50 protein-coding genes and 1 tRNA gene (2 of these 51 running past the window's edge) are annotated in these 56,854 nt (G+C 71.9%); 23 read left to right on the top strand and 28 right to left on the bottom strand.

All coding sequences use genetic code 11. The features are described 5' to 3' along the window. From AAFN69_RS01595 to AAFN69_RS01585, 3 genes are all read right to left on the bottom strand, one after another. Positions 1-42: the start of a hypothetical protein gene (locus AAFN69_RS01595; RefSeq protein ID WP_347726385.1), read on the bottom strand. 1,686 nt of this gene lie to the left of the window's left edge; the window shows 42 of its 1,728 coding nt (coding positions 1-42); its start codon is at positions 40-42; its stop codon lies off the left edge, out of view. Then, complete coding sequence (locus AAFN69_RS01590) at positions 39-1,157, bottom strand: trypsin-like peptidase domain-containing protein (RefSeq protein WP_347726384.1); 1,119 nt, start codon at positions 1,155-1,157, stop codon at positions 39-41. Before AAFN69_RS01590 ends, AAFN69_RS01595 begins: the two co-directional genes overlap by 4 nt. A 591-nt stretch (positions 1,158-1,748) precedes the next feature. Beyond that, entirely contained in the window at positions 1,749-2,510 is a 762-nt protein-coding gene (locus AAFN69_RS01585; RefSeq protein WP_347726383.1) for a MarR family transcriptional regulator, read from the bottom strand. A gap of 233 nt (positions 2,511-2,743) precedes the next feature. On the opposite strand from AAFN69_RS01585, the gene AAFN69_RS01580 reads away from it, so the two are divergent. Next, complete coding sequence (locus AAFN69_RS01580) at positions 2,744-3,415, top strand: DUF4097 family beta strand repeat-containing protein (protein ID WP_347726762.1); 672 nt, start codon at positions 2,744-2,746, stop codon at positions 3,413-3,415. A gap of 58 nt (positions 3,416-3,473) precedes the next feature. Further along, positions 3,474-5,750, top strand: a complete 2,277-nt coding sequence (locus tag AAFN69_RS01575) for a DPP IV N-terminal domain-containing protein (protein WP_347726382.1) — start codon at positions 3,474-3,476, stop codon at positions 5,748-5,750. 42 nt (positions 5,751-5,792) lie between these two features. On the opposite strand, the gene AAFN69_RS01570 is transcribed toward AAFN69_RS01575, so the two are convergent. After that, the gene (locus AAFN69_RS01570) at positions 5,793-6,434 is read right to left on the bottom strand and encodes a TetR/AcrR family transcriptional regulator (RefSeq protein ID WP_347726381.1); all 642 of its coding nucleotides are present in this window, start codon (positions 6,432-6,434) and stop codon (positions 5,793-5,795) included. 164 nt (positions 6,435-6,598) lie between these two features. Between AAFN69_RS01570 and AAFN69_RS01565 the strand changes: the two genes are divergently transcribed. After that, positions 6,599-10,054 (top strand): cytochrome P450, encoded by a 3,456-nt coding sequence (locus tag AAFN69_RS01565; protein ID WP_347726380.1) that lies wholly within the window; start codon positions 6,599-6,601, stop codon positions 10,052-10,054. 135 nt (positions 10,055-10,189) lie between these two features. Here AAFN69_RS01565 and AAFN69_RS01560 read toward each other — a convergent pair whose 3' ends face one another. After that, complete coding sequence (locus AAFN69_RS01560) at positions 10,190-11,176, bottom strand: iron-siderophore ABC transporter substrate-binding protein (RefSeq protein WP_347726379.1); 987 nt, start codon at positions 11,174-11,176, stop codon at positions 10,190-10,192. Between the two features lie 209 nt (positions 11,177-11,385). Continuing rightward, positions 11,386-11,802, bottom strand: coding sequence for an ATP-binding protein (locus tag AAFN69_RS01555; protein ID WP_347726378.1), 417 nt, complete (start codon positions 11,800-11,802; stop codon positions 11,386-11,388). 346 nt (positions 11,803-12,148) lie between these two features. Between AAFN69_RS01555 and AAFN69_RS01550 the strand changes: the two genes are divergently transcribed. From AAFN69_RS01550 to AAFN69_RS01540, 3 genes are all read left to right on the top strand, one after another. Then, the gene (locus AAFN69_RS01550; RefSeq protein WP_347726377.1) at positions 12,149-12,952 is read left to right on the top strand and encodes a GntR family transcriptional regulator; all 804 of its coding nucleotides are present in this window, start codon (positions 12,149-12,151) and stop codon (positions 12,950-12,952) included. Positions 12,953-13,064: 112 nt separating this feature from the next. After that, positions 13,065-13,832 (top strand): ABC transporter ATP-binding protein, encoded by a 768-nt coding sequence (locus AAFN69_RS01545; protein WP_347726376.1) that lies wholly within the window; start codon positions 13,065-13,067, stop codon positions 13,830-13,832. Further along, complete coding sequence (locus AAFN69_RS01540) at positions 13,829-16,429, top strand: FtsX-like permease family protein (RefSeq protein ID WP_347726375.1); 2,601 nt, start codon at positions 13,829-13,831, stop codon at positions 16,427-16,429. Before AAFN69_RS01545 ends, AAFN69_RS01540 begins: the two co-directional genes overlap by 4 nt. Positions 16,430-16,649: 220 nt before the next feature. Here AAFN69_RS01540 and AAFN69_RS01535 read toward each other — a convergent pair whose 3' ends face one another. Both AAFN69_RS01535 and AAFN69_RS01530 read right to left on the bottom strand, forming a co-directional pair. After that, positions 16,650-17,294 (bottom strand): response regulator transcription factor, encoded by a 645-nt coding sequence (locus AAFN69_RS01535; protein WP_347726374.1) that lies wholly within the window; start codon positions 17,292-17,294, stop codon positions 16,650-16,652. Continuing rightward, the gene (locus AAFN69_RS01530) at positions 17,282-18,436 is read right to left on the bottom strand and encodes a sensor domain-containing protein (protein ID WP_347726373.1); all 1,155 of its coding nucleotides are present in this window, start codon (positions 18,434-18,436) and stop codon (positions 17,282-17,284) included. The genes AAFN69_RS01535 and AAFN69_RS01530 overlap by 13 nt, the downstream gene beginning before the upstream one ends. Before the next feature lie 218 nt (positions 18,437-18,654). Between AAFN69_RS01530 and AAFN69_RS01525 the strand changes: the two genes are divergently transcribed. The 3 genes from AAFN69_RS01525 to AAFN69_RS01515 all read left to right on the top strand — a co-directional run bounded on the left by AAFN69_RS01525 (position 18,655) and on the right by AAFN69_RS01515 (position 20,375). Next, a complete protein-coding gene (locus tag AAFN69_RS01525; RefSeq protein ID WP_347726372.1) occupies positions 18,655-18,831 on the top strand; it encodes a hypothetical protein in 177 nt (58 codons plus the stop codon). Positions 18,832-18,961: 130 nt separating this feature from the next. Next, on the top strand, positions 18,962-19,921 hold the full coding sequence (locus AAFN69_RS01520; RefSeq protein ID WP_347726371.1) for a helix-turn-helix domain-containing protein: 960 nt from the start codon (positions 18,962-18,964) through the stop codon (positions 19,919-19,921). Between the two features lie 40 nt (positions 19,922-19,961). Next, positions 19,962-20,375 carry a MazG nucleotide pyrophosphohydrolase domain-containing protein gene (locus AAFN69_RS01515; protein ID WP_347726370.1) on the top strand — a complete coding sequence of 138 codons (414 nt, stop codon included), beginning with the start codon at positions 19,962-19,964 and terminating at the stop codon, positions 20,373-20,375. A gap of 81 nt (positions 20,376-20,456) precedes the next feature. On the opposite strand, the gene AAFN69_RS01510 is transcribed toward AAFN69_RS01515, so the two are convergent. Further along, positions 20,457-21,011 (bottom strand): hypothetical protein, encoded by a 555-nt coding sequence (locus AAFN69_RS01510; RefSeq protein ID WP_347726369.1) that lies wholly within the window; start codon positions 21,009-21,011, stop codon positions 20,457-20,459. Between AAFN69_RS01510 and AAFN69_RS01505 the strand changes: the two genes are divergently transcribed. Then, a complete protein-coding gene (locus AAFN69_RS01505) occupies positions 21,010-21,330 on the top strand; it encodes a hypothetical protein (protein ID WP_347726368.1) in 321 nt (106 codons plus the stop codon). The genes AAFN69_RS01510 and AAFN69_RS01505 overlap by 2 nt on opposite strands. Next, positions 21,330-22,217: a universal stress protein gene (locus AAFN69_RS01500; protein WP_347726367.1), complete on the top strand. Its 888-nt coding sequence runs from the start codon at positions 21,330-21,332 to the stop codon at positions 22,215-22,217. The genes AAFN69_RS01505 and AAFN69_RS01500 overlap by 1 nt, the downstream gene beginning before the upstream one ends. Positions 22,218-22,255: 38 nt before the next feature. Here the strand turns inward: AAFN69_RS01500 and AAFN69_RS01495 are convergent, their stop codons facing one another. After that, positions 22,256-22,597, bottom strand: a complete 342-nt coding sequence (locus AAFN69_RS01495; RefSeq protein WP_347726366.1) for a hypothetical protein — start codon at positions 22,595-22,597, stop codon at positions 22,256-22,258. Positions 22,598-23,101: 504 nt separating this feature from the next. Between AAFN69_RS01495 and AAFN69_RS01490 the strand changes: the two genes are divergently transcribed. Together AAFN69_RS01490 and istB are read left to right on the top strand one after the other, a co-directional pair. Next, positions 23,102-23,914, top strand: coding sequence for a calcium-binding protein (locus tag AAFN69_RS01490; RefSeq protein WP_347726365.1), 813 nt, complete (start codon positions 23,102-23,104; stop codon positions 23,912-23,914). Between the two features lie 337 nt (positions 23,915-24,251). Beyond that, complete coding sequence (gene istB / locus AAFN69_RS01485) at positions 24,252-25,640, top strand: IS21-like element helper ATPase IstB (protein ID WP_347726364.1); 1,389 nt, start codon at positions 24,252-24,254, stop codon at positions 25,638-25,640. A gap of 54 nt (positions 25,641-25,694) precedes the next feature. Here istB and AAFN69_RS01480 read toward each other — a convergent pair whose 3' ends face one another. The 9 genes from AAFN69_RS01480 to AAFN69_RS01440 all read right to left on the bottom strand — a co-directional run bounded on the left by AAFN69_RS01480 (position 25,695) and on the right by AAFN69_RS01440 (position 34,585). Next, entirely contained in the window at positions 25,695-26,402 is a 708-nt protein-coding gene (locus AAFN69_RS01480) for a hypothetical protein (RefSeq protein WP_347726761.1), read from the bottom strand. Positions 26,403-26,499: 97 nt separating this feature from the next. Beyond that, the gene (locus AAFN69_RS01475; RefSeq protein ID WP_347726363.1) at positions 26,500-26,892 is read right to left on the bottom strand and encodes a GntR family transcriptional regulator; all 393 of its coding nucleotides are present in this window, start codon (positions 26,890-26,892) and stop codon (positions 26,500-26,502) included. A gap of 31 nt (positions 26,893-26,923) precedes the next feature. Then, the gene (locus AAFN69_RS01470; protein WP_347726362.1) at positions 26,924-27,904 is read right to left on the bottom strand and encodes an ABC transporter permease subunit; all 981 of its coding nucleotides are present in this window, start codon (positions 27,902-27,904) and stop codon (positions 26,924-26,926) included. After that, complete coding sequence (locus AAFN69_RS01465; protein ID WP_347726361.1) at positions 27,901-28,881, bottom strand: ABC transporter ATP-binding protein; 981 nt, start codon at positions 28,879-28,881, stop codon at positions 27,901-27,903. The genes AAFN69_RS01470 and AAFN69_RS01465 overlap by 4 nt, the downstream gene beginning before the upstream one ends. A 496-nt stretch (positions 28,882-29,377) precedes the next feature. Continuing rightward, on the bottom strand, positions 29,378-29,716 hold the full coding sequence (locus tag AAFN69_RS01460; protein WP_347726360.1) for a MerR family transcriptional regulator: 339 nt from the start codon (positions 29,714-29,716) through the stop codon (positions 29,378-29,380). 766 nt (positions 29,717-30,482) lie between these two features. Then, positions 30,483-30,797, bottom strand: coding sequence for an SCO5918 family protein (locus tag AAFN69_RS01455; RefSeq protein WP_347726359.1), 315 nt, complete (start codon positions 30,795-30,797; stop codon positions 30,483-30,485). 110 nt (positions 30,798-30,907) lie between these two features. After that, positions 30,908-32,410 carry a DEAD/DEAH box helicase gene (locus AAFN69_RS01450; protein ID WP_347726358.1) on the bottom strand — a complete coding sequence of 501 codons (1,503 nt, stop codon included), beginning with the start codon at positions 32,408-32,410 and terminating at the stop codon, positions 30,908-30,910. A 373-nt stretch (positions 32,411-32,783) separates the two neighbouring features. After that, the gene (locus AAFN69_RS01445; protein WP_020133169.1) at positions 32,784-32,987 is read right to left on the bottom strand and encodes a cold-shock protein; all 204 of its coding nucleotides are present in this window, start codon (positions 32,985-32,987) and stop codon (positions 32,784-32,786) included. A gap of 326 nt (positions 32,988-33,313) precedes the next feature. Then, positions 33,314-34,585 carry a cation:proton antiporter gene (locus AAFN69_RS01440; protein ID WP_347726357.1) on the bottom strand — a complete coding sequence of 424 codons (1,272 nt, stop codon included), beginning with the start codon at positions 34,583-34,585 and terminating at the stop codon, positions 33,314-33,316. A gap of 302 nt (positions 34,586-34,887) precedes the next feature. Between AAFN69_RS01440 and AAFN69_RS01435 the strand changes: the two genes are divergently transcribed. Beyond that, positions 34,888-36,564, top strand: coding sequence for an HNH endonuclease (locus AAFN69_RS01435; RefSeq protein WP_347726356.1), 1,677 nt, complete (start codon positions 34,888-34,890; stop codon positions 36,562-36,564). 14 nt (positions 36,565-36,578) lie between these two features. On the opposite strand, the gene AAFN69_RS01430 is transcribed toward AAFN69_RS01435, so the two are convergent. Then, positions 36,579-37,877 (bottom strand): PE-PGRS family protein, encoded by a 1,299-nt coding sequence (locus AAFN69_RS01430; protein WP_347726355.1) that lies wholly within the window; start codon positions 37,875-37,877, stop codon positions 36,579-36,581. Then, positions 37,867-40,065, bottom strand: a complete 2,199-nt coding sequence (locus tag AAFN69_RS01425) for an AAA family ATPase (RefSeq protein ID WP_347726354.1) — start codon at positions 40,063-40,065, stop codon at positions 37,867-37,869. The genes AAFN69_RS01430 and AAFN69_RS01425 overlap by 11 nt, the downstream gene beginning before the upstream one ends. A gap of 278 nt (positions 40,066-40,343) precedes the next feature. Between AAFN69_RS01425 and AAFN69_RS01420 the strand changes: the two genes are divergently transcribed. Further along, positions 40,344-41,555, top strand: a complete 1,212-nt coding sequence (locus AAFN69_RS01420; protein WP_347726353.1) for a S8 family peptidase — start codon at positions 40,344-40,346, stop codon at positions 41,553-41,555. A gap of 141 nt (positions 41,556-41,696) precedes the next feature. Here AAFN69_RS01420 and AAFN69_RS01415 read toward each other — a convergent pair whose 3' ends face one another. Further along, on the bottom strand, positions 41,697-42,512 hold the full coding sequence (locus AAFN69_RS01415; RefSeq protein WP_347726760.1) for a hypothetical protein: 816 nt from the start codon (positions 42,510-42,512) through the stop codon (positions 41,697-41,699). A gap of 191 nt (positions 42,513-42,703) precedes the next feature. On the opposite strand from AAFN69_RS01415, the gene AAFN69_RS01410 reads away from it, so the two are divergent. The 5 genes from AAFN69_RS01410 (at position 42,704) to AAFN69_RS01390 (ending at position 49,837) form a co-directional block, all read left to right on the top strand. After that, on the top strand, positions 42,704-43,882 hold the full coding sequence (locus tag AAFN69_RS01410; protein ID WP_347726352.1) for a CapA family protein: 1,179 nt from the start codon (positions 42,704-42,706) through the stop codon (positions 43,880-43,882). Positions 43,883-44,196: 314 nt separating this feature from the next. Then, positions 44,197-46,473, top strand: a complete 2,277-nt coding sequence (locus tag AAFN69_RS01405; RefSeq protein WP_347726759.1) for a HAMP domain-containing protein — start codon at positions 44,197-44,199, stop codon at positions 46,471-46,473. 6 nt (positions 46,474-46,479) lie between these two features. Further along, complete coding sequence (gene pgsB, locus AAFN69_RS01400; protein ID WP_347726351.1) at positions 46,480-48,186, top strand: poly-gamma-glutamate synthase PgsB; 1,707 nt, start codon at positions 46,480-46,482, stop codon at positions 48,184-48,186. Between the two features lie 72 nt (positions 48,187-48,258). Next, positions 48,259-48,741, top strand: coding sequence for a poly-gamma-glutamate biosynthesis protein PgsC/CapC (locus AAFN69_RS01395; protein WP_347726350.1), 483 nt, complete (start codon positions 48,259-48,261; stop codon positions 48,739-48,741). 16 nt (positions 48,742-48,757) lie between these two features. Continuing rightward, positions 48,758-49,837: an NlpC/P60 family protein gene (locus tag AAFN69_RS01390; RefSeq protein ID WP_347726349.1), complete on the top strand. Its 1,080-nt coding sequence runs from the start codon at positions 48,758-48,760 to the stop codon at positions 49,835-49,837. Positions 49,838-49,890: 53 nt separating this feature from the next. On the opposite strand, the gene AAFN69_RS01385 is transcribed toward AAFN69_RS01390, so the two are convergent. The 6 genes from AAFN69_RS01385 to AAFN69_RS01360 form a co-directional block, all read right to left on the bottom strand. Next, the gene (locus tag AAFN69_RS01385; protein WP_347726348.1) at positions 49,891-50,271 is read right to left on the bottom strand and encodes a hypothetical protein; all 381 of its coding nucleotides are present in this window, start codon (positions 50,269-50,271) and stop codon (positions 49,891-49,893) included. Between the two features lie 158 nt (positions 50,272-50,429). Continuing rightward, positions 50,430-50,897 carry an NUDIX domain-containing protein gene (locus AAFN69_RS01380; RefSeq protein ID WP_347726347.1) on the bottom strand — a complete coding sequence of 156 codons (468 nt, stop codon included), beginning with the start codon at positions 50,895-50,897 and terminating at the stop codon, positions 50,430-50,432. A 132-nt stretch (positions 50,898-51,029) separates the two neighbouring features. After that, on the bottom strand, positions 51,030-54,083 hold the full coding sequence (locus AAFN69_RS01375; RefSeq protein WP_347726346.1) for an FG-GAP-like repeat-containing protein: 3,054 nt from the start codon (positions 54,081-54,083) through the stop codon (positions 51,030-51,032). Positions 54,084-54,407: 324 nt separating this feature from the next. Continuing rightward, positions 54,408-54,866: a type II toxin-antitoxin system VapC family toxin gene (locus AAFN69_RS01370; RefSeq protein ID WP_347726345.1), complete on the bottom strand. Its 459-nt coding sequence runs from the start codon at positions 54,864-54,866 to the stop codon at positions 54,408-54,410. Then, complete coding sequence (locus tag AAFN69_RS01365; protein ID WP_347726344.1) at positions 54,856-55,125, bottom strand: prevent-host-death protein; 270 nt, start codon at positions 55,123-55,125, stop codon at positions 54,856-54,858. The genes AAFN69_RS01370 and AAFN69_RS01365 overlap by 11 nt, the downstream gene beginning before the upstream one ends. Before the next feature lie 356 nt (positions 55,126-55,481). Beyond that, positions 55,482-55,555 (bottom strand) — tRNA-Gly (locus tag AAFN69_RS01360). A gap of 231 nt (positions 55,556-55,786) precedes the next feature. Here AAFN69_RS01360 and AAFN69_RS01355 point away from each other — a divergent pair. The 3 genes in view from AAFN69_RS01355 to AAFN69_RS01345 are tightly spaced (at most 58 nt apart) and all read left to right on the top strand, a layout consistent with a single transcriptional unit that may run on beyond the window. Then, a complete protein-coding gene (locus AAFN69_RS01355) occupies positions 55,787-55,978 on the top strand; it encodes a hypothetical protein (RefSeq protein WP_347726343.1) in 192 nt (63 codons plus the stop codon). A gap of 58 nt (positions 55,979-56,036) precedes the next feature. Beyond that, entirely contained in the window at positions 56,037-56,612 is a 576-nt protein-coding gene (gene dcd / locus AAFN69_RS01350; RefSeq protein WP_347726342.1) for a dCTP deaminase, read from the top strand. Positions 56,613-56,614: 2 nt separating this feature from the next. Then, positions 56,615-56,854 carry the 5' end (the start) of a phosphoribosyltransferase gene (locus AAFN69_RS01345; RefSeq protein ID WP_347726341.1) on the top strand. Its footprint extends 258 nt past the window's final position, so 240 of the gene's 498 nt are visible here — the first part of the coding sequence; it begins with the start codon at positions 56,615-56,617; its stop codon lies off the right edge, out of view.

Here is a 56,854-nt window from a genome sequence, read left to right as displayed (position 1 = left end):
GTCCAGGACGATGGGCGGCGGATACCAGCCGTGCCCGGTCACCACCCACCTCCGGACGCATCGCCGGGCCAGAGCCGGTCGAGCAGTTCGAGCGCGGCCCGCGCGGGCTCGGACTCGTCACCGGCCAGCCGCACGGCGGCGATCAGCGCGTTCCGGCCCTCGCGGTGGTCGGCACAGGTGTTGATGGCGTAGAAGAGCTGGATCCGCGCCCGGGAATGGCGCTGGATGTTGTGCCGGATGGCGGGCGGCAGGAGCCGGAGCAGTACGGCGGCGTGGTCGTCCGCGAGCTGCGGGATCCGCAGCAGGGCGTCGGCGATCTCGAACCGGTCGCCGTCGGAGGGGAGAAGAGGGGTGAGAGTGCGGGGGCCCGCGCCCGCCGCGCTCCCCGGCCGCTGCCGGGGCCGGCCGTCCGGGGCCATCGCCGGGCCGGTGGCGGCGGCCGGTAACGGCGGGCCCGCCTCCGCGCCCAGGGCCGGCCAGAGCCGGACGGCGGCCTCCATCGGGAGCATCCAGGCGGTGCCGGCCGGGGGCGGTGCGCCGGTGTGCGGTGCGCCCGGCCCCGGTTCGGCGGGCCGTGTACCGCCGGTCCGTGTTCCGCCGGGCCGGCCTCCGCCCGGCTGTGGTTCACCCGGCCCCCGTTCACCCGGCCCCGGTCCGCCCGGCCCCCGTTCACCCGGCCCCTGTTCGCCGCGGACGGCGGTGATCAGTCCGATGACGCGGTCCGTCGCCGCATCCCATACCCCGGCACCGCTGAATCCGTGCCCGATCCGCGCCCCGGCCGGTCCCGTGTCCGCCAGCCGGACCCACTCGCGGTGCGGTCCGCCGTGTTCGCCCAGCCGGGCCGGCGCCCACAACCCGTGCGGCGCGGCGGCGGGATACCCGTACACCGCCACCTCCCGCCCGCCCGGTTCACCGCACGAGCCGAGCCGCGCGGGTGCGGCGGCGAGGGGCGCGTCGGGGACGAGTACCGCCAGATCCACACACACCCCGCCCGCCAGCGGCCCCGGGAACCAGCCTCCGGCGGGAACTCTCGCGCCGACGGCCGGCCCCTCGGCGCTCAGCAGCACCGGCGGACTCCCGTCCGGCGCCGGGCCGCCCGCCTCCAGCGCGGACCTCACCACATGGGCACAGGTGACGACGAGCGCCGGCGCCACCACAACCCCCGCACCGTGCACCGTTCCGCGCGACGACAGCACACGCACACATCCAGCACCCGATGCGGGTGGTAACTCCCCCATGGCCACTGCACGCTCCCTTCCCCCGCTCACTCCCCCGTGCGCAACCGGCGGCATGCGGCTCCGCGTATGAGTCAGCGTACGGAGTGGGCGCGGAGCGCGCACCGGCCGTGCGTGCTCCGGATCACCGCCGCGGCGACCGGCCCGGCGGCCGGGCGGGAAAGGGCCCGTACCCGGGCTCCGGCCTGTACCCCGGCCGCCGGGTGGGCTCCCGGATCGGCGCGCGGGCGCGCCGGCGGGATCCGGCCGCCGGGTGAGCCGGGGGAGTTGGTCTTCCGCCGAGCCGGCAGGCGGAGTGCCCGCCCGGGAAGGGCCGCGCGGGCGGGGCATGCGATCCCGAGACGGAGGGGCGTCCTCGTACCGGATGTACTCGGACGGATCCGGCGGCGCCGAGGGCCCGCGCGCGCCGGAGCCGTCCGGGATTCCGGGGACACGGACCGGGTGCATCCGCCGGCCTGCCCCGGCATCGGCCCCGCCACCGGCATCTGCACCGGCATCGCCCCCGCCACCGGTTCAGGACGGCTCGTGCCCGCCTCCCTCGCCCGTCGCGGCCGGCGGGGCCGCGTCCGGTTTCGTGGAGAGGATCTCGCGGGCCTGCTCCGCCGCGCGGACGATGCTCTCGCCGACGAAGTCGACGAAGCGGGCGATGTTCTCCAGGCGGGCGGCGGCCGGGGTGCCGGGGCCGAGGACGCCGGCGCCCTGGCGGGTCGCCTCCACGAGGCGGGCGTTGGAGCGGGCGGTGGCGATCATCGACTGGTACCAGACGTCGTCGTCCACGTTGTAGCGCTCACGGCGGCGTTCGTCCCGCTCCCGGCGGATGAGGCCCTGGCTCTCCAGGAACGCCACCGCCTTGGAGACGGACGCCGGGCTGACCTGGAGGCGCTGGACCAGCTCGGACGCGGTGAGGCTGCCGGTGTCGGTGGTGTAGAGGGAGACCAGCACCCGGGCCGTCATCCTGGGCAGCCCCGACTGCATGAAGATGCCGGCGAGCAGCTCCTCGAACCCGCGCACCGCCTCGGGGTCGCGGCCGTGCGCCGGCGGGGGCGCCTTCGGTGCCCGGGGCGCCGGCCGGGTGCGCCGGGGGGCGCGGCGTTCGGTGGCCTGCTGGGCCAGATCCGCGCGGTAGGCGGCCGGGCCGCCATTGCGCATCACCTCACGGGTGACGGTCGAGGTCGGACGGTCGAGACGCCTGCCGATCTCCGCGTAGGCGAGCCCGTCGGCCAGCCCCAGCGCGATCTGCCGACGTTCCTGCTGAGTAAGTCTGCCTCCCGGCACCGTGCGTCTCCCCTCATGGTTCCCCGATGCGCCGAGCGTAGCGTTCAATTCCCTTCCAATGCAACGAACCGCTGATGATCGTTGCGTTAGAAATAGCGCCGCTGCAACGATTGCAAGCCTCTCACCTGCATTAATGATGATTCTGCGCGGCGAACGCATTGCCTCGATCTGTGAAGGCAACGTAGCGTTTCCAATGTCAGAAACAAGGAAGCGCAGAAGTGCAGGAGCACACCATGCAGAAGTTCGCCACCGCCACCGCCGTCTCCGCCGTCCTCGACATCCCCGCCGGACGGGTCCGTCTGATCGCCGCCGACCGGGCCGACACCGTGGTCGAGGTGCTGCCCTCGGACGCCGCGAGGAGCCGCGATGTGAAGGCGGCCGAGCGCACCGAGGTCAGCTGCCGCGACGGCGTCCTGCGCATCGCCGCCGCGCCGGCGGAGAACGGGATCACCGGCCGGTCGGGATCGGTCGAGGTGACCGTGCAGCTGCCGGCCGGCTCCCGTGTCGGGCTGACGGCGGCCGACATCGACTTCCGGGGCGTCGGGCGCCTCGGTGACGTCACCTTCCAGGGCGCGCACGGCTCGGTCAAGCTCGACGAGGCCGCGAGCGCGCGCCTCACTCTCGACGCCGGCGACGTCTCGGTCGGCCGGCTGGGCGGCGGCGCCGAGATCACCACCCGCAAGGGCGACATCCGCATCACCGAGGCGGTGAGCGGCACGGTCGTGGTGCGGACCGAGTCCGGAGACGTGTCGGTCGGCGCCGCCCGCGGGGTCTCCGCCGTCCTGGACGCCGGTACCACCCACGGCCGGATCCGCAACGCGCTCGCCAACACCGAGGGCGCCGCCGCCGGTCTGCACATCCACGCGACCACCGCGCACGGCGACATCAGCGCCCGCAGCCTCTGAGAAGCGGCACCGCTCCGCCCGTCACGACCGACACCAACACCGGCAAGGGGAAGAAAACATGAGCACCACTCAGGACTACCGGGCCGCGGAGAAGCTGCTGCGCCGAACCGTGAGCCCCGGTGAGCTGGTCGTCGGTGACAGGATCAGGCCGCGGTGGATCGACGGGGGCGCCCGCTTCCACTACGCGGTGGGGAACGACTCCGCCAGACGGTTCGTCCTGGTCGACCCGGCGGCGGGCACCCGCGCGCCGGCCTTCGACCACACCGCGCTCGCGGCCGGGCTGACCGCCGCCTCCGGCCGGCCGGCCGACCCCGCCGCCCTGCCGTTCGCGGCCGTCGAATTGACCGGGGAAGCCGTGGAGTTCTTCGCGTTCGGCGAGTACTGGCGCTGCCGCACGGATGACTGGGCGTGCGAGCGGGCCGAGTTCACCCCGCCCGGCAACCCGCTGGAGGTGGTCTCCCCGGACGGGAGACTCGCGGTCTCCCGGCGCGGGCACGATCTGTGGGCGCGCTCGCTCCCGGACGGCCGGGAGTGGGCGCTGACCACCGACGGCGCGCCCGGCCACCAGTACGGCACCGGTCCGGAGAGTACGGCCAACTCCACCCTGCTGCGCAAGATCGGACTGCCGCATCTGCCGCCCGCGGTGGCCTGGTCGCCCGACTCGGCGAAGGTGCTGACACACCGGACCGACGAGCGCGCCGTCCGCGAGACCCACCTCGTGGAATCCCGGCCCGCCGACGGCGGCGCCCCCCGGCTGCACACCCGGCGGTACGCCCACCCCGGTGACGAACACCTGCCACTGGCCGAGCTGGTCGTCCTGGACGTCGCCGAGGGCACGGTGGTCCGCTCGGCGGCCGAGCCGCTGCTGATGCCGCAGATGTCGCCGATCGCCGCCCGGCGGGCGTGGTGGGCGGCGGACGGTTCGGCCGTGTACTACCTGGACCAGCCGCGTGACCTGCGCACGCTCACCCTGTGCCGGATGGACCCGGCCACCGGCGAAGTCACCGAGGTGCTCAGCGAGAGCGGTGCCACCCGGGTGGAGCCCAACCAGTGGCTGTTCGAGCCGCCGATCGTGCGGGTGCTGGCCGGTGAGGTGCTCTGGTACTCCCAGCGGGACGGCTGGGGGCATCTCCACCGGTACGACCTGGCCACCGGCGCGCTCCTCGGCCGTGTCACCTCCGGGCCGTGGGCCGTACGGGAGATCCTGCGCGTCGACGAGGCCGCGCGGGTGGTGTACTTCACCGCCGCCGGGCTGGTGGAGGAGGACCCGTACCGGCGCACGGTGTGCCGGGCCGGCCTGGACGGCTCCGGCTTCGCCGAGCTCACCGACGACGGGCTGGACCATGCCGTCACCGTCGCGGAGGGCGGGGAGTACTTCATCGACTCCGCGTCCGCGGTCGGCATCCCGCCGGTGTCCCGTGTCCGCGACTGGTCCGGGCGGGTGCTGGCCGAGCTGGAGCGGGCGGACATCAGCGGGCTCACCGCCACCGGCTGGACCCCGCCCGAGCGGTTCCGCGTCAAGGCGGCCGACGGGGTCACGGACATCTACGGAGTGCTGTACCGGCCGCGCGGGTTCGACCCCGCCGAGCGCTACCCGGTGGTGGACCATGTCTATCCCGGCCCGCAGGTCAACCGGGTCTCCCCGGGCTTCGACCCCGGTGGCATGGGCATGGACGCGGAGCCCGTCGCGGCGCTGGGTTTCGTGGTGGTGGCGATCGACGGCCGGGGCACCCCGGGGCGGAGCAAGTCCTTCCATGACGCCTCCCAGGGGAACCTCGCCGACGCGGGCGGTCTGGCCGACCATGTCGCGGCGCTGCGGCAACTGGCCGTGACCCGGCCGTGGATGGATCTGGACCGGATCGGCGTACTCGGCCACTCCGGCGGCGGCTTCGCCGCGGCGCGGGCGATGCTGGACTTCCCCGAGGTGTTCAAGGCGGGCGTCGCGCTCTCCGGCTCCCATGACGCCCCTTGCTTCAACGCCGGCTTCGTGGAGACCTACGACGGCGCGGAGAACCCCGGGGCATGGGCCCGCACCTCCAACGCGGAGATCGCGGACCGGCTGGCGGGCGGGCTGCTGCTCATCCACGGCGAGATGGACGACCAGGTCCACCCGGCCCACACACTGCGGCTGGCCGACCGGCTCGTCGCCGCCGGCAAGGACTTCGAGCTGTTCATCGTGCCGGGGGCCGAGCACACCTTCATCGACTGCCTGGCCGAGGTCCGCAAGCGCTGCTGGGACTTCCTGGTGCGCGAGCTGAAGGGGGTGCGCCCGCCCGCGTACCGCCCCGCCCCGATCGCCGTCGGCCCCGAGCTCCTCGCCGAACTGTTCTCCTGAGCGGGCGGGCCCCTGCCCGCAGGGGCGGGCCGGGGGCCGGTGTCAGCCGGCCGCCGGAGCGGTGCCGCTCGCCGCCGGTGCGGTGCCTTCGGCCAGGGTGAGGGTCGCGCGCACCAGTTGGTCCAGGTCGCGCCGGGTGCGTTCGCCCGGTGTGTCCTCGCCCCGGATGAGGAAGGACAGCGAGGCTCCGTCGAGTCCGTTGAGCAGGAAGCCGGCGAGTTCACCCGGCGGTACGGCGTACTCCTGCCCGGTCCGCTCGGCGATCCGGGCGAAAGCGGTGGTGGCGATCTCGGAGGCGTCCTGGTGGTACTTCGCCACCACCTCCCGCAGCTCGGGGGAGCGCAGCGAGAAGGCGATCAGCTCGAACCAGAGGAGACTGAGATCGGGCCGGTCGCCGAGATCGATGATGAAGGCGTCGGCCGTGGCCCGCAGCGCCTCCTCCAGGTCGGCCGCGCGCTCCACCGCCTTCTGGATTCCGGTGATCAGATCCGCGGTGAGGGACTCCAGGACGGCCCGGTACAGATCCTCCTTGGAGCCGAAGGTGTAGTGCACGGTCGCCTGGGCCACTCCCAGCTCGGCCGCGATGGCACGGGTCGAGCCCGCCGCCACCCCTTCGCGGGACATGAGGTCGATGGCCGCGGCGATGAGCTGGGGTCGGCGCTCGGCGGCGGATACATGAGCCATATCGGCCACTATAGCGACATAGTCAAGCGCTCATGTCAGGCGACATTGTCACCTGACAAAGTCGCTTGTAGGGTGGTGCCCGAAGCCGAGGGCACGGCGTCGCGCCATTCCGTGCCGCCCGGCCGTACCGATGCGCGTGCCACCACCTCCGAGGGGCAGGGACGATGGACTCCACCAAATCGCCGATCTCGACAAACCCGGCCGGACGGCCGGGCTCCGCGGACCTGAGGGATGTGACCGGCCCGAAGCCGGGCACGGCGGACCCGAAGCCGGACCCGGGGCCGGGTCCGCAGCCCGGCCCGGTGGACCCGGGGCCGGACCCGAATTCCGGCCCGGCGGGCCCGAACAGCCGTACCGGAGTGCGGGATACGGCCAGTCGCGCGGCGGCCCGCCCGGCCCCGCACCTCACCCCGGTCCCCACCCCCGCCCCCGCCCGGCGCCGGCTCCCGGGAACGGTCCCCGAGCGCGGTGCCATCCCCGTCCTCGGGCACGCGCTGCGGGTCCCGGACGACGCCTTCACCCAGTTCGCCATGGAGGAGGCCCGCGCCCTGGGCCCCATTTACACCCTGCGGTTCTTCGGCGAGGAGAGCCTGATGGTCTCCGGCGAGGACCTGGTCGCCGAATTGTGCGACGAGACCCGCTTCCGGAAGTCCATCAAGGGCCTGGAGCCGGTGCGGGAGTTCGGCGGCGACGGGCTCTTCACCGCCCTCGGCCACGAGCCCAACTGGCGCAAGGCGCACAACATCCTGATGCCCGCCTTCTCCTTCAACGCCCTGCGCGCCTACCACCCCACGATGCTGCTGGCGGCCCGGCGGCTGCTGGCCGCCTGGGACGCCGGCGCCGGGAAGCCGGTGGACGTCGCCGAGGACATGACCCGGCTGACCCTGGACACCATCGGACTCTGCGGTTTCGGCCACGACTTCGACTGCTTCGGCCGGAGCGAGCCGCACCCCTTCATCTCCGCCATGGTCCGCGCCCTCGACCACGCGCAGCGCAAGGCCGGCTTCATCCCCGGGCTCGATTTCCTCCACGCCGGGGCCGAGAAGCGCCAGCGGGCCGACATCGCCTCGATGAACTCCCTCGTCGACGACATCGTGCGCCGCCGCCGCGCCGGGGCCGGCGAGTCCGGGCCGGACGCCGGTGAGCCCGAGGACCTGCTCGGACTGATGCTGCACGCCGTGGACAAGGAGACCGGCGAGCCGCTGGACGACACCAACATCCGCTACCAGGTGATCACCTTCCTGATCGCCGGGCACGAGACCACCAGCGGCGCGCTCTCCTTCGCCCTCCACTATCTGCTCAAGCACCCGGAGGTGCTGGCCGCCGCGCAGGCCGAGACCGACGCCCTCTGGGGCGACGACCCCGACCCGGATCCGTCGTACGAGGACGTCGGCAGGCTGCGCTATCTGCGGCAGGTGCTCAATGAGACCCTCCGCCTCTGGCCCACCGCGCCCGCCTTCGGGGTGGAGGCCCTGGAGGACACCGTCATCGGCGGCCGTTATCCGATATCCCGCGGCCAGGGCGCGGTGGTCATCACCCCGATGCTGCACCGGCAGCCCGGCTGGGGCGACAACCCCGAGCTCTTCGACCCGGGCAGGTTCACCCCCGAGCGGATCGAGAGCCGGGGCCCGCATCTCTACAAGCCCTTCGGGAGCGGCGAACGCTCCTGCATCGGCCGCCAGTTCGCCCTCCACGAGGCGACCCTGCTGCTCGGTCTGCTGGTCCACCGCTACCGGCTGATCGACCACAGCGGCTACCAGCTGAAGATCAAGGAGACACTGACCCTCAAGCCGGACGGCTTCACCCTCACCCCGGTACGCCGCACCGTGCGCGACCGCGCCGGCGCCGTACGGAGGACCGAGCCCGCCGCCGTACGCCCCGCGGACCCCGGCACCGCCGGGCTGCGCGCCCCGGGCACCACCGTCACCGTGCTGTACGGATCGAACCTCGGCACCTGCCGCACCCTCGCCGCCGACCTCGCGGAACAGGGCGCCCGGCTCGGCTTCACCACCGTCCCGGCACGGCTGGACGACGCCGTCGGCACCCTCGCCCCCGATCGGCCGGTGCTGATCGTGACCGCCTCGTACAACGGCCGGCCCACCGACGACGCCGGCCGGTTCGTCGACTGGCTGGAGAGCGGCGGCCCGCCGGCCGGGATCCCGTACGCGGTCCTCGGCGTCGGCGACCGCAACTGGTCCGCCACCTATCAGCGGATCCCCACCCTGGTCGACGAGCGGATGGCCGCCGCCGGAGGGGAGGCCCTCGCCCCGCGCGCGGCGATCGACGTCTCCGGCGACGTCGCGGCGGAGACCGGGCGCTGGAGCGGGCTCGTCTGGTCCGGACTGCTCGCCCGGTACGGCGTCCCCGCGCCGGCGGCGGACGCGCCCGAGGCCCCGGCCGGCCCCCGCCACACGGTCGAGGACGCCCCGGACGCCCCGGCGGACCCCGGCCTGCCGGACGCCGGTGACGGGCTGCTCCCCCTGACCGTCACCGAGACCGCCGAACTCTGCGATCTCGCCCACCCGCTGGGCCGCTCGAAGCGCTTTCTCACCCTCCGCCTCCCCGAGGGCACGGCCTACCGCACCGGGGACCATCTCCTCGTCCGGCCCGAGAACCCGGCGGAACCGGTGGAGCGCACCGCGCGGATCCTCGGACTCGACCCGGCCCGGACCGTGGTGCTCCGTCCGGCCGGCCCCCACCGGGGCGGCGGGTTCCCGGTGGGCCGGCCCCTGACCGTACGCACCCTGCTGACCCGCTTCACCGAGCTCACCCGTCCCGCCACGGCCGGTCAGCTCACCGCCCTGGCCGCGCTCTCCCCCTGCCCGCCGGACCGGGCGGCCCTCACCGCCCTGGCCGGCGCGGGGGACGGCGCGACCGTCACCGATCTGCTGGAGCGCTTCCCCTCCTGCCGGCCCTCACTGGCCGAACTCCTCGACGTCCTGACCCCGATGGCCCCCCGGTACTACTCCATCTCCTCCTCGCCCGCGCTCGCCCCGGGCGCCGTCGATCTGATGGTCGCCGCCGCTCCCGTACCGCACCGCCGGGGCGAGGGCACCTTCCTCGGCACCGGCGCCGCCCATCTCGCCGGACTCGCCCCCGGCGACACCGTGTACGGCCGGGTCACCCCCTGCGCGGACCCCTTCCGGCTCCCCGCCGACCCCGCCGTGCCCGTGATCCTGGTGGCCGCCGGCACCGGACTGGCCCCCTTCCGCGCGGCCGTCGCCGACCGGGCCGCCGCGCCCGCCGCCGGCCGGGCCCCGCTCTTCCTGTACTTCGGCTGCGACCACCCGGACGCCGACTATCTGCACCGCGCCGAACTGGAGGCGGCCGAGGAGCGGGACGCGGTGAGCCTCCGCCCGGTCCACTCCCGGGCCCCGCGCGACGGCGCGCAGTTCGTCCAGGACCGCATCCTGCGCGAATCGGCCGAGCTCGGGCCCCTGCTGGAGGCCGGTGCGCACATCAGGGTCTGCGGCGACGGCCGCGCCATGGCACCCGCGGTGCGCAACGCCTTCCGCGCCGTCCGCGCCGTCCACACCGGCGAGAGCCCGGCGGAGACGGAATCCTGGCTCGACTCCCTCATCGCCGAGGGGCGGTACGTCGAGGACGTCTGGGCGGGCTGAGCGCCGGGCCGTCCCCGGCTCCCCGGGGTACGCGAAAGGCCGCTCCCGGAGACGTACGGTCTCCGGGAGCGGCCCCGGCACGGTGCTGTCCGTGCGCATGCTCAGGTGTGCCGCACGGTCATCCGCGCGGCGGGGTCACTTGGTGAGCGCGGTCCTGAGCTCGTCCAGGATCAGGTTCGCGGCCGTGTAGCCGATGCCCTGGATCCACAGGGTGTCCTTCACGGCGTGCACCTTGCCGGCCTTCACCGCGCCGAGGTTCTTCCACAGCGAACCGCCGAGCACCTCGGTCGCCTTGGCCTTCTTCGGGTCACCGATGGTGGAGTGGAAGATGACATCGGCCTCGGCCTGGTCCATCTTCTCGGGGCTGAGGTTCAGCATGAAGCCGTCCTCGGCCGTGTCGGTGATGGCCGGGCGGCCCAGGCCGACATCCTTGAGGATGGTGCCGATGTAGTTCTCCTTGCCGTAGAGGCGGATATCCGCGCCCTCGACGAAGCGCACCATGTTGACCTCGATGCCCGCGGCCTTCTCCTTGCCGCCCAGCGCCGCGGTGACCTCGGCGACCTTCGCGGTGTAGTCGGCCACGGCCTTGTCCGCCTCGGCCTCCTTGTTCAGGGCCGTCGCGTGGACGCGGAAGTTCTCCTTCCACGGCAGGCCGGTCTCCTCGGTCATCACCGTGGCGGTGATGGCCTTGAGCTCGTTGTACTTGTCGCCGTGGCGGAGCTTGCTGGTGAGGATCAGGTCGGGCTTGAGCGCGGCGATGGCCTCCATGTTGGGGGCGCTCATGTCGCCGACGAGCTTGACGCCCTCGACCTTGTCCGCAGGAAGGTGCTCCGGGAAGCCCGAGGGGGTGTCGCTCGTGGTCGCGCCCACCGGCTTGACCCCGAGCGTGATCACCGAGTCCAGCTCGGCGGTGTCCAGCACGACGACCCGCTTCGGCTCGGCCGGCACCTTCACATCGCCCATGGCCGTCTTGACGGTGCGCACCCCGGCCTTGTCGCCGCCCTTCTCGGCGGTGTCCTCCGAGCCGGAGTCGGACCCGCCGCAAGCGGTGAGGGCCACGGCACCGGCGAGAGCGGCGGCCAGGGCGGCGACACGGCGGCGCTGAGCGATGGAGCTGATCATGTGCGGTCTGCTTTCGTGCTGGCAGTGGGCCCTTCGGGCACGCCAAGTTTGGTTAGGCTTGGCTTACTGTAAACATGCCGTCCCCCGATCTGGCCAGGGGGTCCGCGAAATGGAATGAAAGACCGAGCGGGTATCGGATGGAAATCCACCGCGAACCAGGGCGCGGCTCCGGAGCGGAGTCGCGCCCCGGGCGGGTCAACTCCCGCGTGTCAGGGCTGAACCGGGGGGTGCTCCGTGTCGAGCCGGAAGGTGCAGACGACGGTCTTGCCCATGTCGGTGATCACCGTCTCCCGGTGATCGGTCAGCGCGTCGACCAGGAGCAGCCCTCGGCCGGATTCGGCCGTGACGGCGGGTGTTCGCGGGGTGGGGGGTGTGGGGTCGGGGTCGCTGACCCTGACGATCAGTCGATCCTTGCCGAGTGCGATGTTCAGTTCGCCGGTTCCGCCTGAGTGTTCGTGCACATTGGCCAACAGCTCGTCGATGACCAGGACCGCATCGTCGGTCAGCCTCTCCAGGCCCCATTCGGTCAGCTCCTTCCGGATGGCGCGGCGCAGGTTGCCCAGTTCGGCGAGCTCGCCGGTGAAGTCCGTGCGGAAGCCGGTCTCGGTGCCCTCTGTGATGATCACCAGCGCTCCGGAGCGGTCGATGTGCCGGGTGTCCCGTACGACAGTGGCGCCAAGTCGTCTCTTTCCACGGGAAATCCCTCCGGAGCGATACCGTCGGACATGGGTCGTGCCCCTCTCGGTGGTGGATGGCCCGCAGTGGCCTCGGGGGCGCAACCCCGGGGCCACGTCTCCGTCGGTGAAGGGCGGGCGCGCGGAACGCGGCGGTGAAGACCGGCCCGCGAAATCATTAGGTGCTAGCACCTAATGATTTGTTGATGGTGGCGTGGCCTGCTCCGGCAGTCAAGCCATATCTGCTAGCACGTAAGGTGGAGTCACTCATAGGGATGACGTGGAGAGGAGGCGCCGGATGGCGCGCACCGCGGAAGAGATCGCGGCTGAGCTGCGAGGTCGCATCCAGCGTGCGGAGCTGAGGTCTGGCGACCGGCTGCCGACGATGACCGACCTGATCGAGGAGCACGGGGTATCTCGCCAGACGGCGCGAGAGGCCCTGAACCTGCTGAAGCGGGAAGGGCTCGTCGAGTACCGGGGAGGGCGTTCGGGGACGACTGTCCGGGAGCGGCCCGTGACCCGACTGGCCCGGTCCAGGGGCATGGAGCGAGACCATCTCGGCTACTACTCCGGCGCGAACGTTCAGCACTGGCGGCTGGTGCCGGGCACCGGCACGACCGTGGTGACCGAGCCCGTGCCCGATGACATCGCCATAGTCCTCGGGGTGACGCCCGGAACCCCCGGTGTGGTCAGGAAGCGGCTCAACGGAGATCCCGGGAATCAGGCGCACCGGCAGCTGACGGACAGCTGGCTCCATCCGGAGGCGGTCGAGGCCCTCCCCGTCCTCGCCGGGGATTCGGGGCTCGGCGGGATCTACGACCGGATCGAGGAGTGGGCCGAGCAGCCGATCCTCTGGGAGGAGGAAGTGACCGCCGTGACCCCGAGCCCGGCCGAGGCGGCCGCACTGCTGCTGCCGCCCGGGGTGCCGGTGCTCCGGATCGTCCGGTCGTCGACGGTGAGGATCGACGGCAGACCGCTGGTCGTGGAGGTGAACGACATCAGGATGAGCGCGGAACTCTTCTCCGTGCGCTATCCGATGACGCGGCGGGGAGCCGCCCGCTGGCCCGTGCGGCCGGCGAGCGCCGACTTCTACACCGACTGACCCGGGGTGTAGCGGACTCCACCCCCGGACCGGGTGCGTGCTGTCTGGGGCCCGGGCCCCCGGCTCCCTAGCGTCAGCGGTGACGGAGAACCATCACCAGGGGGCGCGGGGAATGTTCAGGCGGCAGCGCGGCGGCGGAAGCACACTCGACAGGCCGGCCGGCCCATCCGCCGCGCTCGCGCTCGACCGGGTCGGGCGGGTGTACGGGGAGGGGCCGGCCGCGCTCGACGGGGTGAGTCTCACCGTGCCGGCCGGGCGGTTCGTCGCCGTCATGGGGCGGTCCGGGTCCGGGAAGTCGACCCTGCTCCAGTGCGCCGCCGGGCTCGACCGGCCCACCTCGGGGACCGTCACGGTCGGCGGGCAGCCGCTCGCCGCGCTGCGGGACCGCGAACTGACCCGGCTGCGGCGCGACCGGATCGGCTTCGTCTTCCAGTCGCTCAATCTGGTGCCGTCCCTCACCGTGCTGGAGAACGCCGCCCTGCCGCTCCTCCTCGCCGGGGTCCCCGACGACGGGCGGGCCCTCGCCGCGCTCGACGGTGTCGGGCTCGCGGACCGGGCGCGGGACACCCCCGACCGGCTCTCCGGCGGTCAGCGGCAGCGGGTCGCGGTCGCGCGGGCGCTGGTCACCCGGCCCGATGTGATCTTCGCTGACGAACCGACCGCCGCGCTCGACCCGGAGACCGCGGCCGTGGTGCTCGCACTGCTGCGGCGGGCGGCGGACGCCGGGCGGGCGGTGGTGCTCGTCACCCACGACCCGGTCGCGGCCGAGTGGGCCGACGAGGCGCTGTTCCTGGACCGGGGGCGGGTCGCCGATCTGATGACCGGCCCGGACGCCGGGCGGGTCCGCCGGATGCTGCGCGGTCTGGGGGAGAGCCGATGAGCATCCGTGCGACGGTGAACACCCCCGTTCCCGCGCCCGGTTCGGCGGACCGCCCGCCGGCCCCCGGTCCCGTACCCGCCAGGTCGCGGCGGCGGGCGCGGAAGCCCGTCGACGCCGTACGGCTGCTCGCCCGGCGCTCGCTGCGCGCCCACCGCAAGGCATGGGCCCCGGTCTTCGCCGCCGTCGTGCTGACCTCGGCGCTGCTCGGCGCCACCGGGCTCACCGTCGGGTCCGCCGCGCTCGGTCATGCCCGGGTCGACCGGTACGCCGCCGCCGATCTGGTCGTCGCGGGCGACCACGGCACCAGCCACACCGCCCAGGAGTTCGGCGGGCAGCGCACCACCGCGCGGGCCGCGCTCACCGAGCGGGTGCGGCTGCCGGAGCGGACGGCGGGGCTGCTCGGCGCGGTCGAGGGCGTACGCGCCGCCGTCCCCGACAGCTCGGTCGCACTGACCCTGACGGGCGGCGCCCGGAAGACGGGTGTCCCGGCCGAGGGACGGCCCTGGGCCGCCGCCGTCCTCGCGCCCCACACCCTTCGCGACGGCCGGGCCCCGCGCACGGCGGACGAGGCCGTGGTCTCGGCCGGGCTCGGCCCGCGCACCGGCGAGCGCGTCACCGTACGCGCCGCCGGGGGCCACACCCGTACGCTCCGGATCACCGGGACCGCCGGGGGGACCGGCACCGTCTGGCTCACCGCCGCCGAGACCCGGCGGCTCGCCGGCCGGTCCGGTGCCGTCGACGCGATCGGGATCACCGCCGAGCCGGGGGTCACCGCCGCCGCCCTGCACACCCGGGTCCGCGCGGCCCTCGAACGGGCGGACATCCGCGATCTCGCGGCCGGCCAAGCCCCCCGCGTACTCACCGGAAACGGCCGCGGGCTCGCCGAACACCTCGCCGCCGCCCCCGCCCGCGACGGGCTGATCGGCATGCTCGCCTCCGTCGGCGGCACCGTGCTGATCATCGCCGTGCTGGTGCTCGGCTCCCTCGTCGGCCAGGCGCTGCGCCAGCGCGCCGGTGAACTCGCGCTGCTCCGGGCGGTCGGCGCGACCCCGCGCCAGATCCGGGCCGCCGCCGGACGCGAGGTGGCCGCCGTCGCGACGGTGGCCGCGCTCGCCGGCGCGGCCCTCGCGGTCCCCGCGCATCTCGCGCTGATGGCATGGCTGCGCGCCCGGGACGTCCTGCCCGGCGGGCTCGAACTCCCCACCCCCTGGTGGCTGCCGCCCGGCGTCCTCGTCACCGCCGCGCTGACCGCCGGGGTGGCCCGGCTGGTCGTGCCCTTCGCCCGCGCCGGGGAGAAGCCCCCGGCCGCCCCCGGCACCGGGCGCCGGATCACCGGCATCCTGCTCCTCGCCGGCGGGGCCGCCGCGTCCGGCACCGCCGCGCTCCAGAGCGGCCAGACCGCCGCCGCGATGGTCGGCACCGCCGCCGTGACCATGGTGGCCGGCTGCGCGGTCCTCGGACCGTGGATCGCCCGCGGCGCCCTGCGCGTACTCAACGGTCCGCTCCGCCGCCTCGGCGGCCCCGCGGGCCGGCTCGCCGCCGCGTCGGGTGCCGCCAACGCGGCCCGGCACGGCGCGGCGATCACCCCGGTCATCCTGATGACCGCCTTCGCCGGGGTGCAGCTCTCGGCCGGCGCGACCATGCAGCGGGCCGCCGACCAGCAGGCCGCACACGCCCTCCGCGCGCAGTTCTCGGTCACCGGGACCGAGGCGGCGCGGCTGCGCGCGGTGCCCGGTGTCGCGGTCGCCACCGACATTCTGCGCAGCACGGTGGTACTGACCGGCAAGGAGGCCGGAGCCCCCGTCGCCCGGCGGCTCCAGGTGCTCGGGGTCACCCCCGCCGGACTCTCCCGCACCCTCGACCCGGGCGCGGTCGCCGGGGAGTTCGCCCGGCTCGCCCGCCCCGGCACGGTCTCCGTCGGCGAGGACCGGGCCGCGTCACTGGAGCTGCGGCCCGGCTCCCGGGTCACCCTCCGGATGGGCGACGGCGTCGAACGGGAGCTGCGGGTGGCCGCCGTCCACCGCAACTCCCTCGCCCTCGGCGACTTCCTCTTCTCCTCCGCCGAACTCGCCCGGCACATGTCGGCGCCCGCACCCGCCCGGGTCCTGGTCGTCACCGCCCCCGGCGCGGACCGGGAGGCGGTCCGCGCCGCCGTGGCCCGGATCGGCGGGGCCCGGGTGGACACCTCACCGGAGCCCGAGCGGCTCGTCCCGGAGGACGAGCGGGCCGGGTCGGCGGTGTCGGTGGTGGCGGTCGGGGCGATCGGCGCGCTGACCGCGGTCACCGTACTGACCACGCTCGCCCTCGTCACCGCGGGCCGCCGGGACGAACTGGCCCTGCTGCGGCGGGTCGGCGCCGGACGGAACCAGCTCCGGTGGATGCTCCGGGCGGAGACGGCCTGCGTCGTGCTGGCCGGCCTCGCGGTGGGCGCGGCGGTCGCCGCCGTACCGCTGCTCGCCTTCGGCCACACGGCCGCGCACACCCTGCCGTATCTCGACCCGGTGCACGCGGCGGTGCTGGGCGCGGTGACGGCCGCCGTCGCCTGGGCGGGGGCGCTGCTGCCGGCCCGGCGCGGGCTGCGCCGCCGCCGGGTGTGAGGGCGGGGGGATGCTCACGGATGGAGCCGGGCCGGGACGGCCGGCGGCCGCTGCCGCCGGTTGCGGGAGGGACGCGGGACCGCGGGCACATCGGCGAGGGGGCGAGGTGCGCCGGCCTCGCCCGGCGGCGGGCCGCCGTCACGCGCCGAGGTGTGCCGGGGCGGCCCGCACCCGGCGGGGGCCGGCCCCCGCCCCTGCCGCCCTCCGGGCGGAGACGCGGCTACGCGTTCAGGTACGCCAGCACGGCCAGTACCCGCCGGTGCCCGCCGGACTCGCCCGGCGGCAGGCCGAGCTTCGCGAACACATTGCCGATGTGCTTGTGCACCGAACGCTCGGTGATCGTCAGCGAGTCCGCGATCGTGCCGTTGCCGTGCCCCTGCGCCATCAGCTCCAGCACCTCCCGCTCGCGCGGGGTCAGCACCTCCAGCGGACAGTCCCGGCGCCGGGAGAGCAGCTCGGTCACCACCTCCGGGTCGAGCGCGGTCCCGCCGCCCGCGACCCGTTCCAGAGCGTCCAGGAACTCGTCCACCCGGCCCACCCGGTCCTTGAGCAGATAGCCGACCCCGCGCGCCCCGCCGCTCAGCAGCTCGGCCGCGTAGGTCTCCTCCACGTACTGCGAGAGCACCAGCACCGGCAGATCCGGCAGCTCCCGCCGGGCGGCGAGCGCGGCCCGCAGGCCCTCGTCGCGGAAGCCGGGCGGCATCCGGACATCGAGCACGGCGATATCCGGGCGGTGCTCCAGCAGCAGCGGCAGCACCTCCGGGCCGGTCGAGGCGACCCCGGCCACCTCGTGCCCCGATGAGCTCAGCAGCAGGATCAGGCCCTCCCGCAGCAGGGCGTTGTCCTCGGCTATCACCACGCGCACGGCAGCTCCACTTCGATCACGGTCGGCCCCCCGGCGGGGCTGCTCACATCCACGGTCCCATCCAGCGCGGCGATCCGGCGCCGCAGCCCGACCAGACCGGAGCCGCCGCGCTCGTCCGCGCCGCCGTGCCCCTCGTCCCGCACCCGTATCCACAGCCTGCCGGGCCCGCGCCGCAGCTCCACGGCGGCACGCGGACTCCCGCTGTGCTTGGCCGCGTTGGTCAGCGCCTCGGCGACGGCGAAGTACGCGGCGGCCTCCACGGCCGCCGGCGCCCGCGGCCCGTCCTCCGCGCCGCCGGTGTCCACCGCGACCTCAAGACCGCTCCCGGCGGCCAGCGCCCGCACCGCCCCGACGAGGCCCCGGTCGGTGAGGATCGGCGGATGGATCCCGCGCACCACGTGCCGCAGTTCGGTGAGCGCGGTCTCCGCCTGGTCCTGGGCCTGCTCCAGCATCCGCAGGGCGGCGTCGGGGTCGGAGGCGTGCAGCCGCCGGGCCAGCCCCAGCCGCATGGAGAGCGCGACGAGATTGGCCTGCGCGCCGTCGTGCAGATCGCGCTCGATCCGCCGCAGCTCGGCGCCCTGCGCGGCCACCGCCTCCGCCCGGGTCACCGTCAGCTGCTCGATCCGGCGGGAGAGCCGGGCCCGGGGCGAGGGCAGCAGCAGGGCGCGCGACCAGCCCGCCTCCAGCTCCGCGAGCCGGGTGATCAGCGGCAGCAGCAGGCACCGGCGTCCCGCCAGCCCCCACCAGAAGAAGTCCACCAGCAGCGCGAAGGGCCACAGGGTCAGCGCCACCGAGAACAGGACGATGCCGTAGACGATCTGCGCCGCGCCCCAGATCAGATCGCGCCGGGTGGCCGGGTCGGTGACCGCCGTCCGGATCCGCTCCCGCAGCGGCCCGGTCAGCGGTTCGTACGCCTCCGGCACCGGCTTCCCGGACCACTCGGCGGTACGGCGCCGTTCCAGACCGGCCAGTCGGCGCAGCGCCAGTACGGTCTCGGGCAGCACACCGGCGCCGAACACGGCGACGGTGAGAATCGCGGTGACCGCCAGAAAGGCGGCCATGATCTGGCAGAGCAGCGCGATCCCGGCACCGGTCACCAGATGCGCCGATGCCCGGGTGGCCCGGCGGATCTCCTCGCCCATACCGCGCCCCGTCTCCTCGGTCGTCCGGTCAGGTCATGCTAGGTGACCAGGCACGGAACGCGCGGTGGAGCCCGCTACACCCCGGACCGGGGGGTCCGCACCGCTGACCGGACGGTGTCCGCGCGGCGAGGATGGAACCACCGCCGGACGGCACGTTCACCGCGTACCGCCCGACCCGCGGTCGCGCCACCCCGACCCCCTTCGAGGAGATATCACCCATGAGGTCCGCGCTCTGGCTGCTGTTCGCGCTCGGCATCGCCGTCAATGTCTGGTCGACCACCTTCGCCGATCTCGGCACCGGCGCCGAGATCGCCGCCAAGGTCGCCTCCGGCGTCCTGGTGCTGGGCTCGGGTACGGGGCTCTGGCTCACCCGGCCGAACCGCCACACCGCGTAGCCCCCAGCCCTCCCGGATTCCGCCGGATTCCGCCGGATTCCGCCGGATTCTGCCGGACGAAGCCCCGCGACGACGCCTCGCGATGGCGCCCGGCGATGGCGGGAACCCCATCACCCGCTAGATTCCTGCCATGACGGTTGTCGCACTGCTGGCGCTCGACGGGGTTCTGCCCTTCGAGCTCGCCGCACCGGGACAGATCTTCGGCACCGCCAACGACGCGGCGGGCCGCCCCCACTACACCCTGCGCGTCTGCGCCGAGGGCCGGTCGGTCCGCACGGACGACTCCTTCGGCGGCTTCCGGATGGAGACCCCCTGGGGCCTGGAGGCGCTCGCCGACGCGGACACGGTCATGATCCCCGGCCATGCGGGCTTCCTGGCCGAGCCGCCGCCCGCCGTCCTCGCCGGACTGCGCGCGGCCGGCGCGCGCGGCGCCCGGATCGCCTCCGTCTGCGTCGGGGCGTTCACCCTCGCGGCGACCGGCCTGCTCGACGGCCTGCGCGCCACCACCCACTGGACGCAGGCGGACGAACTGGCCGCCCGGTACCCGGCGGTGGAGGTCGACGGCGGCAGCCTCTACATCGACAACGGCCGGGTGATCACCTCGGCGGGGGTGGCCGCCGTGCTCGATCTCTGCCTCCATCTGGTCCGCCGCGACCTGGGCGCCGCGGTCGCCGCCGCCACCGCCCGGCGCACCGTCATGCCGCTCCAGCGGGACGGCGGGCAGAGCCAGTTCATCGAGCATCCGGTCCCCGCCGACCGGGACAGCGCACTCCAGCCCACACTCCGGTGGCTGGAGTCGCGGCTGCACGAGCCGCTGACGCTGGAGGACATCGCCCGCCAGGCGGCGATGAGCGCCCGCAGCCTCAACCGGCACTTCCGCGCGCAGACGGGGACCACCCCGCTCCAGTGGCTGCTGCGGGCCCGCGTCAACCGGGCGCGGCAGCTGCTGGAGACCACCGCGATCCCGGTCGAACGGATCGCCTGCGAGACGGGCTTCGGCGCGCCCTCGACCTTCCGCCAGCACTTCGCCCGGCTCACCGGGGTCTCCCCGCAGGCGTACCGGGCGGCCTTCCACTCCCCGGGAGGATGAGGCGGGGGAGCGCTTCCCGGGCCCCGGTAGAGTCGGCGGAATGCAGCAGTCGCCCGCCGCCCTGGTCAGTGAGTTCCACCATGCGTTCGGGCTGGACGCCCGGGACACCCCCACGGAGATCCCGCCGTCACTGGCCGTCCAGCGCCGCGATCTCCTCACGGAGGAGGCCGCCGAGGTGGCCGAGGTCTCCGTCACCGGGCCGCTGCCCAGCCTGGCGCACGAGCTGGCCGATGTGGTGTACGTGGCGTACGGCACCGCTCTGGTCCACGGCATCGATCTGGACCAGGTGATCGCCGAGGTGCACCGCGCGAACATGACCAAGCTCGGCCCCGACGGCACTCCGGTGCTCCGGGCGGACGGCAAGGTGCTGAAGGGGGAGCACTACCGGGCCCCGGATGTGGCGTCGGTCCTGCGCGGCCAGGGCTGGTCGGAGCCGGCGCGGACCGCGGACTGACGACCGCCGCACGGAACCGGCGCCGTACGCCGTACGGCCGGGAGGGCTCGGTCCGCGCACGGGCTCAGTGCGTGCGCGCGCTCAGTACCGGACCGCCGTGCCGACCTCCGTCCGCACATCGCCGGAGAGCGAGCGATTGCTCCGCGCGGTTCCGTCCCCGGACTTCCCGGCCGCCACACCGTCGATGGTGACCACCACCGCGTCCAGCAGATTGCCCCCGCTGTCCCTGAAGTTGACCTGTACGGCGAAGGTCTTGGCCGAGTCGGCGGTGTTCTTCACCTTCACCGGGACCGTCGCCCGGCCGTCCGAGCTCTTGCCCGGCGAGCCGAGGGTGACCGCGTCCTTGACATCGACACCGCCCTTGATGTCCTCGAGCTTCTTCCCCGCCGCGGCGGTTGCCGAGGCGACCGCCGCGGAAGCCTGGGAGGCGGCGGCCGACGCCGCGCCGGTCACCTTCGAGCCGGCCGAGGCCACCGCGGACGCCGCCTGGGAGACCACATCGGCGGGACTGCCGCCGTCGTCGGAACATCCGGCCGCCGTGAACGACACCACGGCCACCAGCCCGGCCGACGCGATCACCCGCGCCCGGCGCCCGCGCCCGTGCGCCCGTCCCCGTCCATGTCCGCTTCCGCCCATGTCTCCACTCCTCCTGGCCGCCCGACCCGATCCGGTTCAGTCGACCTCCCATCGGCGCCGGCCGCATGTCGGAATGGGCCGGATGGGCGGGGCCGCCGTACTCACCGGGGCGGGTCTCCCGGCCGCCCGCCGGGGGCAGATGGGCCCGTCGGCCATGGCCATTCGGCCCATGGCGGGCACCGCCGGGCGGGAGAAGACTGAAGGCGCAGGACACCAGAGCAGGCAGCACAGGCAGGCGGGCGACGCCGGTCCCACCGCGTACGGAACGCGGCACGGCTCGGCGGCCCGGCCCGCCGAGCGGGAGATGGGAGCGCTGTGATGAACGCGAACGGTCCGGTCGTGGTGGGAGTGGACGGCTCGGCCTCGAGCCTCGCCGCCGTGGAGACCGCGGCCCGGGAGGCGAAGCTGCGCGGCACCGGCCTGCGGGTGGTGCATGCCTTCATCTGGCCCGCCATGAAGGTGCCGCTCGGCCCGGCGGCCGTGGGCCCGCGCGACGGCGGACTGCGGAATCTCGCCGAGCGCACCCTGGACGAGGCGGTGACCCGCGCCCGCGATGTGGCGCCCGGAGTCGCGGTCACCGGGGAGATCGTCACGGGCGAGCCCCTGACCGTACTGGAGGAGCGCTCGCGCACCGCGTCGCTGGCGGTCGTCGGCAGCCGGGGCATGGGCGGATTCATCGGACTGCTGGTGGGCTCCACGGCCGTGCACCTCGCGGCCCACGGCCGCTGCCCGGTCCTGGTGGTACGCGGTGAACCGGACCGAGAGGGTCCCGTACTGCTGGCCGTGGACGGCTCCCCGGAGGCGGCCGGGGCGGTGGAGTTCGCCTTCGCCGAGGCGTCCCTGCGCGGGGTGGGGCTGGTCGCCCTGCACGCCTGGAACGAGTGGACCGAACCGGGTGACGACGACCCCGGCCATCCGCAGAATCTGGTCGGCGACGCCGGACGGCTCCGGGGCACGGAGGAGCGGGTGCTGGCCGAGGCCATCGCCGGGCTCCGGGAGAAGTACCCCGAGGTCGGCGTGGAGCGCCGGCTGATCAGGGGCCGGGTCCGCCCGGCGCTGATCGAGGCGAGCGAGGAGGCCCAACTGCTGGTGGTGGGCGCGCGCGGACGCGGCGGATTCGCGGGACTGCTGCTCGGATCGGTCAGCCAGGCGCTGCTGCACCACGCGCACTGCCCGGTCGCGGTGGTCCGCTCCGGCGGCGAGTGAGCCCGGCGGCGCCCCGCCGCGGGGTCCCGGCGGGCCGCTCAGTGCACGAGTGAGTAGCTGCGCCAGGACTTCGCGCGGGGCGCCCGGGTGTCGGAGGTCTTGCTCGCGATGTAGATCGAGTCGCCGCCGGAGCAGTCGGTGGTCGGGTACATGATGATGTCGACCAGGGTGTCGTTGAGCACCCCCACGGCACCGGCCGGGACGAGCTGGTGACAGCCCACCACCAGCGGGTTCGAGACCGTCACGTGTTTGTGGTCGGCGGTGTCGTAGGACACCGTGCCCACGGCGGTGCGCCCCAGGCCGGAGCAGCCGGTGACGGCGAGGGCCAGCAGTACTGCCGCGGCGGCGCCGGTGAGCGGCCGGTGGCGGGTCACGGACATGGCGGTCCTTGTCTGTGCGGGAAATCGCGGTGCAAGGCCACCCTGCCGGTACTCGCCCGCCCCGGCATCCGGGGTCGTCCGGGCGGGGTACGGCGGGGGCGGGCCCGCCTCGGCCGGTGCGGGTGCCCGGGCCGCCGATTCCCCGAACGGAACCGAACCGTGCGGACAGCGGAACGGAACCGAACCGCGCGGACCCGTGCGACGGAACCCAACCGTGCGGACCCGTGCGACGGAACGAACCCGCCGGCCGCGCAGCGGAACCGCCGCGAACGCCGAATCGAGACGGACGCGGAAATCACCCCGTCCGGCGGTACCGCCACTCCCACTCCCACTGCCACGGCCACCGCCCATTCCGCGCGGAAGTTTGTTTTCCCGTACAACCATTCGCCGGAGTTCGCCGTCGGATTCAGTGAGTCAACAGACTCCTACTGACCACCGGGCCCCGGATGCCGTATGCACGCTGTTCGCGCGACGCTCAGGGCCCCTCTCGAACCCGGGAAACTTATGCGCCTTCGTGCATCCGCCGCCGCTGTGACCGGCGCCATGGCCATCACCGCGCTCGCCGCTCCCACCGCGCAGGCGGAGGAGAACCCGAGGTACGCCTCTCCCCGCGCGGCGTTCGCCGCCGGCGCGCAGTCCGACGGCGACATCAAGATCTCCAGTGTCTCCGTCAACGCGGGCAAGCCCCTGGTGGTCGGCGCCACCGCGGCGAAGAAGGTCACGGTCACCTTCACCATCAGCGACGCCTCGGGTGTCGACTCGGCCGACGCCGAGCTGTGGCACGGCAGCAGCTTCCGGAACCCCGACGCGATGATCATCTCCGACAAGAGCGCCACCTGCGGCAAGGGTGTCAAGGTGGTCTGCAAGCAGACCTTCACCGTCGACCCCGAGTGGGACATCTACAACGACGACGCCGGTGCCTGGAAGGTCTCCGTCATCGCCTTCGGCACCGACTTCGACCTCCTCCTGGAGGACAATGTGAAGTCGTTCGCGATCCAGCGCCTGTCCAAGCTGACGGTCAACGCCACCCCCGAGCCGGTCAAGAAGGGCAAGACCCTCACCGTGACCGGCGCCCTCACCCGGGCCAATTGGGACTACGGCACCTACTCGGGCTACACCGCCCAGCCGGTGAAGCTTCAGTTCCGCAAGAAGAACGCCAAGGCGTACACCACCGTCAAGACGGTGAAGACCGACAGCAAGGGCAAGCTGCGGACCACGGTGAAGGCATCCGCGGACGGCTACTACCGCTACAGCTTCGCCGGTACGGCCACCACCCCCGCGGTGAACGCCACGGGCGACGGCATCGACGTCCGCTAGCGAATTCCCGGCGCATCCGCATCCGCATCCGCATCCGGATCCGGAACCGGAACCGGGAACCGGAGCCGCAACCCGGACTCGGGCCCACACGGGGCCGGTCGGTGATCCACACCGGCCGGCCCTTCCTCCTGCCCGGGTCCGGTGTACGCGGGCGGTCCCGCTGCCCGTCACGCCGGCGCCCATCCCCCCGTCACCATTCCGCGCACCCCATCAGCCGTACGGACATGGCGAGTTATCGCCACCGGACAGTCCGTTACGCCATGGCGGGCCAGGTCGTTGAGGGTCATATACCGCGGGCGATTCCCGTCCGTCGCCATGACTCCGCCTGGAGATTCCGATGCTCCATCACGCCACCCCGCCGGTATCACCCAAGCCGGATGTCCGGAGTATTGCCGCCTCATCGCTCGGATACGCCCTTTTCGCCACCCGATGGCTCCAAGCACCTCTGTATTTCGGCCTGGTGGCGGCACAGGGGGTATATGTCTACAAATTCTTCAATGAGTTGTGGAGCCTGATCCTGCATGTCGTCACCGGGCAGGCCAATGAGACCTATGTGATGCTCGCGGTCCTCAAGCTCGTCGACGTGGTGATGATCGCCAACCTGCTGATCATGGTCATCGTGGGGGGTTACGAGACCTTCGTCTCGCGCATCGGTCTCCAGGGCCACCGCGATCAGCCCGAGTGGCTGTCGCACGTCAACTCCAATGTGCTGAAGGTGAAGCTCGCGACCGCGATCGTGGGCATCTCCTCCGTCCATCTGCTCCAGATGTTCGTGGACGTCGGCCACACCTCACGGCACTCGCTGCTGTGGGGGACCGTGATCCATATGGCCTTCATCGCCTCGGCCGCGATCCTCGCCTATATGTCCGGCCCCATGGAGTCCAACGGCCACGGTGCGGCCGAGACGCCCCGCAAGGACCACCACACCGCGACACCGGCCGAATTCGCCACCTCGCCCGGGCACGCGGAGCGCGCCGGGGAGCCGTCCGGACACGAGAGCGCGGGATCGCGGGAATCCGCCGAGGCGGCGGACGGCGCCGGCCGGCCGGTGAACATCCCGGCCCCGGCCACCGACCGCTACACGACCACCAGCGCGGGCCGGGCGGCGACCGGGGCACCCGGAGTCGAGGCCCGGGTCCGCGCCGCCGGGTTCCCCGCCCGCAAGACCCTGGAGGAGTTCGACCGCGAGCACCAGCGCTCCCTGGACTGGGAGATCGTCAGCCGTCTCGGCAAGACCGACTTCATCGCCGAGCACGAGAACGCGGTCTTCCTGGGCCCGCCCGGCACCGGCAAGACCCATCTGGCCATCGCCCTCGGCATCCGGGCCTGCCAGGCGGGCCACCGGGTGCAGTTCGCCACCGCCGCGGAGTGGGCGAGCCGCCTCGGCCGGGCCGAGGCCGCCGGCCGCCTCGCCGATGAGCTCTCCGGGCTCGACCGCCATGAGCTCCTGATCATCGACGAGATCGGCTATCTCCCGTTCGGCGGTGAGACGGCCGGTCTGTTCTTCCGTCTCATCTCGCACCGGTACGAGCGCGGCTCGCTCATCGTCACCGGCGACCAGCCCTTCGGCCGCTGGAGCGAGGTGTTCGGCGACACCCCGCTCACCAGGGCCATGACCGACCGGCTCGCCCACCACGCCGAGGTGATCACCCTCACCGGCGCCAGCTACCGGCGCCACGGCCGCAAGCTCGAATCGCTCCAGCTCTCCGCGGGCGACGACCACTGAGAGGGACACCGGCCGCCCCGCCGCGGAGCTCCCTCAGATCCGGCGCACCCGGTGTCAGTCCTCCGGGGTCTCCGTCTCCATCAGCCGTTCCGCGATGTCGTCGGCCCACTCCTGCGCCCACCGCCCGAGCGCGCCGATGCCCTCGTCGCCGCCGACCCCGTACGCCGCGAACTCCCCGGGGGCGATCCAGTCGATCCCGGTGAGCCGGGCCTGGAGATCGGTGAGATCGAAGGTGTCACGGGAGTGGCGCCGCCCCAGCTCCTCCAGCTCGATCAGGCTCCACCGGTCCGACACGGCGCGTACGGCGATCAGATCGCGCGCGAGCCCGAACCCGGCCAGCGCACGGACCCGGGTCCCGGCCACGTCCTCCAGGGAGAGCACCAGCCCGTGCTCGGTCTGCACCGGCGGCTGCCAGAGCGTCTCCTTCAGGATCTGAAGCGTGTACCCGCCGGCGGACCCGGTGCCCGGGCCGGTCCCGAGACCGGGTTCGTCGAAGGGGTCGGTGACGATCAGCCGGGCCGAGAGCGGTGTCGCCTCCGGCGCGGTGACCCGCCGGCCGCGCAGCTCCAGTTCGGTGCGGACGGTCGCGGCGATGACCGCCATGGGCTGGGGATTGTCGGTGACGACATCGAGCTCCCGCCCGATCCGCGCGGGCAGCCCATGAGCCCCGGCCGCGTACTCCCCCGCGAGCAGCAGCGGATAGGGGGCCCCGATGGCGAGAACATCGGCGACGAGCCGCCGCTGGGACGCGGTCGGATTCATCCGGCCGGGACGGTCGAGGGCGTTTCCCATGCCGGCATTATCGCCCCCGCGCCCCGGCCTTCCGGAGCGCCGGGCCGCCACCCCCGGCTCACCCGGCTCACCCGGGCTCGGCAGGGAACCGCTCGTCCAGCGTCGCGTTCATCAGCGCGCGCACGTCCTCGCGCTCGAACCCCGCCGCCCGCGCCTCCTCCATCCAGGAGGCCAGTTCGACCGAGAGCCGCTCCCCGTCCTGGGACGGCATCAGGGTCATCGACCGGCTGACGAAGGTGCCGACGCCGGGTCGGGGCTCGACCAGACCCTCGCGTTCCAGCTCCCGGTACGCCTTGAGCGTGGTGTTGGGATTCACCCTGGTGGACGCGGCCACCTGTGCGGCCGTCGGCAGCCGGTCGCCCTCCACCAGGACACCGAGCCGCAGCGCCTGCTTCACCTGCTGAACGATCTGAAGATAGGTGGCGACCCCGCTGCGCCGGTCGATCCGGAATTCGACCACGGTTACCGCTCCACTCTTCCCACGTTCCGCCTCACAGCGACTTGCGGCGTGTCCACCACACCGTGACGGCGATCAGCATCGCAGTCGCCGACAGCAGTATCGCCGCCATGGTCCACTGGATGGTGCCGAGCTGCCCGTACTCCAGATAGCCCACCACGTCGTTGATGATGCCGAGCCGGGAGTAGCACTCCTCCGTCGCCTTCTCCGTCGGGAGGGCGCAGTTGCCGTAACCGAAGAGCTCTCCGTCCGCGGTGCCGAACCAGCGGTCGATCTGCACCTGGCCGGTCTTCAGCGGCGGCTGCTCGCTGTTGATCGGGTAGGAGAGCAGATGCGGGTCGGCGAGCCAGTTCGCGACGCGCTGCACCATGAAGATGGCCCCCAGCGCGAGGATGACGAAAGTGAGCGCCATCGCGGGCACCGAGCGGCGCAGAAAGGCCCCGGCGGTGATGCCGACAGCGGCCGAGAAGAGACTCAGCGCCACCGGCATCGGGCCCGTCGTGGCCACGATTCCGGAGACCCACCAGTCCCCGCCCATGTACACATTCCTCGCCGGCGACCACAGCGCGGTGAACGCGGCGGCGATCAGGGTGGTGCACAGGAGCACGGCGAGCAGCGGCACCGCCAGGGTCGACGCGATGACCCGCAGCCGGCCGGTGGACTGCGTCATGGTGAGCCGCAGAGTGCCGCTCTCCTCCTCGGCGGCCAGCAGCGGGGCGCCGAGGAAGACTCCGATGACGATCGGCAGGAAGCCGATCGCGAAGGTCCCGTTGTTGATGAACGACTTCGGCGACTCGGGGAGTCCGCCCGCCTCCTTCACGCCCTGCTGCGCGTCGAGGAAGTCCATCAGCCCGATCCGCTCATAGAGGCTGAGGGCGCAGAACACGGCGGTGACGGCGAGCATCAGCAGCAGAGCGGTGCGATTGCGCCGCCACACCACCCAGCTCATACCGCGCAGAAGGCTTCGGCGCCCGGTGCCGGCGGGGCCGGCGATGGTGGTGGTCGGGGTGCTCATGCGTTTCCGCCCTTCCGTGCGGTGGATGCCTTCGGCGGAGCGGGTACGGAGGAGGCCGGCACCCGGGCGTCGGGTGCGATCAGCGCGGGCGCGCCGGGCGAGCGCAGATAGCCGAGGAGTACCTCCTCAAGAGTGGGTTCCACGCTCTGGCAGGAGTCGTCCAGCTCCGCTCCCGGCCTGATCAGAGCGGTGAACTGGCGCCCCGTACAACGCGAGTCGATCACGATGTGCCGCTCCGCGAACCGGCCCGGCAGTACGCCGTCGGGGCCCGTCCCCGGATCGGCGAGGCCGGTGACCAGCCGGTGCGCCGGCAGCAGCTGCTCCGTGCGGCCGGCCATTCTCAGCCGGCCGCCCGCGACGACGACCAGGTGATCGCACATGTCCTCCAGTTCGGAGAGGAGGTGCGAGGACATCAGTACGGTCAGTCCGCGCTCGACGGCCTCCGCGAGCAGCAGCGAGGAGAGTTCGTGGCGTGCCAGCGGGTCGAGATCCGCCATGGGCTCGTCGAGGAGCAGGAGCCGGGCCCGTTTGGCGAGCGCCAGTGCCAGTGCGACCCGGGTGCGCTGGCCCGAGGAGAGCGTGCCGACACGGGCGTCGAAGGGGACGTTCCCGGCCTCCACGATCCGCTCGGCGGCGGCCTGGTCCCAGCCGGGATTGAGCTCGCGGCCCAGGCGCAGGGTATCGGCGACGCTGAATCCCTTGTAGAGGGGGCGTTCCTGGTCGACGAAGGCGACATGTTCCAGTACGGCCGGGTCGTCCACCTCCATGCCGAACAGCCGGAGCTCCCCGGCGGTCGGCCGCTGGAGCCGTGCGGCCATGCGGAGGAGTGTCGACTTTCCCGCACCGTTGGGGCCGACGAGCGCACTGACGCACCCGGTGGGAAGCCGGAAGGAGACCTCGCGCACCGCCCAGCCGCGCAGATACTTCCGGCCCAGGCCCCGGGCCTCGACGGCGTAGGGGTAGGGGTCGCTGCTCATCAACCCCCCCTTTCACTAGTTAGTTAGTGGAATGGTGTGGGGCGATTGTGGAGGACGGTCGCCCGGAAAGTCAAAGGGCGCGCGGAGAGGTGTGTTCCGGTGCGCGGGAGCGGGCGTGAGGTCGTGCCGAAGTCGCCCGTGGGGGAGGGGAGTTGGAAGTTCGGCCGGCGGTGGCGCCGAGAGCGGTGTTCAGGGGGAGGTGGGCCCGGTCCCGGCCGGCGGGAGGGGGGAATCCGTCAGCGGTGCCGCGGCGGCCCGGGCGTCAGGACGGCCCGGGGTGGCGTCCGGCCGGGCACGGATGCGCGGCGGCGGGGCGGGGCGAGCCGGGTGGGCCGGACGCATGGTCGGGCCGGACGCATGGTCGGGCCGGACGTGCGGGGGGTGAGCCGGACGGCGGGCGGGGCCGGACTCCTGAGCCCGCGGCCCGCCGCTCACCGGTATCGGCGCATGACGCCGGGCCGGCTGCCCGTCCGGGCGCCGGCGCGGGGCGGGCGGCTCAGTGGGAGCTGTCGTGCGGCGTGGCCGCGGCGCGGCGGAATTCCGCGTTGATGCGCTGGGCTTCCTCGAGCTGGTCCTCAAGGATGACGATGCGGCAGGCGGCCTCGACCGGGGTGCCCTGGTCGACGAGCTCGCGCGCGCGGGCCGCGATGCGGAGCTGGTAGCGGGAGTAGCGCCGGTGCCCGCCCTCGGAGCGGAGCGGGGTGATCAGCCGGGCCTCCCCAATGGCGCGGAGGAAGCCGGGAGTGGTGCCGAGCAGTTCGGCGGCCCGTCCCATCGTGTAGGCGGGGTAGTCGTCGTCGTCCAGCCGTCCGCCGAGCGAATCATCCGCTGTCATCTGCACCTCTTTCTCGGGATTCCTGGGCTTCCCCGGAAACGCGTCGAGGGGCCCCGGTGCCGTACGGCACCAGGGCCCCGAAGGAAATTCAACACCATCTGCCGGCTTCAGTGCTGCGCCGACCGTCTGTATCCGCGGTCTCGCCCCGAAGAGGGACGGGTGTGCGGGGATGTGGATGCGTGACCGGGGACCACCTTCCATTCCGGGGTCTTGCGGCATCCGGACCGAAGACTTCGGGCCCGGACGATCCTGATGGTGTCGATTCCTCCGTTCGTTCCTCGACGGTCTTCCGTGATGCGGGTACTGCTCGTGGCGGCCCCTGAATCCTGCGGCCACCCGGTGCGGCTGTCCGTTCCGTCGCCATCCCGGAAATCATGAACCGGCTTCGGAACTCCACTGCCGCACCCACCTGCGCACTGCGTGTATCACTGCCCGGCAGTTCATCTCTGCCGGGCTCCTTCGACCTTGGCTGTGGGAGAAACCATATGCACATGACCACGGAATGTCTACCTTGGCGAGAGTAGATTTTCTGGCCCGCACCGGTGAGGCATTTGACCGTGTACAGCAGAGAGGTGCGGTGGCGGCGGCGGATGTGGCGACAGCGGAGAGGCGCGACCCGGGAGCGGGTCGCGCCTCATGGCGGTGCGGAGTGTCTGCGTGCATGCGCCGAGGGCCCGACCGGCGCGCGCCGGTCGGGCCCTCGGTGTTCTTCCCCTCCGCCGGCCGGAAGACCGGGCCGGCGGAGAGATCCGGCGTTCGTCAGGCGTCAGGCGGACACGGCGGTGCCGAGCATCGCCGACGCACGCTGGAGCGGGGTGTCCCCGGCGACGGGCGCGGCGGCGGCCTTGGGCGTGTCGCGGCAGGTGAAGCCGAGGAGGGTCATGGCCCGGATGACCTCACCCGCGCTGAAGTCGCGCCGGTCCTGGCGGGTGATGACCTGCCCCACCTGCTTGACCGGGAAGTGCCGGCGGCCGATGATCACGGACTCGCCCACGACAGGCTCGGGCTTGACGGACTTCATCGATTCCAGCACGCCGCTCCTGGTCAATTCGAACGGGAATCGGGCGATGACGCAGCGCATGGTGCCTCGCAGGGGAGAAGGGGATGGTCCATACGGGGGAGTGCGGTGGATCAGCGGGCGGGAGGGGGACCGCCCGGGGTGTGGCCGTACGCGTGCTTGCCGTGCGAGTGCTACGCGGCGGGCCGGAGGGCGGTGCGCCGCGCGGGCGCGCGCCGGGCCGCCGAGGCGCCGCCGCGCCGGCGCCGGGGAGCCGTACCGCCGCGCTTGGGGCGCTCGGTCACCGGGGCGGTGATGACGACCGGGACGCCCGAGGGGGTCCGCGCGCCGGTGATGCGGTTCAGGGCCTCGTCGCCCGAGCGCACCTGAGTGGTCTCCGGGCGGATCCCCGCGTCGGCCATGAGGCGGACCATGTCGCGGCGCTGGTTCGGGGTGACCAGGGTGACGACACTGCCGGACTCACCCGCCCGGGCGGTACGGCCGCCGCGGTGCAGATAGTCCTTGTGGTCGGTCGGCGGGTCCACATTGACGACCAGTTCCAGGTTGTCCACATGGATGCCGCGCGCGGCGACATTGGTCGCCACCAGCACGGTCACATGGCCGGTCTTGAACTGCTCCAGGGTGCGGGTGCGCTGCGGCTGGGACTTGCCGCCGTGCAGCGCCGCCGCCCGTACCCCGCTGTTGAGCAAGTGCTCGGTCAGCCGGTTGACCGCGTGCTTGGTGTCCAGAAACATGATCACCCGGCCGTCCCGCGCGGCGATCTCGGTCGCCGTCCGCTGCTTGTCGGTGCCGTGCACATGGAGTACGTGGTGCTCCATGGTGGTGACCGCGCCCGCGGACGGGTCGACGGAGTGGACCACCGGGTCGGTCAGATAGCGGCGTACGAGCAGATCCACATTGCGGTCCAGGGTGGCCGAGAACAGCATCCGCTGTCCCTCGGGGCGCACCTGGTCGAGGAGTGCGGAGACCTGCGGCATGAAGCCCATGTCGGCCATCTGGTCGGCCTCGTCGAGAACCGTGACGGCGACCTGGTTCAGCCGGCAGTCACCGCGGTCGATGAGGTCCTTCAGCCGCCCCGGGGTGGCCACGACGACCTCGGCCCCGCCGCGCAGCGCGCCGGCCTGCCGGCCGATCGACATCCCGCCGACCACCGTGGCCAGCCGGAGCCGCAGCGAGCGGGCGTACGGCGTGAGGGCGTCGGTGACCTGCTGCGCCAGCTCGCGCGTCGGTACGAGGACCAGCGCCAGCGGCTGCCCCGGCTCGGCGCGCCGGCCGGCGGTGCGGGCGAGCAGCGCGAGTCCGAAGGCGAGCGTCTTCCCGGAGCCGGTGCGGCCCCGCCCGAGGACGTCGCGGCCGGCGAGCGTGTTCGGCAGCGTCGCACCCTGGATCGGGAACGGCACGGTGACACCCTCGGCGGTCAGCGCGGCCAGCAGCGGCGCGGGCATGTCGAGATCGGCGAACGCCTCGACGGCCGGCAGTGCGGGGGTGACCGTCACGGGGAGTGCGAACTCACCCTGCGGGGAGGCGGGCCGCCGGCTGTTCCCGCTCGGTCGGCGGGGACCGCCGGAGCGCCCGGGGGCACCACCGGAGCGGCCTGTGGCCCTGCCGGTCCGGCCGGCGGCGGATCCGTTGTCACGGGTGCGGGAAAAACGGTCGTTCGTGCGTGTGCGGTTCATGCGGAACCTTCCTCGATGCGGCACGTATCAAGGAAATTCCGCAGCGGTGAACTGCGCGGAGAATCGCAAGAAGGAGCCGAATGAAAAACGAAAGCGATTTCGCCTCCGCGAGTACTGACCCGCGTGGCGGTCGCCGGAAAATCTCGGGTCCGGGAGGGGGGCCCTGCGCCGGCTTCGGTGGCTCTGACGGACATGCATCCGGAGCGTGCGGCGGGAAAATCCACCCGGAAATGGGGAGCCGTTCATGCGCCTGTCGGGCGCCGGGCCGGACGGAAATCCGCCGGGCCGGGGAGCGGGACTCACCCCGTGAAACACGCAGCCGGGGCCCGCACCCCAAAGGATGCGGGCCCCGGCTGCGAAGTGCGCGCCGACGTCAGGCGGGAACGATGTTCTCCGCCGTCGGGCCCTTCTGGCCCTGCGCGATGTCGAAGGTGACCTTCTGGCCCTCCTGGAGCTCGCGGAAGCCCTGGGCGGCGATGTTCGAGTAGTGGGCGAAGACGTCGGGGCCGCCGCCGTCCTGCTCGATGAAGCCGAAGCCCTTTTCCGCGTTGAACCACTTGACGGTACCGGCAGCCATATTGAATCTCCTTTGGGGCAGTTCGCCGAAGTCCCACACCGTGCGGGCTCCGCGTCGCCGCGATGATTGCCCCAACCGGAAATGACCGGGAACACAGAAGTGCTCTCACCGCCGCATAAAGAAGAGATGAGCGCACCCGAAGTTTTGGGAACCACAACTGCAACTGAGATCGACAGTAGCACGGCGGGATCCGGCCCGCCGGATGAATAATTTCCTTCCCATTGTTGTGTGAGGTACCCTCACCCGGCCTCGTGCTGAATTCTCATCCGGCGGTCACAGATATTGGCCCGCCCCGGGCGGAGTGTTTCCCGGGGCGGGCCCGGCCGCTACGGCACCGGCCCCTTCTCCCGCAGCCCCGGCCGGCCGCGCACGGCATCGGCGTACCAGGAGCCGTACCGGCCCCCCAGGAACACGGCCGACGCCCCGTGCGCGCAGACACTGAGCGCCACGGTCAGCGCGATGACCCCGCTGAAGAGCGCCGTCCCGGGCAGCTGCTCCTCGAAGGCGATCAGCCCGAACACCACGGACGCCAGCCCGCGCGGGCCGAACCAGCCGACATAGGCCACGGTGGGCGGGCGCAGCCCGGTGCCGATCAGGGAGACGGCGACGGGAATCATCCGGACGACCGTGAGGCTGAGCACGGCGTACAGCGCCATGCGCCAGTCGAGATGCTCCAGTACGGGCCCCAGGATCACGGCGCCGAAGAGCAGGAAGCTCAGCGAGGCCAGCAGTTCTCCCAGCCGGTCGGTGAATTCGACGCTGTGGCGGATGCCCTCGTCCCCGGCGGCCGGGCGGTCGGCCGGTGTCGTGCCGCGCAGTACGGATCCGAAGGCCAGGCCCGCCACCCAGGCCCCGATGAAGCCGCTTCCGTCGACGACGACACAGAGCGCGTACGCCGTCGCGGGCACCACCGGGACCAGGAGCTGCCGCCAGCCCGGGGTGCTCCGGTCCCGCTCCGCCGACCAGCGCAGCACCCGGGCGCCCAGCCATCCGGCCGCGAGCCCGACGGCGCTGCTGGCCACGAGGGCGAGCAGAAGCGCGGCGAGCGGACCCTGCCGGCCGTGCTCCCCGCCCCCGGCCGCCGCGAGGGCCAGTACGAAGAACGGCAGCACGATCCCGTCATTGAGTCCGGACTCGACATTGAGCCCGTGCCGCACCAGGGCGGGCACCCGCCGGTCGGACACGGCCTGCTGGCCGAGGGCCGCGTCGGTGGGAGCGAGGACGATCCCGACCAGCGCGAGCTCCCACCCGCCCAGACCGGGCAGTACGGCCCAGGCCGCGAGCCACCCCAGAACCATGGTCAGCGGCAGCCCGACCGCGAGCAGCCGCACCGGCAGCGAACGCTCCCGCCGCAGATCCCGCCGCCGGACGGACGCGGCCCCGGTGAACAGCACCAGGGCCAGCGCGCTCTCCAGCAGCGCCCGGGTGATCTCGGTGTCATGAGCGCGATCGAGGAGATCGAGCCCCGGGGGCCCGATGAGCAGCCCGCAGGCGACGAACACCATGGGCCCGGAGACCACCGTGGAGGCCAGCCGCCGCGACACCGCCGCGTACCCGCCGACCACCGTCCCCGCCGCGATGACGGCCCATGGTTCCACCGCTCCTCCTTCCGCCCGCCCCGCCCTCGCCCGGTCCCGTCACCTCCGGCCACCATGACCCGGCCACCGCCCCCGGCGGGCGCGCCGCTCCGGAGGTTCCCCTGGTTGCCACGCGGGCACCACCGGATTCCACGGGGGCGGTGCCGGACCGCCGGGCCGCGGTTGACGGTCCGAACCGGCGGCTTCACCGGCCTGGCAGTATCGGGAAGGTCGAGCGGGACTTCGGAGGAGGCTCAATGGGCGGTTGGTTGCGTGTGGGTGCCGTGTATCGCTCGGCCCGGAACAGAGACCCGGCCACACCGATGCTCGACGGGCACCCGAACATCCATCACGTCACGGCTTCCGGGCTTCTCGCCCAGATCCAGCTCAGCAAGGGCATCAACCCGATCGCCAGGGTCAAGGCGTTCGACGGGCCGCGCCGTCCGTCGATCCTGATCCGTTCCAGTCCTTGGAAGGCCGGGTCGGCCGAGACGCCCTGGCACGATGTGTTCGACCTGGACAACGGCCGCGTGACCTACTTCGGGGACCACCGGGTCGATCACACCGTGCCGGTGGGAGAGACCCAGGGCAATGCGGTCCTGCTGGAGTCAATGGGAGAGCATCGGGCCCGCACCGAGGAGCAGCGGGCAGGTGCCGTGCCCCTGTTGGTGTTCGCGGCCGTCTCGCGCAACAGGACGCCGAAGGGGTATGTCCAGTTCTGCGGCGTGGCGGTCATCAGGGACGCCGAGCAGATCGAGCAGAAGGCAGAGGGCGAGTCCTTTCCCAACTATCGCTATGAACTCTCCGTCCTGGACCTGAGCGCGGAGGACAATCGGATCGACTGGGCGTGGATCGAGGCACGCGGCAATCCGGAGCTGTCGACCGCGGAGACACTCGACGCGGCCCCTCTCTCCTGGCGCCGGTGGGTGGAGCTGGGACAGACCGCCCTGCCCGAGCGGCGACGACCGCCCACCCCTCCCACCCCGGGCGAGCCCGGTGCCCTGTTCCCCGCCCCCCGTCGTCCGGACGACACCGGGGCCGGCTCTCCCGCACGGGTTGCGCCGTCGCGGAAGCTCACCGCGCCCAGGTTCATGGAGAGGCTGCGAAACCTCAGGGCTCAGTCGGGACACGGTCGACGGGACGAGCACCTGCCGCTGGCGCTGCTGTGGGGTATCGGCAGAGTCGTGGCGGGAGAGTCGCCTCGTGCACCATGGCCCCGGTTCCGCGACGAGATGGACGAGCTGTGGACGGAATTCGTCCCGTCCGGCTCCTCCGTCTCTCTTGAGTATCCCGTCCGCCACCATCACGGGAGCCGGCTCCCGGATGCCCACGTCATCCCACCCGAACAGGATTTCCTGCTGCCTGCGGCAGCACATGACCGGTTCCTCCACGCCGAAGGGGGAGTCACCGAAGAGGTCGAGCGACTGCTGAAGGACCCGTACGTGCGTTCCCAGACGGTTGCCGTCCTGCGGGAGAACCATCTCTCCGGGGTGGATCAACCGTCCCTGATGGAGCGGTTGGGGCTGACCGGTTACGAGAGCGCGAGCGGTGCGGACGACGACGAGGATCAGGGGAGCGGAGCGGGCCCCGTCGCACGGCGGGTGGCACACCTCTCGCGCACCATCCGCGACACCGCCCTGGTCGCCCGGGTGAAGAGGATGCACGAGAACAGCTGTCAGGTCTGCGGTCTACGGCTGCCCACCCGAACCGGCACCTACAGTGAGGCCGCCCATGTCCGTGGACTGGGCCGTCCGCACAACGGCCCCGACGAGGCGGCCAATCTGCTGGTGCTGTGCCCGAACCACCATGTGCAGTTCGACACGTTGGCGATCTACATCGATATGGCGGACACCGTTCGCTCCACCGTGGACGACAGCCCTGTGAGCGAACTCCGCACCCACCCCGACCACCTGATCAGCACAGCACATCTCCGCTACCACAGGGCCCTGTGCGGCAGGGACACGGCCCACTTCCCCTCCTCGGGCGACGGCAGTCCGTGACCGCCGATCGGTGACTACGACGGGACCGCGGAACCGGCGAACCTCGCGATCGCCCTCAGCAGCGGGTCGGCCGCGTCCCTCGGCGCGGCGCGGGTGTCGAGCCCCAACACCTCGATGAGACCCAGCCGACCCCGCGGCCCCGCGATGTCCAGGACGTGCCTGGTGGGGCCGTTCGGCGCGGGATGGACCACCAGGGCGAGAGGGTCGGTCGGGTCGGTGTGGGCGGCGATGTAGGTGAGGAGTTGGTGGCGGTCCTCGGACGAGACGTTCTTCTCCACGTACCTCTTGTACTTGGCGTCGATGGTGAGAAAGCGTGTCGTGGTGGTCTCCCCGATCTGCCGGGGAAAGGCCAGCAGCACATCGGGACGGAACGAGCGGAACGGAGAGGGCCGGACCTCTGGATCCCGGTTCGTCACAATGGCGCCCTCGTCGGTTCGTGCAGCCCTGCCGCCCAGATCGACCGCCGCGTCGACGGCCATTCGCCGGACGACGTTCTCCCACAGGACATTCAGATTGAGCAGCAGGCTCTTTGTCCCGAAGCCGTGCGGGTCCAGCAGGTCGGTCACCCCGCCGCCGCCGAGCACCATCCGGGCCCAGGCGTGTGCGCCCCGGTAGTGACTGTTGAGCCGGGTGTACTGCGCCCGCGCGAGGAGCGGCAGCGCGTCCAGCGGCCGGCGGGGCGAGGGGAACCGCGCCGCGGCGTCGAGCAGCGACCGGATCTGCTGCGGGTCGCCGGATCGTCGGGCGGCGACGGCCAGGGCGGCGCCGCACACCAGATTCTCCCAGCCGCCGTCCTCGTACTCGAAGGTACGGAGATGGAGCCGGTCGACCGCGCCGTAGCACCGGGTCGCCTGCGCCTCCACGTCGAGCCGCCCCCGCAGGGCCGTGTCGACCCGTTGCCGGCGCACATAGTCCCTGCGCAGGCCGTGCCGGAGCAGCAGCCGACACTCGTGCAGCAGGGCGGCCGGTACCAGCCCCGCGTATCCATCGCGGCCCACCGGCCAGTTCCGCAGCGTCTCATCGGGCTCGGGCCGGCCATTGGCGTAACAGAGCCAGTCGATCAGACGTTTTCCCTCGATCGGGAACTTGGGCCGCAGGACCAGCCGTATGCGGTCGAGCTGAAGCACACCGGTGGTCGCCCGCGCCTTGAGCAGGTAACCCTTGCGGCTCTCCGCGACCGACACCACCTTGGTCGTCAGGAGTCGGTCGATGTCGTCCCCCGACAGCTTGGAGTACGGGATCGTGACGGACCTGTGCTCCTCGATGACCCATTCGTTCCGGCCGGCGTCGGGGGTTGCTCCGTCACTCCCCACTCCAGCCGTCCTCTCCCACCGCGCCCTCGCCGTCGCCCACCGCTTCGACGGTCACGAACTCGTCGGCCAGCATGCCGGGCAGATCCTGCGGATTGGTCTGCACGACCCGGCCGGTGCGGGCGTCCACCAGACCGCCCAGCACACTCCGCAACAGTTCCGGCCGGCCCAGGCAGTAGTCGGCCACCAGCGGCACGATCTCGTGGTGGAAGGCGTTGGAGAGCTGCTCCACGGTGGCGATCGGCCGGTCCCCGGCGAGCAGATACGCCTGGCCGAGCAGATGGTCCGGCCCGAAGGAGGCGTCGAGCTTGGCGTTCAGACCCTCCAGGAAGGAGGCCAGCCCGAGCCCTCCGACCTCACCGTCCAGAGCATCCGGATCCGGCGGTACGTCGAAGAAGGCGAATCTGCGCCGGATCGCGGCATCGATATGGCCCACACTGCGGTCGGCGGAGTTCATTGTTCCGATGATGCGCACGTTCGGCGGCACCGTCTGAGGCCGGCCGCTGGTGGGCAGGGTGACGGAGACGGACCCGCGCTTGTCGAGCTCCAGCAGGGTGATCAGTTCGCCCAGAATCCTGGGCAGGTCACCTCGATTGATCTCGTCCACGACTATCAGGAAGGTGTCGTCGGGCGCTGTTGCGGCTGCTTTGCAGACCCGGCGGAAGAGCCCGTCCGTCATCGTCAGATGGAGCCCCGCCCCGGTGGCCGCGGTATCCGGCTTGAATCCCTCGACGAAGTCCTCGTACCCATAGGACGGATGGAAGGTCACCATGGTGAGGCGAGCTGCCGCAGCGCCTGCGGGGACACCGGAAAGCTCGGCGAGCGCAGCCGCGCGCTCCTCGGACGGCGCCTCGATCAGATCCTCGCGTCCGGCCATGGCGAGCGCGACACTGAGCGCCAGCCGCGTCTTGCCGGTACCCGGCGGCCCCTGCAGCACGACCTGCCCCTTGTGGCCGAGCAGCTCCCGCACCTTGCGCACGGAGTCGGGGAGCTCGGCATCGGTCTCGGCCGGCCGCTCGGTCACCGCCTGATCGGCCTCGGCGAGCGTCTCCCGGCGTCCACGCCGAATCTCCCGCCACAGTGTCGCGGGAACCCTGGCCAGGGTCTGCTGCCAGGCGTGCCGCGGTGAGTCGAAGAGCTGAGCGTACGAGACGTCCCAGTCCACCCCCACGGCATGCCGGTGTGTCTCGGCGTCCGCGTCGTAGGAGTAGCCCTCGGCAACGGTGCCCACCGCCAGCACCTCGGACTTTCCCCGGTTGGCGACGATCAGATCGCCGGCCTCCAGGTCGCGGAAGGCGAGCATCTGCCGGGCGAGCCGCAGATTCCCGCCGGTGCTGTGCGGCCAGTGCTGGTCGAGGGCATCCTTGAGCTCCCGGTCGCTCTCGTACTGGCCGAGACTGCCGACCTCGTCCCAGCCGATCCGGATGCGACGGTTCGCCAGGCAGTCGTCCCAGAGCCCCGCCCCGGCCCCCGGCGAGATCTTCCAGACGACCCGGTCCCTCGGCCGCGGGTCGTGGAAGGCGTACAGGAACGCCATGACTTCATGCGGGCGCCAGCCCGCGAACTCCGGTGTCCTTCGCACGAGAGCGAGCAGTTCCCGATTCGCCCGCCAGGTACGTGAACCGGAGGAGTACAGCTGGTGCGGTCGGCCGCCCAGCAGCGTGGTGAAGTGACCGACATGCGTTGCGGAGAAGACCGGCAGGAAATCGCCGGGAAAGTAGATCGCCAGCGCCTTGGTGGTCAGTGCCTGCCCGTACGAGAGCGACTCCAGCTCGTCGATGCGGGCGTATGCCCCTTCCGCCGCAGCGGCAAAGGCGGTTGTGAATTCGTTCCGCACCTCTTCCCACGCCTCGCGCACGCCGAGCCCGCGCAGGGAGCTGGGAACGATGCGCCACTCGCCCGTCCGGTGCTGAAAGACGATGTGCTTCGCCGCGCTGCCCCCGCGGATGCTGCCGAAGGTGTTGGTGCCGTACTCCAGCAGACGGCAGAAGGAACGCCGCTCATCGCCGTGGGCAGCCGGCCCCAGCGCATAGCGCTCCAACGGAAGATCCGCCCAGGACTCCAGGGGGAACTCCTTCAGTACCCGCTGCCGCTCCTCCTCCGCCCGGTCCGCTTCCCGCCCGGCCGCGTCCCGGTCGAAGCGTGCCAGGCGCCCTGCGAGACCGTCCCTGAATTCCCCGTGCTCAGCCATGCCCGCATTCTTTCGCACAGGCGTACCGGCGCTCCGTGCGCCGTCGGGTCGCGCCCGGCACGAATCATGCACGCCGGGCGACGCCCGTATTGCGTGATGTGAAGCCGAGTTGACGCCCGCGCAACACTGTGTCGAGGCCATGACAACACTGCCGGATTCCTTGCTCCGCCCGAAAGCCCCGCGCCATCGTCGGGTGCGGCATACGAACCCCGTACGCCGCACTCACCCACCCGGCGCGTGGCACCCCCGGCGCGCCCCCGTTCGAGGAGGACCTCTCGATGGCAGCAGTGCGCAACACCAGGCGGCGGCTCACCGCGGCGATCGCCACCGTGGCGACAGTGGCGCTGGCAGCCGGAGCGGGCGCGGTCTTACCCGCTCAGGCGGCCCAGCCCCAGGGCCGGATTCTGCATGCCTCGGCGGCCGAGCCGGTGGCCGGCAGCTATATCGTCACGCTGAAGCCGACCGCCGGCTTCAAGGCGTCGACCGCCCGCGGCAAGCAGCTGATAGCCGGCTACGGCGGCCAGATCAAGCGCACCTACACCGCCGCCCTGAACGGCTACGCCGCCTCGCTCAGCAGCGCCGAGGCCAAGCGGCTCGCCGCCGACCCGGCGGTCGCCTCGGTCGAGCAGGACCAGAAGGTGCACTCGACCGCCACCCAGTACAACGCCCCCTGGGGACTCGACCGCATCGACCAGGCGAATCTGCCGCTGAACGGCACGTACACCTACCCGGACTCGGCGGGCATCGGCTCCACCGTCTTCGTCCTCGACACCGGGGTGCGCATCAGCCATCAGGACATCGCCGGGCGGGCCTTCAACGGCTACGACTTCGTCGACAACGACCCCATCGCCCAGGACGGTTACGGGCACGGCACCCACGTGGCCACGACCGCCGCCGGAACCACCTGGGGTGTGGCCAAGAAGGCGAGGATCGTCGCGGTGCGCGTCCTCGGGAACAACGGCTCCGGCACCACCGCCGGTGTGATCGCCGGTGTCGACTGGATCACCGCCAACCGGGTGACCAACTCCGTCGCCAACGTATCGCTCGGCGGCGGGCCCAGCACCGCGCTGGACACCGCCGTGCGCCGCTCGATCGCGTCCGGAGTCACGTACTCCATCGCGGCGGGCAATTCCAACGCGCCCGCGTCCGGTTTCTCGCCGGCCAGGGTGGGCGAAGCACTCACGATCGGCGCGACGACCAGAACTGACGCCAGGGCCACCTACTCGAACTACGGGCCCGTGGTCGACATCTTCGCGCCGGGCTCCGACATCACGGCCGGCTGGAGCAACTCCGACACCGCAACCTACACGGGCAGCGGCACCTCCTTCGCGGCGCCGCATGTGTCCGGCGCCGCCGCGATCTATCTGACCAACCACCCCGGCTCCTCCCCGGCGACCGTGGGGGCGGCGCTCGTGAGCGGCGCGACGAACAACGTCCTCACGGGCATCGGAGCCGGCTCCCCGAACAAGCTCCTCAGGCTCGTGCCGTAGTCAATCCGGCGTCCGGGGGCCCGTACGGGAACGATCCCGTACGGGCCCCCGGTCCGTGCGGGGTCTCCCGCGCCACCGGCCTGCGGGCGCGGGTCTCCCCGGGCCGCCGGCCTGCCGGTGCCGCATCGCCGGGTTACCGGGTTACCGGCCCGCCCCGGCCCAGCCCGCCAGCAGCCGGGACAGAGCCCTCAGCGCCACCGCCGCGTCCTCGCCGTCACCCCGTGCCCGCGGGGCGAGTTCGACATGGACGAAGGTCGCCCCGTGGCGCTTCGCCGATCTCCCCTGCGCGTTGGTGATCCCCTCCAGGGGGCACTGGTCCGACCACCCCCGGCAGACCCGGAGCCCGCGGTTCTCCATGAAGTCGGCGAGCACCGTCGCCTCCTCGGGAGCCGTCAGCGCCGCGCCGGTGGACAGGACGGCGTCGTGCGGGCGAGTCGACTTCCTCGCGAAACCGTGCAACTGCGCCCCGGGAACGCCGCGTTCCTGGAGCTCGCCGACGATCGCGTGAAAGGCACTGTCCGTGCGGTGCGCGACATCCGCAGAGTCCCCCCGGCCCGCCTCGCGGTGCGCGCCGGCGATGACCAGCGCCCCGCCGGGCGCGCTCTCCAGAAGCCGCGCCCCGAGCGTCTCGGTGTCGCGGTCGGCCACCGGATGAGGAACCTGCACGCTCCAGCGGAGTGCGGTGTCGGCGTTGAGGTACAGCCGGCCCCAGCCCGCGCTCCTTCCGGGCTCGCGGGCCGCGACTTCGTCGTACCGCCTGCCGGACGCTGTGTCCGTGAGTCCGGTGATCCTCAAACCCACCGAATCCAGGAGCTTTTCGGCTGTCTCGAAATCGCCGTCGAGCAGGTGCCCAACGCCTCGGGAGAGGCGTTCCCGCTGTGCCTTTCCAGGGGGCTTGTACTGGTCTCGGCTTCCGGCCCGCTTCGCGTACTCGGTGATCCGGTTGCCGACATCCACCAGCTCACGGGCGGGAGGGCGGTGGGAATCCGAGTCGTCGCGGCCGCCCGGCGAGCAGCCCGCCAGCGCCGCCAACAGGCCCAAGGTAATGAGGAGATGAAGGAAAAGTGACGATCTTGTGACGCCATGGGGATATTGGATCTCTGGGGTCATGCGAAAATCAGCCGGTGGCATTCCGTGATTATCCTCACATGGGTCGCGCGTTGGCCGTCTTCGCGGCCTTCGCTGTACTCGCCACCGGCTGTGCGTCCACCTCCTCGGAGTCGCCGCGCAAGCCGGGAGGGCGCACCTTCACCGTGGCCGCCGCGGGTGATGTTCTCATCCATCCCGAGCTGGTGGAACAAGCGGCCCTGGATGCGCAGGAGTCGGGCAAGGGCGAGGCCGGGCTGGACTTCGGCCCGCTGCTGGCCGGTGTGAAGCCCGTCATCAGCAAGGCCGACCTGGCCATTTGCCATATGGAGACGCCGGTCGGCAAGCCCGGTGGGCCCTTTGAGGGATACCCGGAATTCCTGGTGCCGCCACAGATTCTGACGGCTCTCAAGGACGTGGGCTACGACACCTGCTCGACCGCCTCCAACCACACCTACGACCACGGGCTGAAGGCCATCCGGCGCACCCTGGACACCATGGACCGGATCGGACTCGGTCACACCGGATCGGCCCGCACCCCCGAGGAGTCGCGGAAGGTCAACATCCGCACCGTCAAGGGCGTCAAGGTGGCCCATCTCTCCTACTCGTGGGAGTCCTTCCTCAATCCGACGCCCGGCAAGGAGCGCTGGGCGTTCAACCGGATGAGCACCGAGCGGATCAAGCGGGCCGAGGCGCAGGGCCGGAAACAGGGCGCCGAGGTGGTGATCCTCTCCGTCCACTGGGGCCTGGAGCACTACAACGAGCCGAGCGTTCCCCAACTGGCCCTCGCGGAAAGGCTCACCAAGGAGACCGGCGTCGATCTGGTGATCGGCCACCACGCGCATGTGGTCCAGCCGATCCAGAAGCTGAACGGCACCTGGATCGCCTACAGCCTCGGCAACCAGGTGGCCCGCCACTCGTCCCCCACCGGGCTCACCGAGGAGGGGGTGATCGGCTGGTTCGAATTCCATGAGACGGAATCCGGCTGGGAGGTGGCCGCCCGCCACCGCACCACGCTGGTGGACATCCCGCCCGAGGTCGAGGTGGGGGAGAAGATCCCCGCCGGTGCGGTCGAGGACCACCGGCTCGTCGATGTCAGGCAGGTGCTCGACAATCCGGGCGACCTGTCCGAGGGCCGGCTCGCCCGCTACCGCCTGGCGATTAACCGGACTCATGGATTCCTCTACAACCGGGGAGCTCCGGGCGGTGACGGCCTCGCCGAACTGTCCATGAGGAACTGAGGACCTGAGGACCTGAGGATCTGAGGACCTCGGTAACCGAGGAACCGAACAACTCGGCAGCAGAGCAGCAGAGCAGCAGAGCAGCAGAGCAAACGGAGCAATGGGGCTCCGGCTCGCCGAGCCGGACGCGCGCGATGAACAGCGGGCGCGGAACAACGGGGGATTCCGGCCCTCCCAGGGGTGTCCGAGGGCTGCGTCCGCAGCGATCTTCTCGCGGCGACGTCTGTACCAACCAGGAAGGGGCACCTGTGACATCGAGCAATGCCGCGCACTCCCCGCGCAGGGGCCGCCGGCGCAGCCGCAGACGCGCGGACATGCCGCTGCTCGGCGGCATCCGTCCGCCGATCGCGCTGCTGTGTGCGCTGGTCCTCGCTCTCGCCGGCCTGACCGCGAAGGTGCTCGGCCCCGGGAAGGACATGGTCGCGCCGCAGGCGGTGCTGACCTCGCAGCAGTACTTCGCCGAGGACGGCGCCATCGCCATGCGCGCCGCGATCGACGAGCGGGTCACCGACCTGGACCGGACCGCCAGGGCGCTGAGTTCGGGCTCCCCGGTGAAGCCCGAACGCATCCTGGCGGACCTGGGGCGGGCCTACCAGAAGTGGACCGGCACCACCGTCGTCGACCTGGAGAGCGGCGACGTGCTCGCCGCCCGGGGCGAGACGATCCCCCTCGCCTGGCTGGACAAGAGCGTCCTCACCGGTGACCTGGCCCTGACCCCCCGCATGGTGCGGCTGGAGACCGGTGACGTACGCCTGATGACCATGGCGGTCCTGGACTGGAGCGACCGCCCGCAGCAGCTGCTGGTCGCGTCCAGCGGTCTCTCCGTGCCCGCCATCAACCTCGGCCCGTTCCGCACCATGGCGGTCGTGTCCGAGGCGGGCGAGGTCCTTGCCACGGCCGGCTTCGAGCGCGCCGAGGGGCTCAACTCCGACCAGGAGCGCAAGGAACTCGCCTTCCTCCAGAAGCAGATGAGCCGGCTCTCCGACCGGGCCGCCGAGTACACCGAACAGCATCCCGTCCGCGCCGGTGAGCCGGGCTCGGGAGGCTACCCGGGCGTCAGCGGCACCCTCGTCGGCGACGACTACAACGGACGCACCGCCCTCGCCGGGTACGCCTCGCTCGCCTCCCCGAACCCCGAGGAGCGCAAGAGCGTGGCCGCCGGGCTCGGACTGACGGTCGTGGCCCTGCTGCCGGTGGTCCGGCAGCAGCACGGGGAGCAGGGCCGCGAGCTGTACGGACTGGCGGTCTCCGGCATCCTCGTCCTGCTCGGCCTGCTGGCGGTGACCGTGCTCTGGGCGACCGTGCAGCGGCCCCTGCTGCGGCTGTTCCTGGAGTCCCGCCGTCTCGCCCGCGGCGATCTGACCCGGCCGGTCTCGGTGCCCCGGGGCGGGGAGGCCGCGCGGATCGCCGGCGCGCTGGAGCGCCTGCGCCGGCAGCTCGGCGGCCAGTCCGGAGGCCACGGGCCCGACGCCGGCGGCCAGGGCTCCGGCGCCGCCGGCCCCCGCCGCAGAAAGCGCCGGCTCGGGGGCCGCGCGTCGCTCGTGCTGACCGCCGCCCTGCTCCTGCTGTGGTGCCTGCCCGTCGGCCTGCTCCTCAACCGTACGGACGGCTCGGTCAGTGTGCCCACCACCATGGTCAACGACCAGCGGGACCGCACCGATCTGCTCGCCGACCGGCTCCGCAGAGCGCTCAACGAGGCCCATGCGGACATCGTCTCCACCGCCCGGCTGATCGGCGAGGACACCCCCGCCGCGACCGTCCGGCTGCTCACCGAGACGCTGCGCAAGCACCCGCGCTACCAGTCCCTGTACGTCGTCGGCCCCGACGGCGCCGTCGCCGCGCGGGCGGGCGGCTCCGCCCGCCCCTGGAGCCCGGACAAGGCCCTGCGACCGGTCCGGGTGGCCGGCAAGGCCGACGGGAAGCCGGTGATCCAGGCCGGCGCCCCCGTACCGGCGCGCAAGGGGGCCACCCTGGTCGGCGAGATCCGGGTGGAGTTCCTGAACTCACTCCTGGACCGCCCCGGCCTCGGCGAGGTCCGGGTGGTGGACACCGAGGGCCGGACCATCTCCGCCGGCAGCGGCTATCTGGCGTTCGAGAAGCTGCCCGGTGAATCGCAGTCCGACCTGGTCAGAGCGGCCGGCGTCCGGATCGGCGCCGGCCCGGTGGAGAACGGTCTGCTCCTGCGCGACGGGGGCGGCGTCACCGTCGCCGCCGCGGCCCCTTTCACCGGCGGAGGCGTCACGGCCGACATCGGCTGGACCGTGGTGAGCTGGCAGAAGGCCGAGCGCTTCCAGATCACCCCGTACCAGCGCGAGGACCGCAGCGTACTCGCCGGGATGCTCGGACTGGCCGCGATCATCCTCTGTCTCGGCTGGATCCATCTGGTGGTCGTACGCCCGCTGCGAGCCCTCGCGGCCGGCGCCGAGAAGCTGGCGGAGGGCGACCTCAAGACCGTGCTCTACCCCCGCTACCAGGACGAGGTGGGTGCTGTCGTCCGCAGCCTCGAACTACTGCGTCAGCAGGCGCAGGCCCGCAGACTCGACCAGTCGCGCCGGACCGCGGAGCCCCGTCCCGGCGCCGGCGGAAGGTGACAGGCCGTGCTCTATCTCTATTTCGTCCTGCTGACCGGAGCGGTGTTCCTGCTGGCCGCGGGCGTGGTCGAACAGCGCAGGCACTACGCGGCCCTGCACAGCATCCCCTCCCGGGTGCTCGTCAACGGCATCCGCGGGAAGTCCTCCATCACCCGGCTGTGCGCGGGAGCCCTGCGCGGCGGTGATCTCGTCACCGTCGCCAAGACGACCGGGACGGCCGCGCGCTTCATCCACCCCGACGCGACCGAGGAACCCGTCTACCGCAAATTCGGCATCGCCAATGTGGTGGAACAGATCAGCATCGTGCGCCGGGCCGCCGCCTACCGCCCCCATGCCCTGGTCATCGAGTGCATGGCCGTGATGCCCGCCCTCCAGGAGGTGAACCAGAGCAAGCTGATCCGCTCCACCATCGGGGTCCTGTGCAATGTCCGCGAGGACCACCTCGCCGAGATGGGCCCCACCCTGGACGACGTGGCCCGGTCGCTCTGCCGCTCGATGCCGGAGAACGGCATCTGTGTCACCGCCGAGCAGGATCGTTTCGACATCCTCCAGGAGGAGGCGGACGCCCGTAACTGCCGGCTGATCTACGCCGACCCCGAGACGGTCACCGACGCGGAACTCCGTGGCTTCAGCTGGTTCACCTTCAAGGAGAACGTCGCCATCGCCCTCACCGTGGCGGAACTCCTCGGCGTGGAACGCGAGGTGGCCCTCCAGGGCATGTACGACGCCCCGCCGGACCCGGGTGTTCTCTCCGTGGAACGCTATGTGACACCCGAGGGCAAGCGGCTGGCCTTCGCCAATGTCTTCGCCGCGAACGACCCCGAGTCGACGCTGATGAACGTGAACCAGCTGCTCGACCTCGGCGCCATCGGCCGCCCGCTGAATGTGGTGATCAACTGCCGGCCCGACCGGGTCGAGCGGAACGGCCAGATGGGCGAGATCATCCCCGATCTGCGGCCGGACAACGTCTTCGTCATCGGACACCCCTCGAAGAGCGCCATCGACGCGATTCCCGCCGACTGGCGGGACCGTGCGGTGGACCTGGGCGGCGACCGCCGCCCGGCCGAGGACTTCATGCCGACCCTGCTGGGACGCATGCCCGAGGGCTCCTCGCTCGTGGCCATCGGCAACATCCACGGCCAGGGCGAGGAGCTGCTGGAGTACCTCGCCGAACTCCCGGCGGACGACTCCGCCCCCGACCCCGCCGCGACCACGGAACCGGCCGCTCCCGCTCCGCCGGCCCGGCTGGACCCGTATGCCTCGTACCCCCAGGCGTACGAGGAGCGCTACCAGACGTACTGGACCCAGGAGATCCCGGTGGTCCGGGCACCGGAGCCACCGCTGGTGCCGATGGTGCCGCTGGCGGAGAACGATCCGGAGCCCTTCGGAAGCGTGCGCTACGAGCCCGCCCACGACCAGGGGTACGGGTACGGCACCCGCGGCGGCGAACAGGTGTGGCCCGCGAACGGGGAACACGCCGGCTGGTACCAGGACCCGAACCCGGCCCCGGATCAGCAGCCCGCGTACGACCCGGCGTACGACCCCACCGCGTACACCGCGTACACCGCGTACCAGCCGAGCCATGAGCCGCACTACGAGCCGGGTCACGAACCGGGTTACGAGGGCCATGAGCCGGGCCACGAGCCGAGGTATGAGCCGCCCCACCAGCCGGCTCATGAGGGTGATCAACCACCCCCGTACTCCCATCCCTGACGGCCGGGCGGCCCGCGCCGCCGCCGGACGAACGTTTCGCTCACCGCTCGTACCACCCGCCCGGAGCCCCAGTTGACCACTGCCACACTGACCCCCGAGATGGCCGCCCTGGGCATCGCCATAGGTCTGCTCTTCTCCCTGCTGTGCTACCTCACCACCAATCTCTCCCCCGGCGGGATGATCACGCCGGGCTGGGTCGCCCTGACCCTGATCGAGGACCTCCAGCGGGCGGCCATGGTCGTCGGCGTCACCGCCCTGACCTACGCGGGCACCAGGCTCATGCAGCGGCTGATGATCCTCTACGGCAAGCGGCTGTTCGCCGCCGTGGTCCTGCTGGGCGTGCTGCTCCAGGCCACGGTGATGATCGTCCTCTCCATGGAGTTCCCGCTGCTGTACGGAAACCAGACCCTCGGGTTCATCGTCCCCGGCCTGATCGCCTACCAGCTCGTGCGCCAGCCCAAGGGGCCCACGCTGCTGGCCACGGCCTCGGTCTCGCTGATGGCCTACATCGTCGTCGCCGCCGGCCTGCTGCTCGGCATCATGCCCACCGTCTGAGAATCGAGGAACAGCGATGGCAGCGAAGAAGAAGTCCCGCCGGATCCTGTCGGGTGCCGTGGTCCTCGGGCTCGTCGGAGTGTCCGCGTATCTGACCCTGGAACTGCGCAAACAGGAGGACCACGGGGTCACGGAGATCCGGAACGTCGGCGTCCTGAAGGGCAACCGGGGTGTGTCCGGCCCGGCCGAGGCCAGGACCGGCGGAAAGTGGACCCGGATGGAGAACCCGGCGCGCAGCGTGCTCCGGGGCCCGGACGGCCAGGTCAAGGCGGTGCTCACGGACGGCGCGCAGACGGCCAAACTGTCCGGCCCGGCCCGCACCTTCGAGGAACCGGCCTCCACGGCCTCCAAGGTCTCCACGACGGACTGGGTCCGCATCATGCCGAAGCCCTGGTCGGAGGGGGCGGAGAAGGAGAAGTGGTTCAGGGAGTGGTACGAGAAGTACGCCGGCAGCAAGGAGGACGACGTCTTCGCCTTCGCCTTCCAGTACGTGGCGGGCGCGCCGCTCCGCAAGGACGAGAAGGGCCTCGCTCTCGCGGGCGACGCCAACTTCGGCCCGCTGAACACCACCGGGAAGAACACCGGCGATCTGCGGCTGGAGCAGTCCGACTTCTACGACTACCTGGGAATCCCCTACCCCTTCCGGGACGGCGGCGTCGGCAAACCGGAAGCCATGCGCGCCCGCTCCCTGGACTGCTCCGGCTATATACGCATGGTCCTCGGCTACCGCGCGCGCTACCCGCTGATGTCGTCGGACAAGTCGGGCGACGGCCTCCCGCGTACGGCCAACGGCATGGCGCGTTCCGGGCGCGGCGCGGACATCCTCCCGCTGACCGGCGTCCAGGCCCAGGACCGCCCCTCCGCCATCGACCAGCTCCAACCCGGTGACCTGGTGTTCTTCAAGCTGGACAAGCGGACCGGGGAACGGCTGGACCATGTGGGCATCGTCCTCGGCCATGACACCGAAGGCCACCTGATCTTCGTCTCCAGCCGGGAGGAGATCAACGGCCCCACGATCGGCGACGTCGGCGGAGTCTCCCGGCTGGACGGCAACGGCTACTACGCGAAGACGCTGCGGAGCGCGAAGCGCCTGTGAGACCGGGGGGACGCGGGGGCCGGCCCGGCACGACGGTGCCGCCCGCGCGCCGATCACCAGCTCCGCATGGCCTCCCGCGCGGCCCGCTCCGGGTCACGCCCCGCGCAGAGCGCGCCGATGACACTCCGCAGCAGCCCTCCGGTCTCCCTGAACGTGTTCTCGGACGAGCCCGCCACATCGAAGCCGGCCCGGTCGACCCTCAGAACCCCTGCGGGCAGCGCACCGGCGGAGCCATCCAGCAGCCCGGCGAGCACCGCCTCGGCGAACTCCTCCGGCAGTCCGGGGACGAGAGGTGATCCGAGTTCGCTGTGACAGCTCGGTCCGGTCGCGCCCTGCGCGGGGCCGGCCCCGAAGGGGACCTCGAACACCGTGATCGGGGCCTGCCCGATCGGGGCGGGCGTGAACTCTCCGCCCAGGAGACCTCTGGCGATCACGCCTCCGAAATCGCGGCGCATTTCCACGACGGCCCGGTGGGCCCGATCACCATGTAATGACGCCGGAGCGCTTCGCCGGCGCGGTTCAACTGATGTCCGGGCAGCCGATGGCTCGTCCGCCCGGACGGCGACACCGCGCGGCCCGTCCGGGAAAGCGGTCATCGAGCCGTCCCCCTGTCCCCGCGCGCCGTGCCCTGCCGGACCAGCCCCAGCAGGGCACCCTGGCCTGCCTGGAGAATGTGCGCGGCCTCCAGCGGGATCCAGAAGCACTCGAAGTGAGTCGGTTCCCGCTCGCCGTCGTGGTCCTCCCGGCTCGGCCACCGCTCCGGGGCCGACCCGGTGAGCTCCAGCTGGAAAACGTGCCGGTGCTGGATCTCGAACCGGTACGGGCTGATGTCGTACGCGGTCTCGCCGAGCTTGCGGACGATCCTGAAGCCCGACAGGCCGGTCTCCTCGCCTGCCTCGCGCAGAGCGGCGGCCTCCGGAGTCTCACCGGGACGGATGCTGCCCGCGGGGACCTGGATGCCGACCTCCTCGTAGGAGTAGCCGGTGTGACGGAACACCAGCAGGCGCCCGTCCCGCACGACATAGACGAGGACCTTCTCCCTCGTGACCTTCTCCGGCATACGAGACCTCCATACTGCTGCCGCCGGGACCGTGCTTCCCGCTCATGGGCGACGTCACTTCCCCGGGCGTACAGGGAACGGGCCCGGACGAATCATGTCGTCCGGGCCCGAGGTGCGGTGGCGGAGGCCGGCTCAGAAGAGGCCCTTGTACCCCTGCCAGCCGGTGGCGATCTTCGCGGCGCCGCCGAAGGACCCCTTGCCGTTGCCGCTGCTGCGCCAGACGGCGCCGGAGGTGTCGCGGGAGACGAGGTCGGCCTTCCCGTCACCGGTGATGTCGCCGACGCCCACGGTCACGTTGTACGACGAGCCCCAGTTGTCGAAGACCTTCACCCGGCTCTTGAACGTGCCGCTCGCGGTGCCGTCGTAACGCCACAGCTCGTTCGACTTGTCGTGCACCAGCAGGTCACCGTGGCCATCGCCGTTGAGGTCGCCCGCGCCCAGGATCTTCTTGTATCCCGTCCACTTGGACGCGATCCTCACCCTGGCGGAGAACTTGACCGTGCTCGTCGACCTGTAGAGGTACACATCGCCCGTCGAGGCATGGCGGGCGAGCAGATCGGCCCGCCCGTCACCGCTGATGTCCCCGGGCGAGGTCAGCACGTCGTACTGATTCCAGCCCGTGCCCAGCGAGGTGTACGTGGTGGACGGCGTCACCGCCGCGTCGCACGCGGGCCGGTAGGCGCGCAGGGCGCCGTTGCTCAGCCGGACGAGCACGTCGTTGCACCGGTCACCGTTCAGGTCGCCGAAGGGCACCGCCTTCACCGTGGCCGGCCACCCGGAGCCCGTCCGCTTCCCGGTGAAGGTGCCCTTCCCCGTACCGTACTGATATGTCAGCCCGCCGGAGCCGGTCAGCGTCAGCAGCTCGCCGAAACCGTCCGATCCGACGAAGTCACGGCGGACCGCCGCCGCTCCGGTGACCTTGACCGTGCCCGTCCTCGTCAGCGCCGCGCCCTGTCCGTCCGCGGGGGTGACGGTCAGTTTCCAGGTGTGGGCGCCGTTGGGCACCAGCCGGCCGGAGTCGTCCTTGCCGTTCCAGGCCGGGGTCACCACACCGAGTGCCGGGCCGCCGGAGAGCGTGCGCACGGCCGTACCGGTGCCGTTGGTGATCACGAACTTCCAGGAGGCCGCGCTCTTGTTCAGCCACCACTTCGGGCTCCACTGCGCGGCGCCGCCCTTGACGTCCACCGAGGCCGCGACGGTGGCGTCGCGCTGGGCGAGATCGGAGACGGGGACACCGCTCGCGGTCAGACGGACGGAGTTGTCGGAGCGGAGCTGGGCGATCACACCCGTGTACGGGTCGACGTCCCAGGCGTTCCCCTCGAACGTCCCGGCGGTGTGCGACACGGGCGTCCCGCCGCGGACGTCGATCACCTTCAGCATGCCCGCCTCGACCATCGCGACGAAGCCGTCCCCGAGCTGCGCCTGCTCCCAGCGGGAGCCGGAGACGAGCGTCAGATTCCGCTTGGTGACGGTGTCATAGACACCCTGGCCCTCCGAGTTGAGGACACAGTTCCACAGCAGCCAGCGGCCGACCGCCTGGAAGTCGTTCAGCAGACAGCCGCGCCCGAACCACACCGGCTCGCCCCGCTGCCCGGTCAGCAGGTCGACGGGGACCACGCTGTCGTTGCCGTCCTTCACCCACGCGGTGGTGCCCCAGATCGCCCGTACGGTCTCCTTCGTCGTGTGCGCCGTGCGCCCGGTGTCGAGGTCGACGATCCGGGTCTCCACCACGCCATTGCTCTCGATCGGCCCGGCCAGGGCGGCGAAGCGGCCGTTGGCGGCGTCCGCGGTCCGATAGCTGCGGCTGCTGTCGATCCGGGTGCCGGGCAGCGACTGGGTGGCCCCGAGAAGCCGGGGCTGCTGTACGTCGTCCGTGCCGTAGCCGGAGACGACCGTCCGGCCGTCGCCGGTGTCGAGCAGACGCGGAGTGCTGTACGCGTACAGGTCCGGCGCGACACGGCCTCGGGTGGTGCGTGCCCCCACCGCGGGGGAGCCGGTCACTCCGGTCTCGCGGGTGTGGAGATACGTCCAGTCACTCACGGGGTCCTGCTCGATGGTGGTCAGCCGCCCCTGGGCGAGGGTCAGCTGGGAGACCTTGTGGGCGGTCGGCTTGGGGTACGCGTCCGCGACCCGGCGCACGGTGACCCCGCCGCCCGGGGCGGCCTCGACGCGGGAGACGCCCCAGTTCTCCGTGCCGGCGCCGCCGGCGACCAGCAGCCCGCCGTCCGGAGTCGCGACGGCCTGCATCGACGTCCTGGCCAGCAGAGTCCTCGGCGCGGAACCGTCGAGGGGTACGGCTTCCACCCGCGAGACCGCGCGGTTGGTGTCGTGAGGGCCCAGCGCGGAGTCGTACCGGGACACGATGGGGGTGTCCCCGACCATGCCCAGGACCTGCGCGACACCGCCGACCCGAACGGTCCGCACGGCGGCGGCCGGGTTCTGACGGGAGGCGACGTACAGGGTGCCGTCATAGCACCACACCACGTGGGTGGGGCTGATCGCGACCTGGGAGTACCAGGTGATCACGTTGTACGGCGGGACGGTGAAGCGCCCCCGCTCGACATCGAGCCATCCGGTGACCTCGTCGTCGCCCTTCCGGTACCGCACGAGCTGTCCGCGCGCGTCGCCCAGCCCGGCGGCGGCCCACAGGCGGACGCCGGAGGGCACGCCCTCCACCGTGCGGTCGCTGACGGAGCCGTCGGCCCGGACGTCCAGCATGTGCCACACGGAGTCGACACCCGGGGTCCCCGCCGTCGTGACGACCGTCGATCCGAGGGTGCTGAAGTAGGAGTGCCCGGCTGGGAGCGGAACCTTGCTGACCTGGCCGGACGCCATGTTCCGCAGCGTCACGGTCCGGGTGGGCGCGTCGTAGCGGGCGACGACGTCCGAGCCCGCGCCGGCACTGGTGCCGCCGTGCAGATCCGTCTGCGAGACATCGACGGCGGTTTCGACACCGCCGTACGTCGTCCACAGATGCCCCCGCTCCCCCTCGTACCGGAGGAACCCGGAAGGCCCCGCGCTCAGCAGGTTCGTCCGGGGAACCATGGCCGTGGTGGCGGGCACGGTCACCTCTCCGGCGACCGTCTCCCCATACGCGCTGCCGGCCGAGAGCGGGCCGAGCCCGAGGGCGAGCGTGAAGGAAACGGCGGTGGCTGTGGCGCCTCGTACGAGCACACGTCTGCCCATGCAGGACCTCTCCGGGGATGGTGGTGGAGGGCTTGGAGAGACTTCCGCGTACGCCGCTGAGCCGCGCGCGATGAGCGCGCGGCGGTCAGGACACTCAGACCCCCCAAGTGAGTGCCCGGACTATAGCAATTACCCGTGCATGAACCATGGGTCGGTGAGTGATAGCAGGTGGCGATACGGGCCGGGCGCTGCGACCCGGCTCGCCGAAGGAGCTCTCCCCAACGCACGGTTGGTCAATGTGTCCAGGATGGCCGCAGATAGGGGACAGGCCGTGGTTGAGACCTGGACCGGCTCATTGGGCAACGCTGGCCTTGACGCGGCGGCTCATCGATCGTGGAGCACGGCCGGCCGGCGGACGGGTACGACGGTGAGCAGGTCTTCGAGCCCTTTGAAGTCATCGGGGTTGGTGGTGAAGAGAGGCAGGTCTTCGGCGATCGCGATCGCCGCGATCATCAAGTCGGCCACTCGCCGCCGGGGCCCCCGGCCGGCTCCGATGACTGCCGCGCACACCCGGCCGTATATACGGGCGGCTTCGGCGTCGAACGGGATGGGGTCGAATTCGTTCTCGGCACGCTGCAGGACATCCATTCGGCGTGCGCGCTCGGCGTGCTCGTCGTAGTCGTCCTGGTCTTCGTTCCGGCGCACTTCGTGGGGTCCTGTGGAGAGCTCCGCCAGGGTGATGGCGCTGATCGCCACCTCGGCGGGCAGTTCCTCGGGGTCCACCCACTTGCGCAGGATCATGATGTCGGTGTCGAGCAGTCCCTGCTGGTGTTCAGCGGGCATAGGGATCGTCTGTCTCCTGCTCGGCGGTGGTGCCCTGGCCGGCCCGGAAGGCATCGAGGGAGATGTCGGGCGCCGCGCGGGACATCGCCGCGAACTCGCCGCGGGGGACGAACCGCCGGCGTCGCCGGAGGGGAATCAGCTCACCGATCTGGTGGCCATCCCGGGTGACGGTGAAGGATTGCCCTCCCTGAACGGCATCCATGATCTCTTTCGACCGACTGCGCAGATCGCGTTGGGTGATCTCGTGCTGGGCTGCCATGGCTACACGGTAACCTCATGTGCTACCTGGTGCTACCTGGTGCTACCTGGTGCTACATCGTGGCGCACTGATGAGGCCGGGTAACTGCGGCGGCCGCGCGTGACGCGGAGGATGCCAGGCAACGGCAAGGTTCCGGAAGCGGGGACCGAAGGCTCTCAGGGGAATCGAACGGATGCGGATGCGGGCCGGGTTTGGGCTCGACGGGGCGCCGTCGGCCGTCTGGACCGGCCGCTGCGGGCCGCTTGCGGTAAGGGTTGCGACCGGCAATCGGGCACGGGATGTGCGAAGCGGGCACGCTGCACCAGAGTGGTCTAGACAACACGAAAGCCCCGGGCCGCTGGCCTGGGGCTTTTCTTTGGAGCGGGTGACGAGAATCGAACTCGCGCTCTGAGCTTGGGAAGCTCATGTTCTACCATTAAACTACACCCGCAGTGCGGTCGATGATCAAGAACCGCGACTCCGCTCACTCTACCCCATCCCTCCGCCCCGATGTGCGGCTCCGCCGCGCGTTTCCGTGCTCGGGATGTCCGATGCGGCTGCGGGGCAGGGCAGTTGAGGCATACCGTTGGCCTGCGGAGTGCCGCTTGTCATCCCGTCCGGAGTATCCCTTAATGTGGGCGTTCGTCCGCATTTACATCCGCATTTATGGGGAAGGGACTCGATGGATCTGATGGAGGGCACCGTCGTCCGCTGTGCCGAGGGCCATGTCTTCGCCACCGCCTCGCTGCCGATGCAGCAGCTCGGTGCCGGGCGGATCGGGCCCGGGCGGCTGGTGCGGTGTCCGCGGTGTGCGCGGTTGCGGAGTGTGGTGCGGGTGGGGGGTGGGCGGCAGCAGGTGGCGGGGGGTGGGTGAACCGCGGGGTGCGGCGGGGGAGGCGCGGGGGCGGGAGTCGGCTGCGTATCCTCGGGGGGTGCTTCTCTCAGATAAAGACATCCGGGCCGAGATCGACGCCGGGCGGGTTCGCATCGATCCGTTCGACGAATCCATGGTGCAGCCTTCGAGTATCGATGTGCGGCTCGACCGCTACTTCCGGGTGTTCGAGAACCACCGCTATCCGCACATCGACCCCGCCGTGGAGCAGGCCGATCTCACGCGCACGGTGGAGCCGGAGGGCGACGAGGCGTTCATTCTGCATCCCGGGGAATTCGTGCTGGCCTCCACCTATGAGGTCATCACCCTGCCCGACGATCTCGCCTCCCGGCTGGAGGGGAAGAGCTCCCTCGGGCGGCTCGGGCTCGTGACCCATTCCACCGCCGGGTTCATCGACCCCGGGTTCTCCGGGCATGTGACCCTTGAGCTGTCGAATCTCGCGACCCTGCCGATCAAGCTCTGGCCGGGGATGAAGATCGGACAGCTCTGCATGTTCCGGCTCAGCTCCCCGGCCGAGTTCCCGTACGGGAGCGGGCCGTACGGGTCGCGTTATCAGGGGCAGCGCGGGCCGACCGCGTCCCGTTCGTTCCAGAATTTCCATCGGACCCAGGTGTGACCATGAGTGACGTACGAGAGAACCTGACGTACGAGAAGTTCGGCGGCGCCATCCGGGAGCTCGCGCAGACCATCGCGGATGACGGATACGAGCCGGATGTCGTGCTCTCCATCGCCCGGGGCGGGGTTTTCGTCGCCGGCGGGCTGGCGTACGCGCTGGACTGCAAGAACATTCATCTGGTGAATGTGGAGTTCTACACGGGTGTCGGCACCACGCTGGAAATGCCGGTCATGCTGGCGCCG

Source organism: Streptomyces sp. CAU 1734 (assembly GCF_039888735.1).
Taxonomy (GTDB): Bacteria; Actinomycetota; Actinomycetes; order Streptomycetales; family Streptomycetaceae; genus Streptomyces.
The sequence above is the reverse complement of the archived record's forward strand: the minus strand, read 5'-3'. Positions and strand labels throughout refer to the sequence as shown.

Bases quoted from the DNA above. Each gene is read 5' to 3' on its own strand.
- AAFN69_RS01580 (WP_347726762.1), top strand. From the start codon at position 2,744: ATGCAGAAGTTCGCCACCGCCACCGCCGTCTCCGCCGTCCTCGACATC.
- AAFN69_RS01575 (WP_347726382.1), top strand. From the start codon at position 3,474: ATGAGCACCACTCAGGACTACCGGGCCGCGGAGAAGCTGCTGCGCCGA.
- AAFN69_RS01570 (WP_347726381.1), bottom strand. From the start codon at position 6,434: ATGGCTCATGTATCCGCCGCCGAGCGCCGACCCCAGCTCATCGCCGCG.
- AAFN69_RS01565 (WP_347726380.1), top strand. From the start codon at position 6,599: ATGGACTCCACCAAATCGCCGATCTCGACAAACCCGGCCGGACGGCCG.
- AAFN69_RS01560 (WP_347726379.1), bottom strand. From the start codon at position 11,176: ATGATCAGCTCCATCGCTCAGCGCCGCCGTGTCGCCGCCCTGGCCGCC.
- AAFN69_RS01550 (WP_347726377.1), top strand. From the start codon at position 12,149: ATGGCGCGCACCGCGGAAGAGATCGCGGCTGAGCTGCGAGGTCGCATC.
- AAFN69_RS01545 (WP_347726376.1), top strand. From the start codon at position 13,065: ATGTTCAGGCGGCAGCGCGGCGGCGGAAGCACACTCGACAGGCCGGCC.
- AAFN69_RS01540 (WP_347726375.1), top strand. From the start codon at position 13,829: ATGAGCATCCGTGCGACGGTGAACACCCCCGTTCCCGCGCCCGGTTCG.
- AAFN69_RS01530 (WP_347726373.1), bottom strand. From the start codon at position 18,436: ATGGGCGAGGAGATCCGCCGGGCCACCCGGGCATCGGCGCATCTGGTG.
- AAFN69_RS01525 (WP_347726372.1), top strand. From the start codon at position 18,655: ATGAGGTCCGCGCTCTGGCTGCTGTTCGCGCTCGGCATCGCCGTCAAT.
- AAFN69_RS01520 (WP_347726371.1), top strand. From the start codon at position 18,962: ATGACGGTTGTCGCACTGCTGGCGCTCGACGGGGTTCTGCCCTTCGAG.
- AAFN69_RS01515 (WP_347726370.1), top strand. From the start codon at position 19,962: ATGCAGCAGTCGCCCGCCGCCCTGGTCAGTGAGTTCCACCATGCGTTC.
- AAFN69_RS01505 (WP_347726368.1), top strand. From the start codon at position 21,010: ATGTCTCCACTCCTCCTGGCCGCCCGACCCGATCCGGTTCAGTCGACC.
- AAFN69_RS01510 (WP_347726369.1), bottom strand. From the start codon at position 21,011: ATGGGCGGAAGCGGACATGGACGGGGACGGGCGCACGGGCGCGGGCGC.
- AAFN69_RS01500 (WP_347726367.1), top strand. From the start codon at position 21,330: ATGAACGCGAACGGTCCGGTCGTGGTGGGAGTGGACGGCTCGGCCTCG.
- AAFN69_RS01495 (WP_347726366.1), bottom strand. From the start codon at position 22,597: ATGTCCGTGACCCGCCACCGGCCGCTCACCGGCGCCGCCGCGGCAGTA.
- AAFN69_RS01490 (WP_347726365.1), top strand. From the start codon at position 23,102: ATGCGCCTTCGTGCATCCGCCGCCGCTGTGACCGGCGCCATGGCCATC.
- istB (WP_347726364.1), top strand. From the start codon at position 24,252: ATGCTCCATCACGCCACCCCGCCGGTATCACCCAAGCCGGATGTCCGG.
- AAFN69_RS01480 (WP_347726761.1), bottom strand. From the start codon at position 26,402: ATGAATCCGACCGCGTCCCAGCGGCGGCTCGTCGCCGATGTTCTCGCC.
- AAFN69_RS01470 (WP_347726362.1), bottom strand. From the start codon at position 27,904: ATGAGCACCCCGACCACCACCATCGCCGGCCCCGCCGGCACCGGGCGC.
- AAFN69_RS01465 (WP_347726361.1), bottom strand. From the start codon at position 28,881: ATGAGCAGCGACCCCTACCCCTACGCCGTCGAGGCCCGGGGCCTGGGC.
- AAFN69_RS01460 (WP_347726360.1), bottom strand. From the start codon at position 29,716: ATGACAGCGGATGATTCGCTCGGCGGACGGCTGGACGACGACGACTAC.
- AAFN69_RS01455 (WP_347726359.1), bottom strand. From the start codon at position 30,797: ATGCGCTGCGTCATCGCCCGATTCCCGTTCGAATTGACCAGGAGCGGC.
- AAFN69_RS01450 (WP_347726358.1), bottom strand. From the start codon at position 32,410: ATGAACCGCACACGCACGAACGACCGTTTTTCCCGCACCCGTGACAAC.
- AAFN69_RS01445 (WP_020133169.1), bottom strand. From the start codon at position 32,987: ATGGCTGCCGGTACCGTCAAGTGGTTCAACGCGGAAAAGGGCTTCGGC.
- AAFN69_RS01435 (WP_347726356.1), top strand. From the start codon at position 34,888: ATGCTCGACGGGCACCCGAACATCCATCACGTCACGGCTTCCGGGCTT.
- AAFN69_RS01425 (WP_347726354.1), bottom strand. From the start codon at position 40,065: ATGGCTGAGCACGGGGAATTCAGGGACGGTCTCGCAGGGCGCCTGGCA.
- AAFN69_RS01420 (WP_347726353.1), top strand. From the start codon at position 40,344: ATGGCAGCAGTGCGCAACACCAGGCGGCGGCTCACCGCGGCGATCGCC.
- AAFN69_RS01410 (WP_347726352.1), top strand. From the start codon at position 42,704: ATGGGTCGCGCGTTGGCCGTCTTCGCGGCCTTCGCTGTACTCGCCACC.
- AAFN69_RS01405 (WP_347726759.1), top strand. From the start codon at position 44,197: ATGCCGCTGCTCGGCGGCATCCGTCCGCCGATCGCGCTGCTGTGTGCG.
- AAFN69_RS01390 (WP_347726349.1), top strand. From the start codon at position 48,758: ATGGCAGCGAAGAAGAAGTCCCGCCGGATCCTGTCGGGTGCCGTGGTC.
- AAFN69_RS01380 (WP_347726347.1), bottom strand. From the start codon at position 50,897: ATGCCGGAGAAGGTCACGAGGGAGAAGGTCCTCGTCTATGTCGTGCGG.
- AAFN69_RS01375 (WP_347726346.1), bottom strand. From the start codon at position 54,083: ATGGGCAGACGTGTGCTCGTACGAGGCGCCACAGCCACCGCCGTTTCC.
- AAFN69_RS01370 (WP_347726345.1), bottom strand. From the start codon at position 54,866: ATGCCCGCTGAACACCAGCAGGGACTGCTCGACACCGACATCATGATC.
- AAFN69_RS01365 (WP_347726344.1), bottom strand. From the start codon at position 55,125: ATGGCAGCCCAGCACGAGATCACCCAACGCGATCTGCGCAGTCGGTCG.
- AAFN69_RS01355 (WP_347726343.1), top strand. From the start codon at position 55,787: ATGGATCTGATGGAGGGCACCGTCGTCCGCTGTGCCGAGGGCCATGTC.